Source organism: Flavobacterium piscis, from assembly GCF_001686925.1.
Taxonomy (GTDB): domain Bacteria; phylum Bacteroidota; class Bacteroidia; order Flavobacteriales; family Flavobacteriaceae; genus Flavobacterium; species Flavobacterium piscis.
The window spans coordinates 115344-173014 of sequence record NZ_LVEN01000005.1; the positions used below are offsets into that span (position 1 = coordinate 115344).

Annotated in this window: 42 protein-coding genes (1 of these 42 only partly in view); 28 read left to right on the forward strand and 14 right to left on the reverse strand. The window is 33.3% G+C overall.

What is annotated here, in order from left to right; genetic code table 11:
- The 7 genes from FLP_RS03975 to FLP_RS04005 form a co-directional block, all read left to right on the forward strand.
- Positions 1-788: the 3' portion of a hypothetical protein gene (locus FLP_RS03975; protein ID WP_065448236.1), read on the forward strand. Its footprint begins 58 nt before the window's first position; 788 of the gene's 846 nt are visible here — the last part of the coding sequence; its start codon lies beyond the left edge, outside the window; the stop codon is at positions 786-788.
- Positions 789-795: 7 nt separating this feature from the next.
- A complete protein-coding gene (locus FLP_RS03980; RefSeq protein ID WP_065448237.1) occupies positions 796-1218 on the forward strand; it encodes a PH domain-containing protein in 423 nt (140 codons plus the stop codon).
- Between the two features lie 72 nt (positions 1219-1290).
- Positions 1291-1893 carry a trimeric intracellular cation channel family protein gene (locus tag FLP_RS03985; protein ID WP_065448238.1) on the forward strand — a complete coding sequence of 201 codons (603 nt, stop codon included), beginning with the start codon at positions 1291-1293 and terminating at the stop codon, positions 1891-1893.
- Positions 1894-2033: 140 nt separating this feature from the next.
- Positions 2034-2984, forward strand: coding sequence for a GNAT family N-acetyltransferase (locus FLP_RS03990; RefSeq protein WP_065448239.1), 951 nt, complete (start codon positions 2034-2036; stop codon positions 2982-2984).
- The gene (locus tag FLP_RS03995; RefSeq protein ID WP_065448240.1) at positions 2981-4132 is read left to right on the forward strand and encodes a DegT/DnrJ/EryC1/StrS family aminotransferase; all 1152 of its coding nucleotides are present in this window, start codon (positions 2981-2983) and stop codon (positions 4130-4132) included. The genes FLP_RS03990 and FLP_RS03995 overlap by 4 nt, the downstream gene beginning before the upstream one ends.
- 3 nt (positions 4133-4135) lie before the next feature.
- Positions 4136-5632, forward strand: coding sequence for an oligosaccharide flippase family protein (locus FLP_RS04000; protein ID WP_065448241.1), 1497 nt, complete (start codon positions 4136-4138; stop codon positions 5630-5632).
- Complete coding sequence (locus tag FLP_RS04005) at positions 5625-6371, forward strand: acyltransferase (protein ID WP_243397612.1); 747 nt, start codon at positions 5625-5627, stop codon at positions 6369-6371. Before FLP_RS04000 ends, FLP_RS04005 begins: the two co-directional genes overlap by 8 nt.
- Positions 6372-6392: 21 nt before the next feature.
- On the opposite strand, the gene FLP_RS04010 is transcribed toward FLP_RS04005, so the two are convergent.
- Positions 6393-7274 carry a glycosyltransferase family 2 protein gene (locus FLP_RS04010; RefSeq protein ID WP_065448296.1) on the reverse strand — a complete coding sequence of 294 codons (882 nt, stop codon included), beginning with the start codon at positions 7272-7274 and terminating at the stop codon, positions 6393-6395.
- 152 nt (positions 7275-7426) lie between these two features.
- On the opposite strand from FLP_RS04010, the gene FLP_RS04015 reads away from it, so the two are divergent.
- A complete protein-coding gene (locus tag FLP_RS04015; RefSeq protein WP_065448242.1) occupies positions 7427-8275 on the forward strand; it encodes a glycosyltransferase family 2 protein in 849 nt (282 codons plus the stop codon).
- Complete coding sequence (locus tag FLP_RS04020; protein WP_065448243.1) at positions 8259-8681, forward strand: sugar 3,4-ketoisomerase; 423 nt, start codon at positions 8259-8261, stop codon at positions 8679-8681. The genes FLP_RS04015 and FLP_RS04020 overlap by 17 nt, the downstream gene beginning before the upstream one ends.
- Here FLP_RS04020 and FLP_RS04025 read toward each other — a convergent pair.
- Genes FLP_RS04025 through FLP_RS04035 form a run of 3 tightly spaced genes read right to left on the reverse strand, consistent with a single transcriptional unit; the run spans position 8659 to position 11171 of the window.
- Complete coding sequence (locus FLP_RS04025) at positions 8659-9594, reverse strand: glycosyltransferase family 2 protein (protein ID WP_065448244.1); 936 nt, start codon at positions 9592-9594, stop codon at positions 8659-8661. The two genes, FLP_RS04020 and FLP_RS04025, sit on opposite strands and share 23 nt — an antisense overlap.
- 6 nt (positions 9595-9600) lie before the next feature.
- The gene (locus tag FLP_RS04030) at positions 9601-10488 is read right to left on the reverse strand and encodes a glycosyltransferase family 2 protein (RefSeq protein WP_065448245.1); all 888 of its coding nucleotides are present in this window, start codon (positions 10486-10488) and stop codon (positions 9601-9603) included.
- A complete protein-coding gene (locus FLP_RS04035) occupies positions 10488-11171 on the reverse strand; it encodes a cell division ATP-binding protein FtsE (RefSeq protein ID WP_065448246.1) in 684 nt (227 codons plus the stop codon). Before FLP_RS04035 ends, FLP_RS04030 begins: the two co-directional genes overlap by 1 nt.
- Before the next feature lie 364 nt (positions 11172-11535).
- On the opposite strand from FLP_RS04035, the gene FLP_RS04040 reads away from it, so the two are divergent.
- The 11 genes from FLP_RS04040 (at position 11536) to FLP_RS04090 (ending at position 32590) form a co-directional block, all read left to right on the forward strand.
- The gene (locus FLP_RS04040; RefSeq protein ID WP_065448247.1) at positions 11536-14550 is read left to right on the forward strand and encodes a tetratricopeptide repeat protein; all 3015 of its coding nucleotides are present in this window, start codon (positions 11536-11538) and stop codon (positions 14548-14550) included.
- A gap of 123 nt (positions 14551-14673) precedes the next feature.
- Positions 14674-15537, forward strand: a complete 864-nt coding sequence (locus FLP_RS04045) for a PhzF family phenazine biosynthesis protein (RefSeq protein WP_065448248.1) — start codon at positions 14674-14676, stop codon at positions 15535-15537.
- Positions 15538-15747: 210 nt separating this feature from the next.
- A complete protein-coding gene (locus tag FLP_RS04050; protein ID WP_065448249.1) occupies positions 15748-17502 on the forward strand; it encodes a TonB-dependent receptor in 1755 nt (584 codons plus the stop codon).
- A 150-nt stretch (positions 17503-17652) separates the two neighbouring features.
- A complete protein-coding gene (locus tag FLP_RS04055; protein ID WP_065448250.1) occupies positions 17653-18102 on the forward strand; it encodes a hypothetical protein in 450 nt (149 codons plus the stop codon).
- A gap of 578 nt (positions 18103-18680) precedes the next feature.
- Entirely contained in the window at positions 18681-20357 is a 1677-nt protein-coding gene (gene asnB, locus FLP_RS04060; protein WP_055098428.1) for an asparagine synthase B, read from the forward strand.
- A 322-nt stretch (positions 20358-20679) separates the two neighbouring features.
- Positions 20680-22296, forward strand: a complete 1617-nt coding sequence (asnB, locus tag FLP_RS04065; RefSeq protein ID WP_065448251.1) for an asparagine synthase B — start codon at positions 20680-20682, stop codon at positions 22294-22296.
- A gap of 304 nt (positions 22297-22600) precedes the next feature.
- Complete coding sequence (locus FLP_RS04070; protein WP_065448252.1) at positions 22601-25339, forward strand: M16 family metallopeptidase; 2739 nt, start codon at positions 22601-22603, stop codon at positions 25337-25339.
- Between the two features lie 349 nt (positions 25340-25688).
- Positions 25689-27629 (forward strand): DNA topoisomerase (ATP-hydrolyzing) subunit B, encoded by a 1941-nt coding sequence (gene gyrB / locus FLP_RS04075; protein WP_055098425.1) that lies wholly within the window; start codon positions 25689-25691, stop codon positions 27627-27629.
- Positions 27630-27738: 109 nt separating this feature from the next.
- On the forward strand, positions 27739-28674 hold the full coding sequence (gene mdh / locus FLP_RS04080; RefSeq protein ID WP_065448253.1) for a malate dehydrogenase: 936 nt from the start codon (positions 27739-27741) through the stop codon (positions 28672-28674).
- 227 nt (positions 28675-28901) lie between these two features.
- Positions 28902-31892 carry a protein translocase subunit SecDF gene (secDF, locus tag FLP_RS04085; RefSeq protein ID WP_065448254.1) on the forward strand — a complete coding sequence of 997 codons (2991 nt, stop codon included), beginning with the start codon at positions 28902-28904 and terminating at the stop codon, positions 31890-31892.
- Positions 31893-31975: 83 nt separating this feature from the next.
- Positions 31976-32590, forward strand: a complete 615-nt coding sequence (locus tag FLP_RS04090) for an acyloxyacyl hydrolase (protein WP_065448255.1) — start codon at positions 31976-31978, stop codon at positions 32588-32590.
- A 54-nt stretch (positions 32591-32644) separates the two neighbouring features.
- On the opposite strand, the gene lgt is transcribed toward FLP_RS04090, so the two are convergent.
- The 6 genes from lgt to FLP_RS04120 form a co-directional block, all read right to left on the reverse strand.
- Positions 32645-33577 carry a prolipoprotein diacylglyceryl transferase gene (lgt, locus tag FLP_RS04095; RefSeq protein ID WP_065448256.1) on the reverse strand — a complete coding sequence of 311 codons (933 nt, stop codon included), beginning with the start codon at positions 33575-33577 and terminating at the stop codon, positions 32645-32647.
- Between the two features lie 62 nt (positions 33578-33639).
- Positions 33640-33879 (reverse strand): membrane protein insertion efficiency factor YidD, encoded by a 240-nt coding sequence (gene yidD / locus FLP_RS04100; protein ID WP_065448257.1) that lies wholly within the window; start codon positions 33877-33879, stop codon positions 33640-33642.
- Between the two features lie 22 nt (positions 33880-33901).
- Positions 33902-35380 carry a cysteine--tRNA ligase gene (gene cysS, locus FLP_RS04105; RefSeq protein WP_065448258.1) on the reverse strand — a complete coding sequence of 493 codons (1479 nt, stop codon included), beginning with the start codon at positions 35378-35380 and terminating at the stop codon, positions 33902-33904.
- A gap of 59 nt (positions 35381-35439) precedes the next feature.
- Positions 35440-35829 carry a four helix bundle protein gene (locus FLP_RS04110; RefSeq protein WP_065448259.1) on the reverse strand — a complete coding sequence of 130 codons (390 nt, stop codon included), beginning with the start codon at positions 35827-35829 and terminating at the stop codon, positions 35440-35442.
- Positions 35830-35863: 34 nt separating this feature from the next.
- Positions 35864-36535 (reverse strand): GTP cyclohydrolase I FolE, encoded by a 672-nt coding sequence (folE, locus tag FLP_RS04115; RefSeq protein WP_065448260.1) that lies wholly within the window; start codon positions 36533-36535, stop codon positions 35864-35866.
- Positions 36536-36736: 201 nt separating this feature from the next.
- The gene (locus FLP_RS04120) at positions 36737-37933 is read right to left on the reverse strand and encodes a pyridoxal phosphate-dependent aminotransferase (RefSeq protein ID WP_065448261.1); all 1197 of its coding nucleotides are present in this window, start codon (positions 37931-37933) and stop codon (positions 36737-36739) included.
- Between the two features lie 122 nt (positions 37934-38055).
- Here FLP_RS04120 and FLP_RS04125 point away from each other — a divergent pair, with 122 nt between their 5' ends.
- The 5 genes from FLP_RS04125 to FLP_RS04145 all read left to right on the forward strand — a co-directional run bounded on the left by FLP_RS04125 (position 38056) and on the right by FLP_RS04145 (position 45953).
- Positions 38056-39381, forward strand: a complete 1326-nt coding sequence (locus FLP_RS04125; protein ID WP_065448262.1) for a PDZ domain-containing protein — start codon at positions 38056-38058, stop codon at positions 39379-39381.
- A gap of 158 nt (positions 39382-39539) precedes the next feature.
- Positions 39540-42188 (forward strand): T9SS type B sorting domain-containing protein, encoded by a 2649-nt coding sequence (locus tag FLP_RS04130; protein ID WP_065448263.1) that lies wholly within the window; start codon positions 39540-39542, stop codon positions 42186-42188.
- A gap of 32 nt (positions 42189-42220) precedes the next feature.
- A complete protein-coding gene (locus FLP_RS04135) occupies positions 42221-43150 on the forward strand; it encodes a PorP/SprF family type IX secretion system membrane protein (protein WP_065448264.1) in 930 nt (309 codons plus the stop codon).
- A 10-nt stretch (positions 43151-43160) separates the two neighbouring features.
- Positions 43161-45332, forward strand: coding sequence for an OmpA family protein (locus FLP_RS04140; protein WP_065448297.1), 2172 nt, complete (start codon positions 43161-43163; stop codon positions 45330-45332).
- A 138-nt stretch (positions 45333-45470) separates the two neighbouring features.
- Entirely contained in the window at positions 45471-45953 is a 483-nt protein-coding gene (locus tag FLP_RS04145; protein ID WP_065448265.1) for a hypothetical protein, read from the forward strand.
- A gap of 358 nt (positions 45954-46311) precedes the next feature.
- On the opposite strand, the gene FLP_RS04150 is transcribed toward FLP_RS04145, so the two are convergent.
- Positions 46312-46692, reverse strand: coding sequence for a DUF1573 domain-containing protein (locus tag FLP_RS04150; RefSeq protein WP_065448298.1), 381 nt, complete (start codon positions 46690-46692; stop codon positions 46312-46314).
- A 266-nt stretch (positions 46693-46958) separates the two neighbouring features.
- On the opposite strand from FLP_RS04150, the gene FLP_RS04155 reads away from it, so the two are divergent.
- From FLP_RS04155 to FLP_RS04165, 3 genes are all read left to right on the forward strand, one after another.
- Positions 46959-49595: a valine--tRNA ligase gene (locus FLP_RS04155; RefSeq protein ID WP_065448266.1), complete on the forward strand. Its 2637-nt coding sequence runs from the start codon at positions 46959-46961 to the stop codon at positions 49593-49595.
- Positions 49596-49816: 221 nt separating this feature from the next.
- The gene (locus FLP_RS04160) at positions 49817-50872 is read left to right on the forward strand and encodes a glycoside hydrolase family 18 protein (protein ID WP_065448267.1); all 1056 of its coding nucleotides are present in this window, start codon (positions 49817-49819) and stop codon (positions 50870-50872) included.
- Complete coding sequence (locus FLP_RS04165; RefSeq protein ID WP_065448268.1) at positions 50832-53108, forward strand: hypothetical protein; 2277 nt, start codon at positions 50832-50834, stop codon at positions 53106-53108. Before FLP_RS04160 ends, FLP_RS04165 begins: the two co-directional genes overlap by 41 nt.
- A 178-nt stretch (positions 53109-53286) precedes the next feature.
- On the opposite strand, the gene FLP_RS04170 is transcribed toward FLP_RS04165, so the two are convergent.
- The 3 genes from FLP_RS04170 to FLP_RS04180 all read right to left on the reverse strand — a co-directional run bounded on the left by FLP_RS04170 (position 53287) and on the right by FLP_RS04180 (position 57639).
- Positions 53287-54603 carry an APC family permease gene (locus FLP_RS04170; RefSeq protein WP_065448269.1) on the reverse strand — a complete coding sequence of 439 codons (1317 nt, stop codon included), beginning with the start codon at positions 54601-54603 and terminating at the stop codon, positions 53287-53289.
- 149 nt (positions 54604-54752) lie between these two features.
- Positions 54753-55178, reverse strand: coding sequence for an HIT family protein (locus FLP_RS04175; protein WP_065448270.1), 426 nt, complete (start codon positions 55176-55178; stop codon positions 54753-54755).
- Between the two features lie 154 nt (positions 55179-55332).
- Entirely contained in the window at positions 55333-57639 is a 2307-nt protein-coding gene (locus tag FLP_RS04180) for a TonB-dependent siderophore receptor (protein ID WP_065448271.1), read from the reverse strand.
- Positions 57640-57671: the final 32 nt, after the last annotated feature.

Consider the following 57671-nt stretch of genomic DNA (forward strand, 5'->3'; position numbering starts at 1 on the left):
CTCAGGGCGGGAAAAAATTAGATAAAATAATAAAAAGAGATTATCAGATTATTGAATGTACGATTGCAAAAATGTCTGATAAAACGGTTGAATATTCTTTGCCGGGCGAAACAATGCAAATAGAATTGAATATATCTCAAATTGCCAGAATAGATTTTGCCAGTGGCCGTTCGCAAACTTTTAATGTTTCTGGGGATAATGTTCCTGCAAATAATTCAGGTCAGGCTGTCGTTGCTGCGGAAATGAAACCTAATACAATTGCTGTATTACCCGTTCCGTATGTGAATTCAGACAATCAGCAGGGATCTGAAGATATGGCAAAATTTGCTCAAAATGATCTTTACAATAAATTACTGGATAAATCGGCTAATATTTTTCCTTTGACGGTTCAGGATTTAAGAACAACAAATAGTTTGTTGCACAAAGCCGGAATTGACCATAATAATATTGATGAAACACCAATTCAGGATCTTCAGAAAATTCTTGGAGTTGATAATATTGTTGCTGCCAAAGTTTCGTACACAATGTCATCGAGCTCAACAGCTTCGACTTACGGAAGCGGAAGCACAACTGTAAGCAACAATGATAAAAAGGTAAAATCAAGTGATTATTCTACAACAACGGCCAATACGCAAATGTATTATTACTACATGGTATATTTTGATATGTACAAAAACGGTACAAAAATTTATTCGCAAACGCGTAAACCATTCCTGAACCTAAAAGATAGTTGGATGGATTCTGTTACTTATTTATTGAAAAGAAGTCCAATTTATGTGAAGAAATAAGAAGTAAATGGAAAAATTTGAATCTAAAATTGACCTGTGGTTTATACTATTTTTGGCTTTGATTTTTGGAGGAATCCTTGTAAGATCGGCCTATGATCAAAATTGGATTAGTTTTTCCATTATACTTTTGGTAGTGATTTTTATTGCCTATATGTTTTCTACTACTTTTTATATAGTTGAGAACAAAAAACTTTGGATAAAATGTGGAATTTTTTTTAATCTTTCGATCGAAATTAAAGGCATTAAGAGAATTTCAGAAAGTTACAATATCATAAGTTCTCCGGCGCTTTCCTTTGACAGACTAGAAATTTTATACAATAAATTTGATACAGTTTTGATTTCGCCAAAAGATAAAATAAGATTTATTGAAGCTATTCAAAAAATTAATCCCGAAACCGAAATTAAAATTAAAGAAAAAATTTACAAATGAGTTAAAATAATTTAACCTTTTGTGTCTTTGTACCTCTTGACCTTTGTACCTTTGCACCTAAAAAAAAGTAAAATGTTTCATTTATTAGACATTATTGGTACAATGGCTTTTGCAATGTCCGGAGCACTAACGGCAATGCACAAAAAACTAGATCCGTTTGGTGTTTTTATCATTGCTTTTGTAACGGCAGTGGGTGGCGGAACGCTTCGTGATGTTTTAATAGGCAGAACTCCGGTGGGCTGGATGCAGGATTTAAAATATGTTTATGTCATTATTTTAGGTTTTGGATTGGCAATTCTCTTCAGAAAAAAGTTTGACAAATTAAGAACTTCCTTGTTTTTGTTTGATACAATTGGTTTAGGTGTTTTTACTTTAATAGGCCTTGAAAGAGGTATAATGACGGGTTTACATCCTGTAATTTGTATTGCTTTAGGCACCATGACAGCTTGTTTTGGCGGTGTAACCCGTGATATTTTGTGTACCGAAATCCCAACAATCTTTAGAAGGGAAATTTATGCGACCATTTGTATTTTTGGCGGAATTGTATTTTTTGCCCTAAAAAAGCTGAATCTTGAAGATGATGTTTTGTACTTAGTAACTTCTCTTGTCATTATTACTGCTCGATTATTGGCCGTGAAATTCAAATGGTATTTACCGGCATTTGATCACAAATAAGATTTGTTTGCGAACAATTTTACTAATTTTCACGAATTATGGTGACTTCAAAAAATATGCACATATTTGTTTTGTATTTTATACAGAGAAAAATTAATGTAAATTCGTGCGATTCGTAGCAAAAGAAGCAACAACAATAAATGACAAAATTCACTGTAAAAAAATACGATCAGAACGATTATAAAACCTGGAATGACTTTATAGCTCAGGCTAAAAATGCTACATTTTTATTTCATCGTGATTTTATGGAATATCACAAAGATCGTTTTGAAGATTTTTCGCTTTTAGTTTATCAGGACGAAAAACTAATAAGTATTTTGCCCGCTAATAAAGTTGGAAATTCTCTTTATTCACATCAAGGACTTACCTACGGCGGATTGGTGTCTACTGCTAAAGTAAAAGGAGCAAAAGTGGAAGCTGTTTTAGATGCAGTTTTGTATTTTTTGAAAGAGAATTTATTTGATACCTTTTATTACAAACCAATCCCAAACTTTTATTTTCCCGAAGGCAATAACGAAATTGATTTTTTCCTGTTTAAAAGAGGAGCAGTTTTAGATCGAAAAGAAATGAATCTGGCCGTTAATCTCGAATTGCCTTTACAGATTTCTAAAAGTAAGCTTAAGCACTTTAGAAGAATTGAAGATCTCGATTTGGATATAATGGAAGAAGAAGATTTTAATCCTTTTTGGGAGAAAATTTTGGAACCAAGATTACTAGAGAAATTCAATGTAAAACCCGTTCATACAAAAGAAGAGATTTTATTTTTGAAACAGAATTTCCATGAAAATATCAGACAATATTCGGTTTATCAAAACGACGAAATTATTGCCGGAATTACCATTTTTGAAACCGAAAATGTGGTAAAATCGCAATATGGAGCCACTTCAAAAAAAGGTGAGGAATTTAGGGCGCTTGATTTTTTATTCATTAATTTGATTGAAAAGTACAAACGAAAAGGCAAACGCTTTTTTGATATGGGAATTGTAAATGAAGAAAACGAAAGCGGCTATCATTCCGGACTTTTAAAACAAAAAGAAGAATTAGGCTGTACTGTTTACAATCAGGATTTTTATAAAATTGAGATAAAATGATACCATTTCTTGACCTAAAAAAAATAAACGAACCTTATGAAACTGCTTTTCAGGAAAAACTGAAATTGGTTTTAGATAACGGCTGGTATATTTTAGGTAAAGAAGTAGAAATATTTGAGAAGGCTTTCGCCGAATATTGTCAAACTCAATATTGCATAGGAGTAGGGAATGGTTTTGATGCTTTGGTCCTGATTTTTAGAGGCTATATTCAGCTGGGGAAATTGCAGAAAGGCGATGAAGTTATCGTTCCTGCCAATACTTATATTGCTAGTATTCTGGCCATTTTACAGGCAGATTTAATTCCGGTTTTGGTTGAACCAAAATTGGAAACGTATAATATAGATCCTGATTTAATTCAACAGAAAATCACCTCAAAAACTAAAGCGATTTTGGCAGTTCATTTATACGGGCAATTGGCCGAAATGGATAAAATTAATCAAATAGCGTTTGATAATGATTTGATCATTGTTGAAGATGCTGCACAATCGCAGGGAGCTTTTGGAAATTACAATAATTTTAAATCCCAAATTCCAAATAAGGATGTTCGGGAAAATAATCTAAAATCTAAAATCAACAATCTAAAATCAGCAATCGCACAAAGTTTTTATCCGGGTAAAAATTTAGGTTGTCTGGGCGATGGCGGTGCCGTAACTACAAACGATGCTGAATTGTCAAAAGTGCTTTTTTCGCTTCGTAATTATGGTTCTGAAAAAAAATATTACAACGAATATATTGGCATTAATTCCAGATTAGATGAACTTCAGGCAGGGTTTCTAAATGTAAAGTTGCCTAATTTAAATTCGGATAATGATAAGCGCCGTGCAATTGCAAAACGTTATTTATCAGAAATTAAAAACGATAAAATAATACTGCCGTTTTGGGATTTATCAGACAATCATGTTTTTCATTTGTTTGTGATCCGGACTTCAAACAGAGAAGATTTACAAGCTTATTTAACTCAAAATGATATTCAGACCGTTATTCATTATCCAGTTCCTCCGCATCAACAAAAAGCACTTAAGGATTTTAATAATTTGTCTTTTCCAATAACAGAAAAGATTCATAATGAGGTTTTGAGTTTGCCAATGAGTCCTGTTTTGACAGATGAAGAAGTTAGTTTTATTGTTGCTGTTTTTAATCGATATTAAATTGTGTCAGATAGTAAAAACTCATATCAACAGATTCTAAAAACAACTTCTATTTTTGGTGGGGTTCAATTTTTAACGATTTTAATTTCGGTCATACGAACCAAATTAATTGCAGTTTTTATAGGTCCTGGGGGAATGGGAATTATTGCATTATTAAATTCAACTTTGGGTGTTATTAGTGGTATATCTAGTTTAGGAATAGAGACAAGTGCAGTAAAGAATATATCTGAAAAGTATAAAAATAAAGATTTAGGCACAGTTTCAGGAATCATATCGATTGTTAGAAAAATTGTTTTTTTTACAGGTATTTTAGGAATGTTACTCGTTATCGTTTTTTCAAAGACGTTGAGTATTATTACTTTTGGAGACTCAAGTCAGATTTATTCCTTTACGTTATTATCAGTTACCTTATTATTTAAACAATTTTCTACGGGGCAATTAGTTGTTTTGCAAGGATTACGAAATATGCGTTTTTTAGCAAAAGCTAATTTATACGGTAATTTATTTGGCTTACTTTTTTCTGTTCCGTTGTACTATTTTTTAAGAATTGATGCTATAGTTCCAAGTATTATAATTACATCTTTATCTGCATTATTGTTTTTGTATTACTATTCCAGTAAAATTAAAATTAAATACGAAAAAGTCTCACGAAAAGTACTTTTAAAAGAAAGTAAAACAATTGTAAATTTAGGAATAATGCTTACAATCAGTGGCTTTTTTGCACTTGTAACAACATATTTAATTCAGATTTATATTGAAAAAAATGGTGGTTTAGAACAAGTCGGTTTTTATAATGCAGGTTTTACATTGCTTAATTCATATGTAGGAATAATTTTCACGGCTATGAGTACGGATTATTTCCCAAAGCTTGCATCGATTAATTCTGATAATGAAAAAATCAGGTCAAGTGTAATACAACAAGCATTTATTTCAATCATAATTATAACGCCAATAATTGTATTATTTTTAACTCTTATTCCAATACTGGTAAAAGTTATTTATACGGCTAAATTTGATCAAATCATTCCAATGGTTTGTATTGGCATTTTAGGAATGTTGTTCAGGGCTGTTTCATGGTCTATGGGTTATATTTTAATTGCAAAAGGAGATTCTAAGATTTTTATCAGAACCGCTTTAGGATTTAATCTTTTATCATTAGGCATGAATTTTTTAGGATACTATTTTTATGGTTTAGAAGGATTAGGAATTAGTTTCTGCTTGTATTTTTTAATTCATTTTATAGGTTTAAAAATAATCACTAAAAACAGATACAATTTTTACTTTGATAAAGATTTTTATAAAATTTATCTTATTTGTTTTCTAATATGTATCGTTACTTTTTTATTTCGTTATATTGAAATTCCAATTTTGAAATATAGTTTAATGACTATGATGATTATAATTTCTTTGATTTTTAGTTTGTATCAGATGAATAATAAGATGAATTTAAAAGAAATGCTTGCATCAGGAAAAGCAGAAAAAAAGAATCAGAATGATTAAGAGTGTTTATAGAAAATGTCGATCTTTTTATCATAAGTTAAAGTTTTACTTTACTGTAAACTGGACAAAAACGCTTTATTTTAATTTTAAGAAATTTCCATTTCAAACTGCAAAAAAGCTTCCGGTTTTCTTTTATGGAAAAGTAAAATTTAGTTCTATTACAGGTACGATAGCAATTGAAGCACCAATTCGCAAAGGAATGATTGGTTTTGGTCAGCCTTATGAAATGAATACAGTTCATAGAGGAACAGCTGAGATTAATATAAAAGGGACTTTAATTTTTAAAGGACATGTACAGTTAGGGAAAGATTACTTTGTTTTTATAAAAAACAATGCATATTGTGAATTAGGGCATATGTCTTCTTTAGGATCAAATGGGAAATTAATTTGTACCGAAAAAATCACTTTAGGTAATTATGCAAGATTAGGATCAGAGTGCCAGCTAATAGATACCAATTTTCATGATATGATTGATACAAAAAGCCGTAATTTATTGAAGCTGACTTCACCCATACAAATTGGGAATTACAATTTTATAAGCAATAGAGTTTCAATTATGAAAGGAACAAAAACTCCCGATTATTGTACTATTGGTTCTAATAGTTTATGCAATAAAGATTATTCCTATCTGGGTGAAAATATTCTAATTGGTGGTATTCCAGTAAAACTGCTTAAAAACGATATTTCAAGAGATTGGGAAGGTGAAAATGAAAGTTTAAATGTTTTTTTGACAATATGATGATTCAAAAATCAATTAATTTTAAAGCCTCAGTTTCAGTTCCAAAGGAATATATTTGATAAACAACCCAATATCGTACGTTTTTTGCGCCTTTACCATTTCCTGATGCACTCTTTTTAGAACCGCTTTATTTTCTGCTTTTGTTTTATTTAGGGCAATCGCTTTTTTAATAATCAGATAAGTCGAATGATTTATTTTTCGGGTTCGGGAACTGAATTTTTTATAAAACTGACTTCCTAATGAGTCTTCCAATTCTCTTTTTTGAATTAAAACCGAATCAATAAATTCAAAATTATAGTTTCTGGCCGTTCTGATCCAAAGATCCAGATCTTCGTACGCCAGATTTTCATCGTAACCCTTTAGTTCATCCAAAACTTCTCGTTTTACCATCGAGGCAACGGAACAAATCATACTGCTCTGACTTAAAATTGATGAATAAATATCTCCAGTAGCAGGTTTTTTTAGTACTTTCTTTTCATGATTTACTTCATAATAATAACGAAGATGTTGGTTGTTCTCAGAGATTATTTCGGCATTTCCGTAAACGATGGCTAGTTTTTTCTGATTAGAATTTAAAAAAGTGTCAATTTGTTTTTCCACACAATTTGGCAATAAAACATCATCAGCCGCCAGATCAATTACATAATCTCCTTTTGCGATCTTCAATGCTTTATTAAACGTTTTGGTATTTCCTAAGTTCGTTTCGTTGGAGATAAACTGTATATCAGGATAATTTTCGAGCCAGTTTTTAATGGTTTTTTCAGAAGAATCTGTACTGCAATCGTCCGCAATGATGAGTTCAATATTTTTATAAGATTGATTTAGAACTGAATTCAAAGATTCAACTACAAATTGCTCATGATTGTAGCACAAACAAATGATGGTAACTAATGGTTTTTGCATAAAAGTTGAATATGAAATCGCTTTTTGAAGCATTCAAAAATAAGAAATATTATGCCTGATTGCGTTAAGATTTCCCGAATAGAAAAACAAAACTAAAGAGCAGGTTTTAAATTGTATTCTTTTCGTTTACTATTTTTTACATTTGCTTTAAGATGGAAGATAAATTAGAAAGCTTTTTTACCGAAACTGATGTTGAAATTTTGATTTCTACAATGAATCAGAATTCATTAGATTTCTTAGTTCCAATGTTTCCGTTTCTTCATTTTTCTAATTTGCAAATTTTAATCGTTAATCAAACCCAAACCGGAAAAGAGTTACTGTCAATTTATCCTAACGTGCGAATTATAAATTCGTTTGAAAAAGGTTTGACTAAAAGCCGGAATCTGGCACTGGAAAATGCTGCTGGAAAAATTCTTCTAATTGCTGATGATGATGTAATATATCAGCAAGGATTTGTTACCAAAATAATCAACGCCTATAATCACTTTCCGGATGCAGCAACAATCAATTTTTGTGCTGTAAAGAAAGATGGAAGTTTGATGAAAAAGTATTCTAATCGTTCTAAAAAGAATCTGAATCTCTTTGATGTTTATAATACAAGTTCGATAGAAATGACATTGAATAAGGCAATTTTAGATAAAGCCAAAATTCGTTTTGATGAAAATTTTGGGTTAGGAGGGATGTTCGAAATGGGAGAAGAAGCCATTTTTTTATTTGATTTAAAGAATAAAAAACAACAACTGGTTTTTGAACCGGAAGTAATTGTGCAACATACGGAGTTGACATCTTCCGCCAAAAAAAGCATCGAAGAAAAATATTATATTCAGGGCGCTTTATGTACCAGAATTTTTAAAAGCAATTATATTTATTGGATATTTGTCAAGTTGTTTTTTGATTTAAAACAGCGTAAAATAAGATTTGGCGAACTTAAATCAGCACTTAAAAGTTCAAAAAAAGGACATCAAAAATTTGAAAAATTACAGCATGACATTAAAAAATAACGGAATACAAATTTTATCGATTCCAAAGATAGAAGATCGAAGAGGTAATCTTTCTGTAATTGAAAATGATATCGTTCCTTTTGATATTAAGCGGGTTTATTATTTGTATGATGTGCCAAGTGGTTCTGAACGTGGAGGACACGCACACAAAGAACTTAAGGAGTTTCTGGTTGCTTTAAGCGGTAGTTTTGATGTAGTATTGAAAGATGGAGAAGAACAAGAAATTGTAACCTTAAACAAGCCTTATGAAGGTTTACTAATTAATCCGGGAATTTGGCGGGAACTTCAAAATTTTTCTTCGGGATCTGTTTGTTTGGTGGTAGCTTCAGAAGTTTATATTGAAGAAGATTATATCAGAGATTTTGATGAATTTTTAAATTATTCTAATGATAAACAGAAAAATTAATTCCCCATTTTTTTAAAATAAGATTTGATTTAAAAAGAAAATGCAAACAAAAAGGCGGCAGCTTCATCAAAAACCGAATCTTTGAACTGATATTTTGTTTGTCTACCTCTTTAAAATAGAATGAACTTTTCTCTTTATAACCGGAAACATAATATTTAAAACCATATTCAATTCGGTACAAATCCAGAAATTTTTTGAGAGAAGGATTTTCTCTTTCAGCGATTTTAAATTGTTCAAAATCAATTAAGGCCATCGATCCGATATTTTTCTTAGCGAGACTTTCGGGAATAGCATTATTATAAATAGCTGTCACAATATTAGTTATCGCAACTGGATATTTAATGCCAATTTTAGTCCATAATTCTAAATCCTGACCATTTGTTATACCCGGAGTAAATCCTCTAAAAGTTTCGAGAATTTGTTTGGGTATCGCCAAAGACGAAGTCCAGGTCAGTCTAAAAGGCATGTTTGAAGCAAAATAATCTTTTACAATTCCACGGAAAGATTGTTCTACGTCATAATAATGCGGAGTTTGAAAGTGGTTTTTAGCGGTTTTGATTTTATAGCGCGAGCAATAAATGCCACAATCAGGAAAGCTATGATATAAGTTGAACAACTCTTGCAAATGATTCGGAAACCAATAATCATCAGCATCAAGAAAAGCGATCATTTTCCCTTTTGATTTTTCTATTCCAAGATTTCGCGCAACCGAAACGCCTTGATTTTTTTGATTAAAGATTTGGATTCTGTTGTCATTTAGTTTACGAACTAAAGCTTCACTTTCATCAATAGATGCATCATTAATTACAATGATTTCATAATCTGTAAAAGTTTGAATGAGAACGCTTTTTATAGTGTTTTCAATATATGTAGCTTTATTGTATAACGGAATGACAACAGAAAAAAATACCATAATCGATTATTTTTTTAGATTACAATAATAGCCTAATTTATAAAAATCCAATAAATATAAATTCGGATTTTCTGAAGTTAAATTAGTGAGTATTTGTTTCTTTGTTTTTAGATAGGTTCCTTTTACAATTCTGGTAAGATGTAGTTTTTTTAAAATTGTATAAAAGTTGCTCAATCTGATTTTTTTAGCATCAATTTTATTAAAGTGAATTAAGTCGTGTAAATTGTTGACGGCTCTTTCGGATTTCTTTATAAAATCTATACTGGTTTCTGTGTTGTGGTGAATTAAGCAATTTTCAATATGAGTAACCGGAACTGAATTGAAGCGCAGATTTTCTATGAAAATAAAATCTTCATATCCATATTCATGAATAAATTCAGGGAAAGGAAATTGCAACAGAATTTCTTTTTGTAAAAGTAAGTTCCATGTAAAAACAAAATCGTACTGGTGTTTCAGTCTGTGATCTAAAGATTTAATTTCTCTGTTTATTCCGTATTTCCATCGAAGTAATTTTTCTTTAGGAGGAATAGTTTCAGGATATTTAACGCCACCAAAAATAACATTAGGATTCGATTTTGATAGTAATTCAATATAATTTTTAAGATAGCATTTATTCTCAGGTAAAGCATCAGCTTCCATAATCAAAACATAATTATATTTTGATTTGGCGAATAATGAGTTGATATTCTTTCCTCTGCCTAAATTTTCTACATTAATAGAGAAGACACAATTTTTTAATGAATTGATCTGAGAATTTTCAGAAATAAATTCCTGACTAACATCATCTTGTACAAGAATTTCATATATAATTCCTAATTTATCAGCTTGTTTTTTAAGCTCTGAAACAAGCGGAAAAACATTATAATTATAAACAGGAATTACTATAGAAAGCATTACACGCTGCGTTGCACTACTTCAAAAATTCGTTCGTCTTCGCATTTTAATGTTTTAGAAGGGAATTTTAGCAATAAAGCATAATCGTGAGTCGCCATGATAACCGTTTTACCGTTGGCATTGATTTTTTTCAATACTTCAAGAACCTCAGAACTTGTTTGCGGATCAAGGTTTCCGGTTGGTTCATCGGCAAGGATAAATTCAGGATCGTTAAGTAAAGCTCTTGCAATCGCAACACGTTGCTGCTCACCACCAGAAAGCTGATGCGGCATTTTGTTCACGTATTCTTTCATGCCCACTTTGTCCAGAACTTCATCAATTTTACGTTCCATTCCTTCTTTATCAACCCAGCCTGTGGCTCTTAAAACAAAAAGCATATTGTCTTTTATAGAACGGTCCGGAAGTAGTTTAAAATCCTGAAATACGATTCCAATTTTACGTCTCAAATACGGAATGTCTTGTTCTTTTAGAGTAGCCAAATCAAACTCAACTATGTGACCTTCACCTTCAGATAATGGTAAATCTGCATATAAAGTTTTTAGGAAACTACTTTTCCCGGATCCTGTTTTTCCAATGATGTAGATAAATTCACCATGGTTAACATCTAAATTTATATGAGATAAAATTTTTCTTCCTTCCTGATATATAGTGACTTCTTTAAGAGATAGTACGGTTTGTGACATAATAAATTGATTTGATTGGTAAAAGTAATAAGATAACGCTTCGATTCAAAATAAATTTGAATCATTTCAGTAAGAAAATTTTAAAAGTTGCCACAGATTAAAAGGATTAGAATGATTTTGCTGTTTTTTTTAAAGAAAATTTTAATTTAATCTGTGCGAATCTGTGAAATCTGTGGCAATAAAAAATCAACAGAATTTTAATATTGGTAAAACAATTATAGCTCAGAAAGTTTGAGAACCAATATTTTGGAGTCTAATAAGCTGTTTTATAACAACCATTAAAATATTTGTTCATAATAAAAGCCTGAAACGTTTCGTTATAAACGGTATAAAATGATACATTTGAATACTAAATATAATTAAAATGCGTAAACTTTCCTGGTTTTTTTTATTACCAATTATCCTTTTTTCGACCATAGTTTCGGCACAAAAATCAGCTATTTACACTTACGATTTAAAGGAATTTGACAAAGCACTGGCTTTATATAATGACAAACAATATGCTTCGGCACAACTTATTTTCGAACATGTAAAAAACAATGCTACGACTGAGGAAGTGCAGTCAGATTGTGCTTATTATATCGCCAATTGCGCCATTAGAACCAATAAGGCAAATGCTGATGCTTTGATGGAAAAATTCGTAACCGATTATCCAACAAGCACCAAACAAAATCAGGCTTATATTGAGGTGGCTCAGTTTTTTTTCGAACAGGGAAATTATCCAAAAGCATTGCAATGGTTTGATAAAGTAGATGAAAGTTACATGAGCAAATCTGATTCGGATAAATTTAATTTCCAGAAAGGATATGCTTATTTCAATGCCAAAAAGAAAAAAGAAGCCACAACTTATTTTAACAAAGTCGTGAATTCTCCTGAATTTGGTTCGCAGGCCAAATACTACTTAGGTTTTATGGCCTATGAAGGCGATGATTATAAAGAGGCAACCAAATATTTTGATGAAGTTTCAGGCGAAGAAAAATACAAAGAGAAGCTTTCGTATTATCAGGCCGACATGAATTTCAAGTTAGGAAACTTCCAGAAAGCAATTGATTTGGGACAAAAAGCAATGGCTAAATCAAATGAGCTTGAAAAATCGGAACTGAATAAAATCATCGGAGAAAGTTATTTCAATCTAAAACAATACGACAAAGCGATTCCGTTTTTAGAGCAATATGCGGGTAAAAAAGGAAAATGGAGTAATACTGATTTCTACCAGTTAGGTTATGCGTATTATGAGAAAAAAGAGTATGAAAAAGCGATTTCTCAATTCAATAAAATCATCGAAGGAAAAGATTTTGTAGCTCAAAATGCATATTATCATTTAGGTTTGGCTTATTTGAATACGGGTAAAAAACAAGAAGCCTTAAATGCTTTTAAAAATGCTTCTGAAATGGATTTTAATGCACAAATTCAGGAAGATGCCGCTTTAAATTATGCTAAAGTGAGTTATGATATCGGAAATGCGTATCAGACTGTTCCGGCAATTTTACTTGATTTCCTGAAAAAATATCCAAACAATTCAAGCCGATCTGAAATAGAAAAATTATTGGTTGATTCTTATATTTCGACTAAAAACTACAAAGAAGCTTTGACTCTATTAGAGAAAAACAGATCGGCAGAAAATAAAGCAGCGTATCAAAAAGTGCTTTTTTACAGAGGTTTAGAATTGTATAATGAATCGAATTATCAGGAAGCCGGAAAAATGTTTAAAAGTGCTATCAGCGAACAAAAAACGCCTGAGTTTACAGCACGCGCCACTTTCTGGAAAGCAGAAACAGAATACGTTACTGCCGATTTTCAGAATGCCTTATTAAGCTACAAACAGTTTGCAGGATTGGCTGCTGCCAAAGGAACTGACGAATACAAAAACATCAATTATAATATTGGATATACTTATTTTAAACTCAAAGAATACGATCAGGCAGGAAATTCATTTCAGGCACAAATCGACAATTCAAAAGAAGATAAAGTTCGTTTGAATGATTCGTATTTACGTTTAGGAGATTGCCGTTTTGTAACTTCAAAATATACTGCAGCAAATGAAGCTTACGCCAAAGCAATCGAAGCAAGAGGCGTTGATGCAGATTATGCACAATTTCAAAAAGCGATTTCTTACGGCTTTATGTCTAAAAATGATAAGAAAATCGATGAGCTGAACAATTTCCTTTTGATGTATAAAAAATCAGAATATCGTGATGATGCTTTGTATGAATTAGGAAATACGTATGTCGCTCAAAAAAAGAACGATCAGGCGCTTAAAACCTATGATCAGTTGATTTCTGAATACAAAAATGGAGCTTTTACTTCAAAATCAATTTTGAAACAAGGATTAATTTATTATAACTCAGATCGTGATGCTCTGGCTTTGACTAAATTCAAAAAAGTAGCGGCAGAATTTCCAAAAACTCCCGAAGCTTTAGAAGCCGTTTCTACTGCCAGATTGATTTATGTAGATTCAGGAAAAGTGGATGAATATGCAACCTGGGTTCGTACATTAGATTTTGTGGCCGTTACAGATGCTGAACTGGATAATGATACTTATGATGCTGCTTTTAAACAATACAGTCAAAATAACAGCAAACTGGCTATTACCGGATTTACAGGTTATATCAATAAATTTCAAACTGGACTTCATTCATTAGAAGCAAATTATTATTTGGCACAATTGTATTATGCAGAAGGTTCTGAGACGAAATCGGTTGCTAATTATCAATATGTAATCGATCAGCCAAGAAGCGAATTTACAGAGCAATCCTTGATGAAATTAGCTCAGATTTACTTGAAAGCAAAAGATTGCGATAAATCGATTCCAGTCTTGAAACGTTTAGATGACGAAGCTGATGCGGTACAAAACAAAAGTTTCGCTCAAGCTAACCTGATGAAATGTTATTACGACAAAAAAGATTATGATAATTCAGTTACTTATGCTGACAAAGTGTTGCAAAATCCAAAAGCCGATGCCAATGTAAAAGCCGATGCGCAAATTATTGTAGCGCGTGCAGCAATGCAAACAGGAGATGAAGATAAAGCTAAAGCAGCTTACGCAAAATTATCGACAACATCAAAAGGAGAATTAGCCGCAGAAGCATTGTATTATGATGCTTACTTTAAAACAAAAGAAGGCAAGTTTGACGCATCGAATGTATCGGTTCAGAAATTGGCCAAAAATTATTCGGCTTATAAATATTACGGAGCGAAGAGTTTGGTGCTGATGGCGAAAAACTTCTACGGATTAAAAGACAGTTATCAGGCCACTTATATTTTAGATAACGTAATCAACAATTTTACCGATTATCCGGATGTTGTTGAAGAAGCTAAAAAAGAGTTGGCTGCTATAAAAGCAGAAGAGTCTAAAACGAATTCGTCGATCAATAAGTAAAAAAAATAGAAGCAAGATTATAGAGTAAAGAATCAAGAAAAAGCGCAATAATAAAGATTTAGTTTAACGAAAGTCTTTCTTCTATAATCTTGTCTCTTTCTTCTTAAAAAATAATAAAAAATAATGAGTTTACCTTTTTATATAGTTGATGTTTTTGCTGATAAAAAATATGCCGGTAATCAATTGGCGGTTTTTATGGATGCAGGAAATTTAAGTTCGGCAGAAATGCAGCAAATTGCGCGTGAAATTAATTTTGCCGAAAGCACTTTTGTAACCAAACTTGACAAAGAAAATAATAAAGCCGAGATAAAAATATTTACACCATCTCAGGAAATGCAATTTGCGGGACATCCAATAATTGGAACTTCATGGGTTTTGATGAATAAAATATTTGATAATGCTCCGGAGCAGATAAAATTAAACGTTCCAATTGGACCCATTTCAATTCATCAGTCTGAAGGTTTGATTTGGTTAAAAGCAGCTCAGCCGAAATTTTGGGATATTTTTTCGAAAGAAGATATTACAGTATTTAGTAATCTGAAAAATCATGATTTTGAGAATCAATTTCCTATTCAGGAAGTAACAACCGGAAGTGCTTTTGTAATGGTTGGATTAAGCAGCAAAAGGGCGTTGGAGAATTTAGTTTTAGATAAAGATAAAACGGATGACTGGCTCAAAAAGAATTGCAAAACAAGTCATAGAGCTTTATATTTTTATTATTTAGAAGGTTCAAAATTGTTTAGCCGAATGTTGTGTATCGAGCACAATCAGTTAGTAGAAGATGCAGCAACTGGAAGCGCGAGTACTTGTTTACAGGCTTTTCTATTAAAATACCACAAACCTGAATTTGAATTAATTAATTATCAGGGAGATTACATCAATCGTCCGTCGCAGATTTACTTTCACGGAAGTGTAAAAGAAAATGATTTTGATATCCAAATAGGAGGAAAGGCTCAGTTTGTCGCAAAAGGAGATTGGGAAGCTTAGAATTAGAGAATAGAAGAAAGAACAAAGAGAATAGAACAAAGAGAATAGAATAAAGAGAATAGAATAAAGAGAATAGAATAAAGAGAATAGAATAAAGAGAATAGAATATAGATTTTAGAATAAAGAACAAAGAGTTTGAGCAGAATAAAGAGGATTTAGCATAGTCTATTTTCTTATATTCTTTTCTCTATACTCTTAAAAAGAAGAAATATGAAAATTAATTGCCATAATAAAATCATCATTTTACTAGTGTTATTTGTTGTCCAGATTTCGTTTGCTCAGGTTAAAAAAGAGGAGACTATAGGAACGGAAACTGTAAACGTGGTAAAGCCTTATTCGCCAACAATTTCGGATGCCTTTAAAGTAAAGGAAACTCCTTCGCTTGATGATAGCGGAAACCAGCCTAAAGAAACTATTAAATATAGTATTTTGTCGGTTCCTGTAGCATCTACATTTACGCCATCAAAAGGAAAAGCAGAAGGTGTTGAGAAATCAAAAAGAGAAAAATTGTTCAATAATTATGCGACTTTAGGACTAGGAAATTACGGAACTTTAAATGCTGAATTATTTGTGAATCAGGATTTAGGAAACAATGATTATGTGGCAGGAATGTTCCGTCATCATTCTTCGCAAGGCGGAATAAAAGATGTTGATCTTAATGATGAGTTTTATGATACGGCACTAAACATAGCTTACGGCGTAAACAATCGTGATATGGCCTGGAATATTGATTTAGGATATCAAAATCAGGTGTATAACTGGTATGGTTTACCGGCTGAATTTGGTGCAACTTTAGCAGGACAAACTCGTGATGATTTAATTAGAGGAATTAATCCAAATCACTCTTACAATACTATTTCGTTGGGAGGAAATATCGAATTTAATGAAGGGATTTTTAGTAAAATCTCAACTAAATTCACACACTTTTCAGATAGTTTTTCATCTTCAGAAAATCGCTTTTATGTAAAACCTTCTTTCAAGGTTGAAGTGATGGATCAGTCAATTAATACCAATATTATTGTGGATCACGTGAGTGGATCTTTCGAACATAATTATTTACGCGATAATACAAGCCCTTTAAAATACAGTTTAACAAATTTTGGAATTGAGCCAAGTTTTGTAATTCTTGAAAACGACTGGACACTTGAATTAGGAGCTGGATTGTTCTATGGTTTAGATTCTGAAAACAGCGGCAACAAATTTTATATTTATCCAAAGGTAAACGCTTCGTACAAACTTGTTGGTGATTTGATGATTTTTTATACAGGAGTAAATGGTGGTTTAGAACAAAACTCTTATGCTGATTTTGTAAATGATAATCCGTTTTTATCGCCAACATTAAATATGCGTCCAACAAACAATCAATATACAGTTTTTGCAGGTTTAAAAGGTAAATTGGCCAACAACATCAATTATAATGTAACGGGTTCTTATCTAAATGAAAAAGACAAAGCATTATACAAAGGCAACGATTATACAGAAGATTTCTCGAATCAGAATTATGCTTTCGGAAACTCTTTTGGAGTGGTTTATGACGACGTAAGAACCTTCCGTTTTTATGGAGAATTAAAAGCTGATTTTTCAAGAAATGTCTCTTTCGGAATCAACGGAACTTTTAATAGTTACAAATATGACGGGATAGAAGCCTGGAATTTACCATCGATGAAATTGAGCTCTAATCTTGATGTGAATATTACTAAACAATGGTATGCTGGTTTGAATGTTTTTTATGTGGGAGAACGTAAAGACATGCAATCGAACCTGGATTTAGGAACTGATCCGGTGATTACAACACTAAAAAGTTATTTTGATGCCAATGCGCATTTAGGATACAAATACAACGAACGTTTAACGTGTTTCTTAAAATTGAATAATATTGGAAACCAGGCTTATGAAAAATGGCTGAATTACCCTGTGCAAGGATTTCAGGTGCTAGTTGGAGCAAATTATAAATTCGACTTTTAAATTATTGCCACGAAGGCGCTAAGACGCTAAGATTTTTTGTAAAGGTTTAAGCCACGAATTCACGAATTAATTTTAACTAAATTCGTGAATTCGTGGCTTAATTTTTTTTTTACGATCTTTGCGCTTTAGCGCCTTTGTGGCAAACAATCTATGGAATTCAAACAAAAAATACATTCTCATTACCTGCAAATGGTTCAGGACCGAATAGATGTTTTTAGAGACATGATTTCGGCTTTGACCGAAGATTCTAAAAATGATGCGAAAGGTTCCGCCGGTGACAAACACGAAACGGCTTTGTCGATGATGCATATCGAACAGGAAAAACTAACCAATAAACTCAAAGGAGCCATTGCTCAAAAAGCGATTTTGGATAAAATTGATGCGTCGAAAACAACGGAAAATATTATTTCAGGCAGTTTGGTAAAAGCAAACGGAATCTATTTGTATGTAAGCGTAGCGCTTCCTAAAATCGCTATTGATGGTATCAATGTTATTGCGCTTTCTCCGCAATCTCCGCTAGGTTCTCATTTGATGGGGAATAAAGTGGGGTTTACTTTCGAAATTAATAAGACGCATTATACTATTGAGAGTGTTTTGTAAAAGTTATTTCACGCAGATTTCACAGATTTAAGCAGATTAAAAAGGATATTATTCGCACTCTTCAACGGATTAAAATCCGTTGCTACAAAATAAGCCGTTCCTCCGGAACTTTGCATAAAGACCCTTAGGCTCGATTTATATTGTAGGGATGGATTTTAATCCATTCATCACACACGGTACCCGACAATCATTATCGATTTACTGCCGCGGAGTTTCTAGTGTGATCTTTCCTTCGTCAAGAAGACAAAACAAGATGCGCATTTGTTTAATTTCGATGAAAATCACAATTTCAAACCAACTTCTATTCTTCTCTTTGTGAATCTTTTATTGTTTTTGAAATATCATAAAATTTAATTCAACGATCTCTTGAAAATATTGCTTTTTTAGTTCTGATTAAGCTTAAAATTGAAATTTATAAGTTTGAGGCTTTTTTTAGTGCTAAAATTTTACATTTTATATGTAAAAACAATTTTATGGTTTAAAATTATAACTGAAATCAATATTTATGTTTTTCAATTGTAACCATTAATGCATCTTTGCCCTATCAAAATAAAATTTACAAATAAAAATATAGAATTATGTGTGGAATCGTATGTGCCTTTGATCTAAAACAAAAAGCCGAAACCTTAAGACCTCAAGTATTAGAAATGTCTAAAATCATTCGTCACCGCGGACCGGACTGGAGCGGAATTTACAGCAATGATAAAGCAATTCTTTCTCATGAGCGTTTGGCGATTGTAGATCCAGCTTCAGGAAAACAACCTTTATTTACAGAAGATAAAAAATTGGTTTTGGCTGCAAATGGTGAGATTTACAACCACAGAGAATTGCGTAAACAATTCGAAGGAAAATACAACTTTCAAACAGAAAGTGATTGCGAAGTTATCTTAGCATTATACAAAGAAAAAGGACCTCACTTTGTAGATGAAATGAACGGAATCTTCGGGTTTGCGATTTATGATGTTGAGAAAGATGAGTATTTTATCGCTCGTGACCATATGGGAATTATTCCATTATATATTGGTTGGGATCAACACGGAACTTTTTATGTAGCTTCTGAATTGAAAGCTTTAGAAGGATATTGTACAAAAATTCAATTATTCCCTCCGGGACATTATATGACTAGTAAAGACGGCGAATTTGTACAATGGTACAAAAGAGACTGGACAGATTATGATGCAGTAAAAGATAACGAAACAAGTATTCCTGCAATTAAGGAAGCACTTGAAGCAGCTGTTCACAGACAATTAATGAGTGATGTTCCTTACGGAGTTTTACTTTCAGGAGGTTTGGATTCGTCTATTACTTCGGCTGTAGCCAAAAAATTTGCACAGAAACGTATTGAATCTGATGATACAACAGATGCCTGGTACCCACAATTGCACTCTTTCTCGGTAGGATTAGATGGTTCTCCGGATTTAGCAGCCGCTCAAATTGTAGCAAAACATATCGGAACAATTCACCACGAAATCAAATTTACGATTCAGGAAGGTTTAGATGCAGTTCGTGATGTAATTTACAACCTTGAAACTTATGATGTAACTACGGTAAGAGCTTCAACTCCAATGTGGTTAATGGCGAGAGTTATTAAATCAATGGGAATTAAAATGGTTCTTTCAGGAGAAGGTGCGGATGAATTATTCGGAGGATATTTATATTTCCATAAAGCGCCAAACGCAAGAGAATTTCACGAAGAAAACGTTCGTAAATTAGGTAAACTTCATATGTACGATTGTTTACGTGCGAACAAAAGTTTGGCAGCCTGGGGAATCGAAGGACGTGTACCATTCTTAGACAAAGAATTTATGGATGTTGCGATGCGCATCAACCCACAAGATAAAATGATCAACAAAGAACACCCAATGGAAAAATGGGTAGTTCGTAAAGCTTTTGAAGACATGTTGCCGGAAAGTGTAGCATGGAGACAAAAAGAACAATTTTCTGATGGAGTAGGATACAGCTGGATTGATACTTTGAAAGAAGTGGTAGCCAAAGAAGTTTCGGATGAGCAATTGGCAAATGCGAAATATAAATTCCCATTGCAAACCCCAACTTCAAAAGAAGAATATTACTACCGTTCGATCTTTGCAGAACATTTCCCAAGTGATGCTGCAGCTTTATGTGTACCTCAGGAAGCAAGTGTGGCTTGTAGTACAAAAATTGCTTTGGAGTGGGATGAAGCATTCAAAAACATGAACGATCCATCTGGAAGAGCTGTAGCAAGTGTGCATGATGACGCTTACGCGAAAGCATAAAAACAAGAATTTTTAGAATTAGTATATATTATATTTCCGAAGACGTTCTCAATCCTGAGAGCGTTTTTCTTGTCTTATAATGTTAAATTCTATTATTTCAGTGACTTAAAATTATTTTTCAATAATTATTTAAGTTTCTTTTTTATATTTGGCATTCGCCGAAATAATATTAAGAGGCTTGTATTGTAGCTATAAAACTACATCCAAGCTGAAAAGAATATTTGGTTTTAGCTGAATATTAGGAGATTATAAGAAAGTTTAGTATTAGGCTTACCCTTTTAGTTGTGAGTAAAAATTAAAAGAAATAAAAAAATAGAATAGTATGTCTGGATTATTGGCTGTTATTGGTAAAGGAAAAGACCCGCAACTTGTAAAAGAGCTTTCTTCAAGAATGTCGCATCGTGGTCCTGATGAAAGTGATTTGCATATTATGGAAAATGGCAGTATTATTTGTCATGAAAGCCTATCGATTATTGATCTTAAATCAGGTAAACAGCCCATTCAGGGAACAAATAAAGCCTGGATGGTGCATGATGGAGAAATTTACAACTACCAGGAATTAAAAGATACGGTTTTAAAAGAGCATACCTTTAGAACAAAATCAGATTCAGAAGTAATCGTGCATTTGTACGAAGAGTTTGGATACAAGTTTTGTAATATGCTTGATGGCGATTTTGCTTTTGTGATTATCGATGGCGATAATTACATTGCGGCAAGAGATGCTGTTGGTGTGAAACCTTTATATTACGGACTGGACGAAAGAGGAAGAATTTATTTTTCTTCAGAAATGAAATCAATTGCAGATCAGTGTAAGTCATTTTCGGCTTTTCCTCCCGGACATTATTATACCGGTAAAACTGGCTTTGTAAAATATTATAATCCGGATTACGAAGATCATGCAAATGCGAATAAATCTTTAGACCTTGATTTGGTTCGTGAATCATTAATTCAGGCGACACGTAAACGTTTAATGAGCGAAGTTCCTGTTGGTGTATTGCTTTCAGGAGGGTTAGATTCATCCTTAACATCAGCAATTGCATCCCGAATATTAAAAGATAACGGGCAAAAACTACATTCGTTTTCTATTGGTTTAGATGGGGATTCGCCTGATAATATCGTAGCAAGAAAAGCAGCTGAATTTTTAGGTACAGAACATCACGAAATACATTTTACGGTAGAGGAAGGTGTTTCTATTTTAGAAAAAGTAATTTATCATATTGAGACTTACGATATCATATCAGTACGATCCGGAGTTCCGATGTATTTATTATCGAAAGCCATAGCCGATCAGGGAATAAAAGTAATCCTTTCCGGTGAAGGTGCCGATGAGGTTTTTGGAGGTCATTTGTATTTTAGAAATGCACCATCAGCAGAAGAATTTCAGGATGAAACTATCGAAAGGGTACAGAAGTTATTTACTGCCGATTTATTGCGTGCCGATAAAACAACAATGGCGCACGGACTAGAAGCCAGAATTCCGTTTTTAGACAAAGATTTTTTAGATGTTGCTATTCGAATTAAAACCGAAGAAAAGCAGCCAAAAACATACGATGGCATCGAGAAATACATTTTAAGAAAAGCATTCGATACAACTGAAAATCCATATTTACCAGCTGAAGTTTTATGGAGACAAAAAGAACAGTTTTCTGATGGAGTAGGTTACAATTGGATAGATGAATTAATAGAATATTGTGCAACACAAGTTACGGACGAGCAATTGGCCGGAGCAGCTGCCGAATTTCCGTATAATTCACCAACGACAAAAGAAGCTTATCTTTACAGATCTATTTTTCACAAATTTTATCCACAGGTTAGCGCCGCGCAAACCGTTCGAAAATGGATTCCGAAATGGCAGGAAAATCAGGATCCAAGCGGAAGAGCAAATGCCGCTCACGTAAAAGCAGATGTTGAAATTTCGAAAGCCGGAGTAGCGGTTTAGTATTTAAATTCCAATAAATAAATTCCAAATTCCAAATTCCAATTTGGAATTGAATAAGAGAAATACGAAGCAATAGTTCTAAGTATAAAATTTCAAAAAAAATAAATTCTAAATTCCAGTTTTGGAAAGAAATAAAGAATCCGAAAGAGCATCTAAAATGTTTATTTCGGATTTTTTTTTTTGGAGTAAATTTTAGCTTTACGGTTTGCCGTAAATTACTAAAAGTAAGTTAATGTTAATTCCTTACTTAGGAAAAAAGCTATATTTGATTACCAAAAATTAACTAATACTTTAACTGTAATCTATGAGAAACTTACTATTAAGCAGCGTTTTATGCTGTTCGCTTGCTTCATTGTCTCCTGTTTATGCGCAGAAAAAGACAGAAGCTCCAAAATACATTAAAAATGTCGAAGGTGTAAAAGAATATTCGTTAAATAACGGATTGAAAGTTCTTTTAATTCCGGATGCCTCGCAGAGCAATATGGTCGTAAATATTGTTTACAATGTGGGTTCCAGAAATGAAGGTTATGGCGAAAAAGGTATGGCGCATTTACTGGAACACATGCTTTTTAAGAGTACCAAAAATTTAGGAGACATTAAAAAAATGCTTTCGGATAAAGGGGGAAATGCTAACGGAACGACTTGGTTAGACAGAACGAATTACTACGAAGTTTTTCCGTCAAGTGATGAAAACTTAAAATGGAGTATCGAAATGGAAGCGGATCGAATGATCAACGCGACTATTCTGCAGGCAGATTTATCTAAAGAGTTTTCGGTTGTAAGAAATGAATTTGAAATAGGAGAGAACAATCCAGATCGTGTTTTACAGGAAAGAATACTTTCGACGGCTTATTTGTGGCACAATTACGGAAATAGTACGATAGGAAGTAAAGAAGATATAGAAAGGGTAAAAGCAACTACGCTTAGGGCCTTTTACGAAAAGTATTATCAGCCTGACAATTCTACTTTAATAATTGCCGGTAAGTTTGATGAGCAAAAAGCGTTACAATATGTTGGGCAATATTTTGGAGCTATTCCAAAACCAAAAAGAGTTTTGGATAAGACGTATACAGTTGAACCGGCACAAGATGGTGAAAAATTTGTAGAGCTTAACAGAGCGGGAGATAGTAAGAATATTGGTGCTGTGTATCATACGGCAGCTTATGTAGACAAGGATTATGCTGCAATTGATGCATTAGGCGAAATTTTAACTTCGGACCCATCCGGATATTTGTATAAATCATTAATAGAGACGCAAAAAGTGTCTAGTGTTTATTATTGGCAGCCAACCACCAGAGATGCAAGTTATTTATATTTTGGCGTGGCGGTTCCTAATGATAAAGATATCAAAGCGACTAAAGAATTAGTAAGAACAGAGTTGGATAAAATTGCAACGACTAAATATACTGATGAGGATGTAGCCAGAGCAAAAGCAAAAATTATAAAACAACTTGACGGTATAAAAAACAATACTATTTCGTTTGCCATAAATCTTACTGAAATTGTTGGAGCAGGAGATTACAGATTAGGGTTTTTATACCGAGATGTTGTTGAAAATTTAACCAAAGAAGATATACAAAGAGTTGCTGAGAAATATTTTAGAAGCAACAATAGAACAGTTGGCGTATTTATTCCTTCAAAAGATGAGCAAAGATTAAAGCCGGTCGAATATACAGATGAGCAAATAGTAGCTGTAACAAAAGATTATAAAGGTAAGGCTTTAGAAAAAGAAGCTGCTGCATTTGAAGCTTCAATCAAAAATTTGAAACAAAACTTTGTAGAAGGAAAACTTAGTAATGGAGTAAAATATGGCTTAATTAAAAAAGAAATAAAAGGCGGAAAAGTTCAGGCTAGTTTTAAATTTCCGGTGAGTAACGAAAAAGATTTAGAGGGTAGAGGAGATGTAGGATCTATTCTTGCTCAATTAATGAAAACAGGGACAAAAACCAGAACCAAAGAACAAATTAGTGATCAGTTAGATCAATTAAAATCAAGTCTGTACTTTGATTATTCAGGTCAGACTTTGTCGATTAATATAAGTACTTACAAAGAAAGCTTTAAGGGAGTAATGGACATTTTGGGCGATTTGTTAGTGAATGCTACTTTTCCTGAAAATGAGTTAACGAAAACAATCAATGAGTACAATACTTATCTGGAATCAAACCTTAATGATCCTCAGTCGATTGCTTTTATCGAAGTTTCAAGATTAACATCGAATTATCCAAAAGGAAGTATTTTTTATACCTCGACAGTTCAGGAGCAAATTGATGCTTACAAAAAAATAAAACAATCTGAAATCGTTGATTTTTATACCAATATCTTTGGAGGAAATAACGGATTGGGAACTGTTGTTGGAGATTTAGATGCCAAAGAAACGGGACAAATTCTTGAAAATACTTTTGGAAAATGGAATTCTAAGTCTAAATATGTTCTTGCATTGCCAACGTATTCAGAGACTAAAAAGATAGATAAAGATTATATCACTCCAGACAAAGAAAATGCAGTTGCAATAGGTAAAATTGCTTTTAAAATGAATTTGAAAAGCCCGGATTATCCTGCATTTGTAATGGCGAATGAAATTCTTGGAAGTGGTGGTTTTTTAAGCGCCAGAATTCCAATGAGATTAAGAGAAAAAGAAGGAATTAGTTATGGTGCAGGTTCGTTTATTAATGTGCAGGTTACAAACGATGTTGCTTTCTGGCAATATTATGCATTTTTGAATCCAACAAAAAAAGGCGCAGTTGAAGCTGCTGCAAAAGAAGAAATTGCAAAAGCATTAAAAGATGGATTTACGGCTGAAGAAGTGAAATCAAATTTAGTGAGCTGGCTTAACGAAAGAAAAACAAGATTAGGAAATGATATGATGTTGATTAGTTTAACGAATAGCTACCTTCAATACGGAATTCCTTTAGAAGATTATGATGATCTTGAAACTAAAGTTAAAGCGTTGAAAGTAGAAGACGTGAATGCTGTTTTAAGAAAGTATTTAAGCTTAGAAAAAATGACTTCGATTTATGCTGGGGATTTTAATAAGAAATCATAAAGAGTAAAATTCAAATTTTTTGAAATTCCAAATTCCAAATCCGAAATGACATTAAAAATGTTGTTTCGGATTTTTGTTTTGTGTCTTTTTTAGTTTTTGGAATTTGAAATTTATTTATTTTTTTAAATTTTAATTTAAAGTTTTAGAATTTGGAATTTCAAAATTGGAATTTATTTTCACTTTAATTTAATAAAGAGACTAAATTTTGGAATTTGGAATTTATTTTTTGGTTTTTCAGCTAATTGTGTTAATAACTTAAGTGCTTTATATGGTATTTTAACGGATATATAATTTGCGTTTTTATATATTTGCGTGTTAGACAATAATTACATTTTTTAGAATAAATTATATGAGCGAAGAAATCAAGAAGAACAATTATTCAGCAGATAGTATTCAGGCATTAGAAGGAATGGAGCACGTAAGAATGCGTCCATCGATGTATATTGGAGATGTGGGGGTTCGAGGGCTACATCATTTGGTTTATGAGGTTGTTGATAACTCTATTGATGAGGCGATGGGAGGACATTGTGATACTATTGGTGTTGCAATTAACGAAGATGGTTCAGTAACAGTTGAAGATAACGGTCGTGGTATTCCAGTTGATTTACATAAAAAAGAAGGTGTTTCGGCACTTGAAGTAGTAATGACCAAGATTGGTGCCGGAGGTAAATTCGATAAGGATTCTTATAAAGTTTCCGGAGGTTTACACGGTGTTGGGGTTTCGGTTGTAAATGCGCTTTCAGTTCATATGAAATCTACTGTTTTTAGAGACGGTAAAATATACGAACAAGAATACGAAAGAGGTAAAGCAATTTATCCTGTTAAACAAATTGGAGAAACAGATAAAAGAGGTACACGTCAGACTTTCTATCCTGATGATACTATTTTTACTCAAACAATTGAGTTTTCTTACGATACTTTATCAGCTCGTATGCGTGAGCTTTCTTTCCTGAACAAAGGAATTACAATCACGTTTACAGACAAAAGAGAAGTAGATGAAAAAGGCGAATTTAAAGTAGAAGTTTTTCACTCAGATGAAGGTCTTAAAGAATACATTCGTTACTTAGATGGTAACCGTGAGCCAATTATTTCTCACGTAATCAGCATGGATCACGAAAAAGGTGAAATACCTGTTGAAGTTGCCTTGATTTACAATACAAGTTATACTGAGAATATTTTCTCATATGTTAATAATATTAATACTCACGAAGGAGGAACGCATTTACAAGGTTTTAGAAGTGGTTTGACAAGAACACTTAAAAAATACGCAGACGCATCCGGAATGCTGGATAAACTGAAATTCGAAATTGCAGGAGATGACTTCCGTGAAGGATTAACAGCTATTATTTCGGTAAAAGTTGCAGAACCACAATTCGAAGGACAAACCAAAACTAAACTTGGAAACAGAGAAGTGGTTTCTCCGGTTTCTCAGGCAGTTGGAGAAATGCTGGAAAATTATTTGGAAGAAAATCCAAATGATGCGCGTATCATTATTCAAAAAGTAATTTTGGCTGCACAAGCCCGTCACGCTGCAAAAAAAGCGCGTGAAATGGTACAGCGTAAAACCGTAATGGGTGGTGGTGGATTACCAGGAAAACTTTCAGATTGTTCTGAGCAGGATCCTGCAAGATGTGAGGTTTACCTTGTCGAGGGAGATTCGGCTGGTGGAACAGCCAAACAAGGTCGTGACCGTAACTTTCAGGCGATTTTACCATTACGTGGTAAGATTTTGAATGTTGAGAAAGCGATGCATCATAAAGTATTCGAAAACGAAGAGATTCGTAACATTTTTACCGCTCTTGGAGTTACCGTTGGTACTGCAGAAGACAGTAAAGCCTTAAATCTTGAAAAACTAAGATATCATAAGGTAATCATCATGTGTGATGCCGATGTCGATGGTAGTCACATTTCTACCTTAATATTAACGTTCTTCTTCCGTTTCATGAAAGAACTGATCGAAGAAGGTCATGTTTACATTGCAGCTCCACCTTTATACTTAGTTAAAAAAGGAAACAAAAAAGAATATGCCTGGAACGATGTTCAACGCGATCAGGCCAACGAAAGAATGGGAGGAAGTGCTGCTATTCAACGTTATAAAGGTCTTGGTGAGATGAACGCGGAGCAATTATGGGAAACTACAATGGATCCGAGTTTTAGAACTTTACGTCAGGTAACTATTGATAGTTTAGCCGAAGCGGATAGGGTTTTCTCTATGTTAATGGGAGATGAAGTACCGCCACGTAGAGAATTTATCGAGAAAAATGCAGTTTACGCAAATATCGATGCATAATAAATTTTAATCATCAATTCGTTTAATTGTTTAAATTTACTTAGACGATTAAACGAATTGTCGATTTATCAAATAAACAAATTAATTAATAACCGATAAAGTATAAAATATGAAAGTTACCATTGTAGGAGCAGGAAATGTTGGAGCTACATGTGCAGATGTTATTTCTTATAGAGGAATTGCAAGCGAAGTAGTGTTGTTGGATATTAAAGAAGGTTTTGCCGAAGGGAAAGCATTGGATATTATGCAATGTGCAACAAATACAGGTTTTAATACCAAAGTATCTGGTGTAACCAATGATTATTCTAAAACTGCCGGAAGTGATGTAGTAGTGATTACATCAGGAATTCCAAGAAAACCAGGAATGACTCGTGAAGAATTGATTGGTATAAACGCAGGAATTGTAAAAACAGTTGCTGAAAATGTATTGAAATTTTCTCCGGATACTATAATTGTCGTAGTTTCTAATCCAATGGATACTATGACTTATTTAGCTTTAAAAGCTACAGGATTACCAAAAAACAGAATTATTGGTATGGGTGGAGCGTTAGATAGTTCTCGTTTCAGAACATATCTTTCTTTGGCTCTTGATAAACCTGCCAATGATATCTCGGCAATGGTTATTGGAGGTCATGGTGATACTACTATGATTCCTTTAACACGTTTGGCTTCTTATAACGGAATTCCGGTAACAGAATTTCTTTCAGAAGAGGTGTTGCAAAAAGTAGCTGCAGACACAATGGTGGGCGGAGCGACACTTACAGGTCTTTTAGGAACATCAGCCTGGTATGCGCCGGGAGCATCTGTTGCTTTTCTTGTAGATAGTATTTTAAACGATCAGAAAAAAATGATTGCATGTTCTGTTTTTGTTGAAGGCGAATATGGTCAAAACGATATATGTATAGGAGTGCCTTGTATAATAGGTAAAAACGGAGTAGAAGAAATTTTAGACATCAAATTAAACGAGCAGGAGAAAGCTTTATTTGCTAAAAGTGCAGATGCAGTTCGTGGAATGAATGATGCTTTAAAATCAATTTTAGTATAACGATTTTCGAAAAAAAAGGAGAAGACTGCACTTTTGCAGTCTTTTTTTTAAGATTAATTAATAAATAAATTGGTTAATCATTTCGAGAATTATATATTTGCTCGGTTTAAAAAAAATGTTGTAATTCGTGATCTCGATTTTTTAGTTTTAAAAACTCATGTCAGGGCTTATTTTTAGGGAATTTAAAACCAAAACAAACAATAAAACATAATTAATTTTTAGTAATAATGCAGAATAAAGGACTTATTAAATTTTTCGCAATTCTATTTGCATTGGTAAGTATTTACCAACTTTCTTTCACTTTTGTGGCAAATAATGTCAAAAGTGAGGCTAAAGCCTTTGCAGGAGATAATCCTGATAAAGAATTAAAATATTTGGATTCTATTGGTAAAGAAAAAGTATTGAACCTTGGTTTTTCGGATTTTACTTATAACGAAGTAAAAAACAAACAACTTAATAAAGGTCTTGACTTAGAAGGAGGAATCAACGTGATTCTTCAAATTTCTATTAAAGATGTTTTGAAAGGTCTAGCTAACAATTCTAAAAATCCTGTATTTAATAAATCATTAGCTGATGCAAGTGCAAATTTAGAAGGAAACAAAACCTATTTAAATAAGTTTTTTGAAGCTTTTGAAGCGAATTCAAACGGAACAGTGAAATTAGCTTCACCTGATATTTTTGCAAACAGAAGTTTACAAGGAGAAGGTGGAATCGATTTTCAAATGTCTGATTCTCAAGTTCAAAAAGTAATTAAAAGAAAAGTTGATGAGTCTGTTGAAAGTGCTTATAAAGTATTAAGAGAGCGTATCGACAAATTTGGTGTTACACAACCAAACATCCAAAAATTAGGAGAAACAGGAAGAATCTTAGTAGAGCTTCCAGGTGCTAAGGATGTTGATAGAATTAAAAAATTATTAGGTGGAAAAGCTCAATTAGAGTTTTGGGAAACTTATAAAATTGAAGAGATTGGAAACTTCTTAGTTGCTGCTAATGAAGCTTTAAAAAAGACTGAAATCAAAAAAACAGAAACTAAAACTGTTGCTAAAGATTCATTGAATGCTTTATTAACTGATACTAAAGATTCAGTTGATACTAAAAAAGGAAACAACCCATTATTTGACAAGATTGTAGGTCAGGGTGGTGGGCCAGTTTTAGGTTACTTCGCGCCAAAAGATACTGCTGCTGTAAACAGTTTTTTCAAAAGAGCTGATATCAGAGTTTTATTAGGAGCTGATCAGCACAATGCAAAATTTGTATGGAGTAAACCAACTACTATAAAAGATCCGCAATCAAAAGATGTAAAAACGGCTAAAGATATTGAAGTAGTTGAATTATATGCTTTAAAAGGAAACAGAGATAACGTTCCAGCCATGAGTGGTGGTGTTGTTACTGATGCAAAAGATACTTTTGACCAATTAGGAAAACCAGCTGTTTCTATGCAAATGAACAGCCAGGGTGCTAAAGTTTGGGAAGAATTAACAGGTAGAGCTTTCTCTCAAAAAGGATATATCGCTATTGTTTTAGATAACATCGTATATTCTGCTCCTGGTGTTACCAGTGGACCAATTGCGGGAGGTAGATCTGAAATTACAGGTTCTTTTGATGTTGCTGAAACTAAAGATTTAGCTAACGTATTAAATGCAGGTAAATTACCGGCTTCTGCTGATATCGTTCAGTCAACTGTTGTAGGACCATCTTTAGGTCAGGCTGCAATTGACGCAGGTACAATTTCATCTGTATTAGGATTTTTATTAGTTTGTTTATGGATGGTATTCTATTATGGTAAAGCAGGTTGGTATGCTAACTTAGCATTATTATTGAACTTACTTTTCTTATTCGGAATTATGGCAAGTTTTGGTTTTGTATTGACATTACCAGGTATTGCAGGTATCGTACTTACATTAGGTACAGCGGTAGATGCGAACATTATTATCTACGAAAGAGCAAAAGAAGAATTACGTGAAGGTAAATCATTGTCTGAGGCAGTTGCTGCTTCTTACGGATGGCACGGAGCAATGCGTTCTATTATTGATGCGAACGTAACACACGTTTTAACTGGAGCTATCTTGTTTATTTTTGGAACAGGACCAATTAAAGGTTTTGCTTTGACTTTACTTATTGGTATCGTAACTTCAATGTTTACGTCAATCTTTATCGCTAGAATTTTTATCGACAGAAATATTGCTGGAAAAGGTGATTTAACTTTCTCTACAAACATTACTAAAAACTGGTTTACAAACTTCCACTTTGATTTTATTAAAATCAAAAAATTCACTTATATCTTCTCTTCTATTGTAGTTGTAGTAAGTTTAACTTCTATCTTCTTCGTTAACGGATTAGATGAAGGTGTTGATTTTGTTGGAGGAAGAACATTCCAGGTGAAATTTGAAAAACCAATTGATGCTACAACAGTTTCAGATGAGTTATCTGCAGCTTTTGGAACTCCTGTTGAAGCTAAAATTTTAGGTGATGATGATCAGTTAAAAATCACAACAAAATATAAAATTAAAGAAGATGGTGTTGCTATCGACGAAGAAGTGAATCAAAAATTATACAATGCATTGCAAAAGTATTACCCAAACACTTCTTACGATAAATTCATCAACTCATTTGATGGTAAAAAAATCGGAGTATTGCAAGCTTCTAAAGTTGGAGCTTCTATCTCTGAAGATATCAAAACTAACTCATACTGGGCAGTTCTTGGTGCAATGGCAGCAATCTTCTTATACTTAATGGTTTCTTTCCGTAAATGGCAATATTCATTAGGAGCGATCGCAGCTGTAGCGCATGACGTTATCTTTGTATTGGGTATCTACTCTTTATGTTATAAATTCATGCCTTTCCACATGGAAATGGATCAGCACTTTATCGCTGCGATTCTTACCGTTATTGGTTATTCTATGAATGATACTGTAATTGTATTTGACAGGGTGAGAGAGTTTATCATCGGAAACCGTAAAGGTAGCTTCGAAGATATCGTAAACGCTTCTATTAATACTACATTATCAAGAACGTTGAATACGTCATTAATGATGATCATTGTATTATTAACGATGTTTATCTTTGGTGGAGAATCTATCAGAGGATTTATCTTCGCGATGTTAGTAGGTATTGTGGTAGGAACTTACTCTTCATTATTTATCGCTACACCAGTATTGGTAGACACGATTTCAAGTGATGAGAAACACACAATTGAAGAAAAACACAAACAAGCATAATTGCAGGTTTATATAAATTAAAAAGATCCAACGAAAGTTGGATCTTTTTTTTGTGCTATATTTAGACTTGTAAAAGCTAATTTATGAGTAGAAAACTACCGTTTATTGTGTTGTTCCTGTGCGCTGTATTTTGTGCTTCTGCACAAGGTAAAAAGGATAGAGTTGCGATAGGTTTTAATTACGGTTTTGGAAATGAATTCAAGAATAGGAACTACACTTTTACAAATCACTTTTATAAAACCCAATTGTATTATCAAATTAAAGAAACGAAACACTTTCGATATGAAATTTTGATTCAGCCGGAAATTAATTTTGCGACGCATGAATTAATTAATTTTTATTTTGTAAAGCCTGAAACACCTGATTATATTGGTAAGAGAGAGGAATACACAAAGTTAAAGGATATTCATGAATACGTTTTAAATTTTGGATTTCTGGTGAGAAAACCAATAGGAAAAACATTTTCTATTTATGTTTTAGGTAGTATCGGACCAATGATTACAGATACTGAAACCGAAAGAATGTCTGATGGGTTTGCTTTTGCAGATGTTTTAGCTTTTGGAGTATTCGCTAAAGTAGATCAGTTTAGGTTTGATATTCGGCCGAGTGTTCGTCACGTATCTAATGCAGGCCTAAATAGCGAAAATGCGGGTTATAATACGAAGAATGTCGAAATAGGTGTTTTATATTGCTTATAAATAAAAATGCCCAATATTTTTAGATATTGGGCTTTTTTTATTTTGAATATTATTTTAAGATGCAGCTAAAGGATTTCTTTGTGCTCTAATGATAAAGAACAGACCGATTATAATAAAAGGAATGCTTAACCACTGTCCTGTAGAGAAAATGCCTAATTCTTCTTCAATTCCTCCCTGGCTTTCTTTTACAAATTCTACTATAAAACGAACTACAAATAAGAGAACTAAAAATAATCCGAACAATAATCCTGATTTAAGTCTTGCATTTGTTTTCCAGTACAAGAAATATAAAGTAGCAAAAACAAATATGTAAGCAATACCTTCATATAATTGCGTTGGGTGTTTTGCCGGAACCTGAGCCAATAAGCTGGCAAATTTAGGATCTGTTGCAATTGCAGTGTAAGCAGCTTTAGGATCAGCGATATTCGTGGCGTTTACAGCTTCAGATTTACTAAATTGGTCATGTAAAAAACGAATCCCAAATGCAGAATCGGTTTCTTTTCCGATGATTTCAGAATTAAAGAAGTTTCCTAAACGAACAAATATAGCACCACTCGCAACCGGAATTACTACACGGTCTAAAATCCATAACAAAGAACGTTTTAGGATTTTTTTGCTGTAATAGTACATCGCGATTATAATAGCGATCGCTGCGCCATGGCTTGCTAAACCTTGAAAACCGGTGAACTCAAACTTTGGTTCGAATCTAACAGGTAAGAAAATTTCAAGTAGATGATTTCTAAAATACTCCCAGTCGTAAAACAAAACATGTCCTAATCTTGCGCCTATTAAAGTGGCTAAAACAGTCCATACGAATAGCGAATCTAATTTTTCAAGAGATTCATTTTCGCGTTCAAAAATCTTTTTCATTATGAACCAGCCTAAACCAAAAGCGATTACGAACATTAAACTGTAGTAACGAATCATAAAAAATCCTAAGTCGATTCCTTCTGAAGGATTCCAAATGATATTTGAGGAAAGTGTCATATATTAAAGTGTTTTTTTGTTGTAAAAATATGTATTTAAAGTAAAGCGGCCCTTATAAAAAGTTAATGTTTATGTGAATATTTCTTTTCGGGAACAGGATCGTAACCGGTTCTTCCCCATGGATTACAGCTTAAAATTCGTTTTATTCCCAGATATCCGCCATAAAATAATCCGTGAGTTTGCAAAGCCTGAATCATATAACTCGAGCATGTAGGTTCAAACCTGCAGCTCGCCGGTGTAAAAGGCGAAATGGCAGTTTGATAAAAGCGAACTAATAAAACAAACGGAGTGATTACTTTCATGATTTATTAGAAAATAAATTGATTATATAGAAAAGCTTGTGCCTTCTTTTCCGTCTTTTAACTGAATGCCCAAAGCAATCAACTGATCGCGAATTTGGTCAGAAAGGGCAAAGTTTTTATCGGCTCTGGCCTGATTTCTCATTCCGATAAGCATATTTACAACACCTTCTAATTTATCATTATTAGCATCAGTACCTTTGTCATCACTTAAGCCTAAAACATCAAATACAAAAGCATTAATAGCAGTTGTAAATGAAGTTAAATCTTCTGCGGAAATCGTTTCTTTTCCTTCTTTCAATAAATTGATATAACGAACAGCCTCAAATAATTGTGCAATTAAAATTGGGGTGTTAAAATCGTCATTCATAGCATCGTAAGATAATTGCTTCCATGAAGCGATATCTATAGAACTAGTGGCACTTGCTGAAATACCTGGTAAGGAATCAACAGCTTCCATTAATCTTTTATATCCCTTTTCAGCTGCTACAATAGCATCGTCAGAAAAATCCAGAATACTTCTGTAATGCGCCTGTAACATGAAAAAACGAGTTACAGATGCCGAAAAAGCTTTACTTAAAATAGTATTGTCACCACTTAAAATCTCACCTGGTAAAATATTATTTCCAGTCGATTTGGCCATTTTTTTACCATTAAGAGTCAGCATATTGGCGTGCATCCAGTAATTTACCGGAGACTGACCAGTACAAGCTTCGTTTTGAGCAATTTCGCATTCGTGGTGTGGGAACTTTAAATCCATTCCGCCTCCGTGAATATCAAAATGATTACCCAAGTATTTGGTACTCATTGCAGTACATTCAAGATGCCAGCCAGGAAAACCATCACTCCACGGCGAAGGCCATCTCATAATATGTTCCGGTTCGGCCTTTTTCCAAAGTGCAAAATCCTGCGGATTTCTTTTGTCAGACTGACCATCAAGATCACGGGTATTGGCCAGCATATCTTCGATATTTCGGCCGCTTAAAACTCCGTAATTATGATTTTCGTTATATTTTACAACATCAAAATAAACAGATCCGTTGGCTTCATAGCCAATTCCGGTATCGATGATTTTTTTGATGATTTCGATTTGTTCAATAATATGTCCGGTAGCAGTAGGTTCGATACTTGGTGGTAAAAAGTTGAAAGATTTCAGAATATCATGAAAATCTACCGTATAGCGCTGCACCACCTCCATAGGTTCCAGTTGTTCTAAACGTGCTTTTTTGGCAATTTTGTCTTCGCCTTCATCAACATCATCAACAATATGGCCAACATCTGTAATATTACGTACATAGCGAACCTTGTAATCAAGGTGTAAAAAATATCGGAATATCACATCAAACGACATAAATGTTCTCACATTTCCTAAGTGTACATTGCTATAAACCGTAGGTCCGCAAACATACATTCCAACATTTCCTTCATGGATTGGTTTGAAATTTTCTTTTTCACCCGAAAGTGAATTGTATATTTTTAGAGGTTGTGATGTGTATAATGGCATATCTACTTTATAGTTTGTTGTTTGTGGTTTATTGTTTTTAGTTTTGGGTCGAAAAAAAGCTATTTGAATTTTAATCCTTTGATTTCACAATTGTTTAGATAGTTCATCATCGCACCGATTTTGTTCTTTTCTAATTCAACTATTTCATTCAATTTAAAATGTTGGTCTTCGGTAATCAATTTTTTATCAAAAGCTCTATAGGACTGTGATTTTACTTCTCCGGCTGAACCTTTTGCAATACTAAGAAATTGGATAAATTCTCTATTGCCATTTCGTTCAAAACCTTCAGCAATATTATCCATAATAGAGCCTGAACTTCTGTCAATCTGATCTTTTAAAGAATAGTTTGTTTTTAAGTTCGTGTTTTGGATTAGGAATTCTATTTTTTGGCAGATTTCTCTAGCCAATCTCCAAATTTCTAAATCTTCGAATTTTTCTATTTTCGCCATAACAACAAACTATAAACTAAAAACAATAAACTTTTTAGAACTGAGTGTCTAATTTAATATAATCCAGGAATTCTCTTTTTGTTTGAGGATCTTTGAATTTTCCACCAAATTCAGATGTTACAGTGCTGCTTTCGATATCTTTAATTCCTCTTGAATTTACGCAAAGGTGTTTAGCATCGATAACGCAGGCAACGTCCTCGGTACCTAAAGCTTTTTGTAATTCTTGTACAATTTGCATGGTAAGACGCTCCTGAACCTGAGGTCTTTTGGCATAATATTCTACAATTCGGTTCATTTTTGATAAACCAATCACTCTTCCGCTTGAAATATAAGCAACGTGAGCACGTCCTATAATTGGTAATAAATGATGTTCGCAGGTAGAATAAACGGTAATGTTTTTCTCTACTAACATTTCACCGTATTTGTAATTATTGTCAAAAGTTGACGCTTTTGGCTGTTTTGAAGGATTAAGACCACCAAAAATTTCTTTTACAAACATTTTTGCTACTCGGTTTGGAGTACCTTTTATGCTGTCATCCGTTAAATCCATTCCTAAAGTCTGCAGGATGTTTTCAACATCTTTTTTTATTCTTTCTATTTTTTCATCATCACTTAAGTCAAAAGCATCCTGTCTTACAGGGTTTTGTGCATTGCTGCTAAAATGATTGTCTCCTATTTCGTCTAAAAAATCTTCGTTATTTATCATTAAAAACTACTATTAGTATGGGTATATCTTTTTAAGGCGGTAAAGATAATTAATAAAAAGGAAACATTTTCTATCGTTTTTACTATTTAATTAATGCTTTTTGGATATAATTTAAATTAAAATCAAAATGCTGTTTTTTTTAAATGCAAAAGACAATAACATTGGATGTTATTGTCTTTTGAAGTATTCTGTCTTTTATTATTATTTCTTGTTGTAAACCAAGAGAGCTTCTTTTAAAATGTTTACAGCAGTCACTAAATCTTTTTTGTTTAAGACATAGGCAATTCTTACCTGATTCAATCCCATTCCCGGAGTCGAATAAAATCCTGCAGCAGGAGCAACCATAACAGTTTCTCCGTTAAGATCGTAAGTCTCAAGAAGCCATTGGGCAAAATCTTCAGAGTTTTCTATTGGCAATTGTGCGATGCAATAAAAAGCACCTTTTGGTTTTGTAACAATGACACCTTCAATTTTATTCAATTCGGTAATTAGAGTGTCACGACGGCCTTTATATTCTGCAATTACTTCGTCAAAATAACTTTGTGGAGTATCTATAGCGGCCTCACAAGCAATTTGCTCAATAGTTGGAGGACTCAAACGCGCCTGCGCAAACTTCATTACGGTCGAAAGGACCTCTTTATTTTTAGTAACCAGACAACCAATTCTTGCACCACACATACTGTAGCGTTTTGATACAGAATCAACCATGATTACATTTTGTTGTACTTTCTCAAGATTCATTACAGAATAATGAACATCATCTCCATCGTATAAAAACTCACGATAAACCTCGTCAGCAATTAAATATAGATCGTGTTTTTTAATTAAACCGGCTAATTGTTTTATTTCGGCTTCTGAATATAAATAACCAGTAGGATTACCCGGATTACAAATTAAAATTGCTTTGGTTTTAGGTGTAATTAGTTTTTCAACATCTTCAATACTTGGTAATGCAAATCCAGTTTCAATAGTAGAAATAACAGGAATTACATCTGCACTCGTAGATGATGCAAATGCATGATAGTTGGCATAAAAAGGTTCCGGAATAATAATTTCATCTCCCGGATCTGTAATTGTGGCCAATGCAAACAATAAGGCTTCAGAGCCACCAGTCGTAATAATGATGTCTTCTGAGTTAACATTTACGTTTTGACGTTGGTAAAATTGAGCTAATTTTTTTCTATAACTTTCATATCCGGCAGACGGACTGTATTCTATTAGAGTTAAATCAATATTTTTTACCGCCTCGATGGCCACTTCGGGTGTCTTTATATCCGGTTGACCAATGTTTAAGTGATACACTTTTTTGCCTTTTTGTTTTGCAAGATCTGCAAAAGGAGCAAGTTTACGTATCGGTGATTCGGGCATGTTTCTGCCTTTGTGTGAAATTGTTGGCATGAGTTTTATTATTGAAGTGCAAATTTGCATTTTTTTTTCGAATTTAACGTAAACATTACAGGTACTTATTAAAATGTAACAATTATCAATATTTTTAGTAATTTTATCATAAAATATTATCAATGAAAAAATATTTCATGTTGTTTTTTGGGCTTTTGACATCTTTGTCAGTTGTGGCACAAGGTGATTTTTTGATTGAGAAGCATAGTAATAAGGTGACCATTCCCTTTAAACTGATAAATAACCTCATTTTTATACCTATAAAAGTAAACGGCATCGAACTCAATTTCCTGCTGGATTCCGGAGTAGAGGAAACTATTTTGTTTAGTATGGAAGAAAAACAAGAAGTGAGTTTTAATAATATTCAGAAAATAAAATTGCGCGGCTTAGGAAGTGAAGCTGAAATAGAAGGATTAAAATCTACAAACAATGTGTTGGAAACGCATGGTTTGAAATCAGGTAATCATTTGGTTTATATTATTTTAGATCAGAGTTTTAATTTGTCTTCGCATATAGGGATTCCGGTAAACGGTATTATAGGATATAAATTTTTTAAAAATAATATCGTAGAAATCAATTATCAAAAAAAGAGGATAGTTGTGCATTTAAACAACGAACAAACCAAACAAAAACTAGAAAAAAAATTCAAAACAGTTCCTATAACTATAGAAAGGTCTAAACCTTATATTTATGCCACAGCTACTGTTGATGGTAAAAAAGTACCGGCAAAATTACTAATCGATATAGGAAATAGTGATGCTTTTTGGATTTTTGAAAATAATAAAATCAAATTGCCTAAGAAGAATTTTCCTGACTTTTTAGGAAAGGGTTTTAGTGGTGATATTGAGGGGCATCGGGCTAAAATTGATAATTTTTTAATTGATGATTTTAATTTTAAGAAGCCAATAGTTTCATTTCCTGATTCAAGCTCAATTAAGAATGTAAAAATGGTTCCGGATCGAATAGGATCTGTAGGCGGCGAAATTTTAAAACGATTTACCGTTGTGCTGGATTATGCAGATAAGAAAATGTACCTGAAAAAAAACAATAAATTTTCTGAACCTTTTACTTATAATAAAAGCGGAATTACAGTGCAGCATAATGGCCTTCAGTGGGTTCAGGAAACAGTTCATTTAGAAATGGTAAAAGTAGCCTCAACGTTAGATGAAGTGACAAGTAATGAAAAAAAGGATGGTAATTTTAGATATAAATTTTCATTAAAACCTGTTTATGAAATTGTAAATATCCGTAAAAATTCAGCCGCCGAAAAATCCGGATTGCAAAAGGGTGATATTATTGTGAGTATAAACAAAAATGCACCTTATAAATATACACTTCAGCAAATAAATACATTATTAAAATCAGAGCAAGATGTTTGGGTAAATCTTGAAGTAGAAAGAAATAGCCTTATTCTTAAATTTAGATTTAAACTTGAGGATGAGTTATAAGCACCTAAAAAATAATGAATTAAATAATTAAAAATTGAAATACTACTTGTATTTATTTGTGAGTTTATTTTAAATTTTGTGAAAATTTAACTGTTAAATCGTGTTTTTTGTTTAAGAAACGTTAATAATTTATTAAGTTTATACAAAAATAACTCTTTATGGTTAAAAACTACTCTAATTTCTTACAATTTATATTGTTTTTTATTTTTTTATCGATTTTTCCCTCACAAATATATGCACAATGTGCTGGTGATGATGCACAAAAAATAATTTGTGACATTCAGAATTCGGCTAATCAAAACCTTTCTTTATTTTCATTATTAGGAGGCTCTCCAGCTCCTGGCGGAAAATGGACAGACGATAATAATTTTAGAGGTTTGGATTCCATTACCGGAAATCTAAATGCACAACTTATTAAAGAAGGTGGTGTTTACCATTATACCTATACTGCTCCTGATGTTGCAGGATGTGCAGACAATACAGCAACCATAACACTTACTATTGGTGCTTATGTAGGAGTTGGATCTAAAGCTACGGTATGTAGTCTTGCCGACAGCTTTAATCTTTTTACAGCATTTGATAGTACCGTTATGGGACCTCATGAAAACGGAATCTGGCGAGATGCTGCAGGCGCGATTCTTGGGTCACCTTCAATTAATATTAGATATATTACAACCCCAACAGAAACACGTCAATTTACGTATGAGGTGCCGCTCGTTCCCGATTGCCCGTCTACACCACTAATTACAACTGTATATGTCACCATTGTAAGGACACCTGAAGAGGGAAAACCACAAGAATTAACATTATGCGGCACTACAGATTTAGCCGGTTATACTAACTATGACTTGTTTGAATCACTTAAAGATGAAGATCCTGGTGGTGTTTGGAAAGGACCTGATATCACTTCACGATCCGATCATAATGTCAATATTCAGACATTATTTGATAAATACGGAGCGGGTGACTTGAATTATACGTACACCGTTCTTGCGGTTCCTAACCAAAATATCTGTACAGACAGGACTGCATTTGTAACCATTACACTCGAGAAAAGAATTGATTTTACAGGTACAAAACTTGTTGTGCTTAAAGATATTTGCGAAAGTGAGATGGCTACCGCTACTTATTCTGCAAAAATTACAGAAGGTCCTGATGGTATTCCTGACGGAGAATATAATATTAGTTTTAATGTCGCAGGTCCAACAGGAGGATCAGAAACTGTAACGGTAAATTTCCTAAACGGAGTAGTTAATTTTCCAATTAAATCTGCATATTTTCAAAGTGTTGGTAAATTTACGGTCAACGTTACAAGTATTATTCCAACGGCCGGCCCAAAAAAGTGTGTCACTATATTTAGTCCGTTTTCTTATGATATAAATATTTCTCCCTTGCCGCGTTTAGATAATGCCGTAATAACTGCCAACCCGGTTTGCCAGAACGACATTGCAACAATTCAAATTTCGAATGCCACTCTATTAGCCGATGGTAAGTATCGTATCGTTTACAAAATCAATGGTGATAATGTAGCGACGGCGCAAACTGCCACTATAACAGCCGTAGGAGGAAAAGCCAGTTTTGAAATCCCGGGAAGCTTAAACGTAAAAAGCGGATTATCTGTAATTACAATTACTAATATCACCAATATTACAAATCCAACTCCGCAATGTAGTAATACAGCCAATGTTATAGGTAATCTGATAATTAATCCTTTACCAGTTGTTACAAATGTAAAAGTAGTGGTCAACGATGATTGTTTAAACGGAGTTTTTACTGCTAGTGTTTCAGGCTTAGGAACCTTAACAAAAGTGAAACTTTCTTATGTGCTTTTAGATAGTAACACTTCGACAGCACAAACTGTCGATTTAACGGTTTTAAACGGAAATGCCAGTTTTGTAATTCCGTCAGCTTTACTTGCAAATACAGGTTCTAATGTAATTTCGGCTACTTATTTAACGAATGATATTACGGGATGTGGAAGTCTGTTGGTAAATGTATTAGATAGCTTTTTAGTGAATCCAATTCCGTTGGCACCACTTGCAGTGAATCCACCTGATTTTTGCAAAGTAGACAGAGCAACAATTGCTAATTTAACCCCACATGGCCCGCAATATAAATGGTATAATTCTGCAGCTTTAACCACGCCGCTTGCCGATACTTATCTTTTAAAATCTGAAGACCTATATGTTACCGAAACTTCTGCGGCAAATTGTACATCGCCGGCCAGTATGATTTCGGTTGTAGTAAATGATACTCCCGCGCCAACTTTGAATCCTGACGGACAAAATTTTTGCGGACTAAAAAATCCAGCAATTTCAGATCTTTCAAAGGCGACAAATGTTCCTTCGACAGTTTCGTGGTATGATGCCCAAAATAATGGTAATTTATTGGCTTCGACTACTTTGCTTGTCGATAAAGCTACTTATTACGGATACGATCTTTCGAGTGTGACCGATTGTATTTCGGATAGCGTCTTGGAGGTTACAGTTTCATTAACTGAATGTGATCCTGCAGAATATGCCTTTTTTATTCCTGACGGATTTTCGCCAAATGGAGATAATGTAAATGATACTTTTAGAATTCCTGATATTGAATATTTATACCCGGATTATACGCTTGAAATTTTCAATAGGTACGGAAATGTAATGTTTAAAGGAAATGCCAATAAATCCAATTGGGACGGAAGAAATTCTGAAGCTGCAGGTTTTGGAGACGGAATAGCACCAAACGGAGTCTATTTTTATATTGTCAATTTTAATAAAGACAATAGAAAAGCGCAGCAAGGCCGACTTTACCTCAATAGATAATTCCTTTTTATATTATTTAATATAATTTTCAAATGAAAAAAATACCACTTTTTATACTTTTTCTCTTTTATATAACATCAGCCTCAGCCCAGCAAGATCCGGAATACACACATTATATGTACAATATGAGTGTGGTAAATCCTGCGTACGCAACCGGAGTTCCTGCCATGCTAAATCTTGGAGGATTATACAGAACACAATGGGTTGGAGCCGTGGGAGCGCCAAAAACATTTACCTTTTTTGGACATACTGCTTTGACAGATAAAGTAGAAGTTGGACTTTCGTTAGTATCTGATGATATTGGTGATGGCGCAAAAAAAGAAAACAACTTTTATGCTGATTTTGCCTATGTTCTGAATCTGGGAGGAAAAAACAAACTTTCGTTAGGATTAAAAGCGGGTTTTACCTCACTGCAAACTAATTTTAACGGATTCAAATTTACTGATTCGCAAACAGATTTGGCTTTCGCCGAAAATATAAACGTAACCAGACCCAACATTGGAGTAGGCGCCTATTATTTTAGAGATAATTTCTACGTTGGTTTGTCGGCACCAAATTTACTGAGTTCTAAACACATCGAAGAAAAGTCAGGAATCAATGCGTACGGATCAGAAGCTATTCATACTTTTTTAACGGCCGGATATGTATTTCAGATCAATGAAATGATAAAACTTAAACCGGCATTTATGTCAAAGTTTGTACCCGGATCACCAGTTACTGTAGACTTGACCGCCAATGTTTTGTATAATAATAAATTCGAATTAGGTGCGGCTTACAGAGTAAATGATGCAGTAAGTGCTTTAATGAATATCAATGTTACGCCATCTCTTAGAGTAGGTTATGCATATGATCATACGCTTACGAACATGGGACAGTTTAATTCAGGTACGCATGAAATCATGCTGCTTTTTGATTTGGATTTATTAGGAAAAGGATATGATAAATCACCAAGATTCTTCTAAAATGAAAAATATGAAAAAACTACTCGTTATTATATTCGTATTTTCAATACAGTTTATAAATGCCCAGGATCTCGAATTGGCAAGAGCCAAACGATTTTTTGACAAGACCTATTACAGCGAAGCCATTGTTTTGTATGAAAAATTAGCTCAGGAAAAACCTTCGCAGGAAATCATTAAAAATTTGGCGGACTCTTATTTTTATACCAATGATTTAATAAAAGCGCAACGTTATTACAGACTTTTGATTCATAATTACAGCAACAATTTAGATCGAAATTATTATTTCAGATACGCTCAGACCTTAAAAGCGAGCAATAGTAATGATGATGCCAATGCTGCCTTAAAAGAATATTATGCAAAATCTGCCAATGCAGATGATGTGGTCAATTTTGAAAAAGATCTCAAAACCTTAGAAAATGTTTCGGCAATTGGAAAAAGATTTGAGATTAAAAATTTGGCGATCAATACCCCTAATTCTGAATTTGGAGCAGTAAAACACAATGATAATCTGGTTTTTGCCGGAGTAAAACTAAAGCCGGGATTGTTTGATAAAAAATTCAAATGGGACAATGAGACCTATTTGAATTTAGTCGAAATTCCACTAAAAAACATTAATTCTGTAGACTCTACTACGCATTATTTTGCTAAAGAATTAAAAACCGGAATGCATGAATCGAATGCTGTTTTTACTAAAGATGGAAAGACAATTTATTTTACAAGAAATAATTCTAAAAAGGGAAGCAAAAAAACAGATGATAAAAAAATCTCCAACCTTCAGATTTTTAAAGCTGAACTGGTTGACGGAAAATGGAAGAATATAACGTCACTTCCTTTTAATAGTGCTAATTATTCCGTAGAACATCCTGCGTTGAGTGCTGATGAAAAAGTATTGTATTTCGCTTCTGATATGCCGGGAACATTAGGCTCTTTTGATATTTATTCGGTAAACATTAATAAAGGAGCATTTGATACACCTAAAAATTTAGGACCAGTTATTAATACCGATAAAAGAGAGCAATTTCCTTTTGTTGCAGCAGATAATAAACTTTATTTCTCATCAGACGGTCATTTAGGATATGGATCTTTGGATGTATTTGTTTCAGAAATTAACGGAAACGAGTATTCTAAACCTGTAAATGTTGGTTTGCCATTAAACTCCAATTTAGATGATTTTTCCTTTACTATAGATTCAAATACCAAAGAAGGTTTTTTCGCATCGAATAGAGAAGGCGGAAAAGGAAGTGATGATATTTACTGGTTCAAAGAAACAAAAGAATTAATTGTAGAAGATTGCAAGCAGTTTATTGCAGGAACCATTACAGATATTGATACCCAATTGGCTTTAGAAAATGCCATTGTAATATTACAGGATTTAGATAAAAAGATTTTGAATACGATTATTACAGGAGCAGACGGGAAATTCAGTTTTACTGTGGCGTGCGAAAGTTCGTTTGCAGTTTTGGCTTCAAAAGAAAAATATACCAGCGAATCACGATCGTTATCATCTGGAAAAACAAGAGATGCGGGCAATGATGCTTCGATGGCATTAAAATCTGTGGAAGCGATAAAACGTGAAGAACAGCAAATTGCCGAAACGAAAAAGAAAGAAGAAGAAATCGAAAATTCCCGTAAAAAGGAAAGAGAAGCTTTGGCAGTTATTGCTTTAAAAGAAGCACAGAAAAAAGCTAAAACAGATCAAATTATAGCGGCAGAAATTAAGAAGAAAGAAAAAGCGGAGGAAATTGCAGCAACGGAAATTAAGAAAAAGGAAAAAATAAAACAGATTTTAATTGATGAAAAAGATGTTGTAAGAGATAAAGACAGGCTGATCATAAAAACAGATCCTATTTATTTTGACTATAATTTGTGGTACATTCGTAAAGAATCTAAAGTTATTTTAGGTCGTGTTGTAGCATTAATGAAGAAATATCCTGACATGGTTATTGAAATAGGTTCTCACACAGATTCAAGAGGAAATGAAAAATTTAATGAAAATTTGTCCCAAAAAAGAGCCAATTCAACTAGGGATTTTATCATAGAATCAGGGATTAATGCCAAAAGAGTTCAGGCAAAAGGTTACGGAGAATCGGTACCGATAATCAAATGCAAAACTGATGATGCTTGTTCTGAAGAAGAGCACGAATTAAACAGAAGATCTGAATTCGTGATTAAGAATTTATAGAATTTATTTACGTACAGTAAGTTAACCTAACAGGATTTTAAAACCTGTTAGGTTTTTTTATTTTTAATTCAGAAGCCTTTTTTTTGGCTTCTTTTTTATTTAACTTTATAAAATAACATTAACCTAAAGATTTGATTTATGAAAAAACTAGCGATATCTTGTTTGCTTTTGTCTTGCATTGGATTTCAAAGCTGTAAAAATGATGAAAAACAAAAAGAAGCCGAAGCTGTTCAGGCCGAAGCCGAAAAAACGGTAAGTTCAGAATGCTATAAAGCAGTATATGAAAAAGATACTATTCATCTAAAATTGAACACGCTGAAAAACGGAAAAATTGGCGGAGATATGGTGATGAAAGTAGCAAATGCACCAGAAAAAACCGGAGAAATCAAGGGAGAATTTCGTGGTGATACTTTATTTGTAGACTATACTTTTAAAGAGGTAACAAGTAAAGATAGAACATTCAAAAATCCGATGGCGTTTTTAAAGAAAGACAAACAACTTATTTTAGGTAACGGAACAATGCAAACTACGATGGGAGTTACTTATTTAGTAAAAGATAAACCAATTGATTTTGATCGTGTAAAATATAAATTTGACAGTGTTGAGTGTTCTGAAAAATAAAATTATATAATCTTTGTAATGGTACGCGGATGACACGGATTTGCTTTGCAAAAGCACGGATTTAAACGGATTTTTTATTTTTTTATTTGCTTAACATAAAGTAACCACAAGCTTGTCATCCTGAGGAACGAGGGATCTCCGCAAGTAATTCATCCTGCAAAATCGCCAATCTTTGTAGAGCTTCTTGTGGAGATCCCTCGTTCCTCGGGATGACAAGATTGGAGAAACTGCGACTGAAAACCGCGACTAATTACTACGTCCGTTCGCTTGTCTCGCCCAAAGTATTTAAAAAAAAGTGCATAAAAAAAGCCGTTCCTTATTAAGAAACGGCTTTTACTATTTTTGGATTTTTATTTTTTTATAAAACTTCTCCCTTGATTTTTAGGGCAACTCTACCGTCAGGGTAGTTTACAGCATTCGTTTCAACGGTAATTGTTTTACGAATTGGACCTGAAACCATGTTGTATTTTACATCAATTTTACCTTTTTTACCAGGCATAACTGCTGCTGCGGGTTTTGTAACAACGATAGAACTTACAGTAGATTCGGCGCCGGTAATTAATAGCGGTGCATCGCCGGTGTTTGTAAATTCAAAAGAACGAAGACCATTGTCGCTTTTGGAAATTTTTCCATAATCAATCGTATTGTCTTGGGCTGCAAATTCAATTTTTGGGCCATTTTGTGCATAACCTATTGCGCTAAACAATACGACTGCAATAAAAGAGGCTACATTTTTCATTTTGAAATTGTTTTTAAGTTGTAAGTAAATATACATTCTTTTAATTAACACACAAATTATTAATTCTCTTTTTATAGTGTACTTAATTATTTACTTTTGCTGTCAGTTATAATTACAAAAATTGAACCACTTTTTTGTTTAATTGTTTAATCGTTAATTCGTTTAATCAATTGATGGTCTGTAAGCGTTGTTCGCAAAGCAAAAACAGTTAAACAATAAAACGATTCAGCAATTAAACAAATTAACGATTAAACAAACCTATTTAAATGACAATTCCAGCACAATTTGACGCTAAGACGATTGAGAACAAATGGTATGATTACTGGATGAAAAACAACTATTTTCATTCAGAACCAGATCATAGAACGCCGTATACTATTGTAATTCCGCCGCCAAACGTCACTGGAGTCTTGCACATGGGGCATATGTTGAATAATACAATTCAGGATGTTTTAATTCGTAGAGCGCGTCTTAAAGGCTTCAACGCATGTTGGGTTCCGGGAACAGATCACGCATCTATTGCAACTGAGGCAAAGGTTGTAGCAAAATTAAAAGCAGAAGGAATCAATAAAAATGATTTAACACGTGAAGAATTTTTAGCACACGCCTGGGAATGGACAGATAAATATGGTGGAGTAATCTTAGATCAGCTTAAAAAACTAGGTGCTTCCTGCGATTGGGAAAGAACCAAATTTACAATGGATCCTGACATGTCGGCATCTGTAATTAAGTCATTTGTAGATTTATACAACAAAGGATTAATCTACAGAGGTTACCGTATGGTAAATTGGGATCCTGAAGCAAAAACAACTTTATCTGACGAAGAAGTTATTTATGAAGAACAACAGGGAAAATTATTTTTCCTGAACTATAAAATTGAAGGAACTGAGGAATTTTTGACCATTGCTACAACACGCCCCGAAACTATCTTCGGAGATACTGCCATTTGCATCAACCCAAATGATGAGCGTTTTACACATTTAAAAGGTAAGAGCGCCATCGTTCCTATTTGTGGCAGAGTAATTCCGATTATCGAAGATGAATATGTAGATGTTGAATTCGGAACCGGATGTTTGAAAGTAACTCCGGCGCACGACATGAACGATAAAACGTTAGGAGAAAAACACAATCTTGAAATCGTTGATATTTTTAATGAAGATGCTACATTAAATAGTTTCGGATTACATTATCAAGGGAAAGACCGTTTTGTGGTTCGAACTGAAATTGCGAAAGAATTAGAAGAAATTGGAGCTTTGGCGAAAACCGAAATCCATTTGAATAAAGTGGGAACATCAGAAAGAACAAAAGCCGTAATCGAACCAAGATTATCAGATCAATGGTTTTTGAAAATGGAAGATTTAGTAAAACCGGCAATTCAATCAGTATTGGTTGATGGAGATATTAAATTGCATCCAAAACGTTTCGAAAACACTTATGCACATTGGTTAAACAATATTCGCGACTGGAATATCTCCCGTCAATTATGGTGGGGACAACAAATTCCGGCTTATTATTATGGGGACGGAAAAGAAGATTTCGTAGTTGCTGAAAACATCGAAGATGCCTTAGTTTTAGCAAAAGAAAGAACCAACAACCAACAACTAACAACCGATAACCTTAAGCAAGATGTTGACGCATTAGATACATGGTTTTCTTCTTGGCTGTGGCCGATGTCCGTTTTTGGCGGCATAATGGATCCGGAAAGTGAAGATTTTAAATATTATTATCCAACAAACGACTTGGTTACAGGTCCGGATATTTTATTTTTCTGGGTTGCCAGAATGATTATTGCAGGTTATGAATATGCAGGTGAAAAACCATTTACAAATGTGTATTTGACTGGTTTGGTTCGTGATAAACAACGTCGTAAAATGTCTAAATCATTAGGGAACTCTCCTGATCCTTTAGACTTGATCGAAAAATTCGGTGCTGATGGTGTTCGTGTAGGATTGCTTTTAAGCGCTTCTGCAGGAAACGATATTATGTTTGATGAAGAATTATGTAATCAAGGGAAAGCATTTTCAAACAAGATTTGGAATGCCTTTAAATTGATTAAAGGATGGGAAGTTTCAGAAACAATTCCACAACCTGAATCATCAAAAGTAGCGATCGAATGGTACGAAGCGAAGTTGCAGCAAACATTAGTTGACATTGAAGATAATTTCGAGAAATACAGAATTTCTGATTCATTAATGGCCATCTATAAATTGGTTTGGGATGATTTCTGTTCTTGGTTTTTAGAGATGATCAAACCGGCTTACCAACAACCAATTGATAAAGCAACGTTTGACAAAGCAATTGAAATGTTAGAAAGCAACTTGAAGTTACTTCATCCGTTTATGCCTTTCTTAACTGAGGAAATTTGGCATTTAATTGCTGACAGAACTCCGGAAGAAGCTTTAATCGTTTCAACATGGCCGGAATTAAAACCTTTTAATGCAGGTTTAATTGCTGACTTTGAAAGTACAATCGAGGTAATTTCAGGAATCAGAACCATTAGAAAAGATAAAAATATTCCGTTTAAAGATGCTATCGAATTGAAAGCAATCAACAGCGAGAATCTTTCGACTTATTTTGATACCATAGTAACGAAATTAGGTAATATTTCAGCTTTCGAATATGTTTCGGCTAAAGTAGATGGAGCTTTATCTTTCCGTGTAAAATCAAATGAATATTTCATTCCGATTTCAGGAGGAAATATTGATGTTGAAGCTGAAATTGCAAAACTGACTGCAGAGTTGGTTTATACACAAGGTTTCTTAAAATCGGTTCAGGCGAAATTATCAAACGAGAAATTCGTTGGCGGAGCACCGGAAAAAGTTTTGGCTAACGAAAGACAAAAAGAAGCAGATGCTTTGGCTAAGATTGCGACAATCGAGCAGAGTATTGCTGGTTTGAAATAAGGAAATAAGCCAGATTAAATAATAAGTTATGATCCTAACAGGTTTCGAAACCTGTCAGGTACTAAGATAAAAACCCGATAAATTTTTAAAATTTGTCGGGTTTTGTTTTACAATAAATCCTCTGTTTTTTTATAAAAAAAAATGTCTTATTTTTTGATTTTCATATCTTAAAATGATATAATTTTAATACGATTTTACGTTAAAACAAAAATCACTTCACAATGAAAAAAAATCTATTATTTCTGTTTGTTTCTTGTCTTTTTTTGGGATGTTCCAATAAAGAAAATAAAGTTAAAAATGTCGAAAGAGCTTTCTATTACTGGAAGAATGGATCTTCTTTTAGTGAAGAAACGACCCAGGAACTTAATAAATTACAAGTCAGGAAGATCTACTATAAATTTTTTGAAATAGATTATAATGAAGCGATGGGAAACTTTCCATATCAAAAAAATAGTCCAGATGAGTATACGCTCAGAAAACTGGATTCTGTAAGCATCGTTCCTACTATTTTTATCAAGAATGAAATCTTTCAGTATAATAATGAAAAGTCATTGGATAAATTGGCTGATAATATTGTTTTTCTAATCAACAAATATCGTAAAGGCCGTTATCAATATAATGATAAAGTGAATTTCGACTATTCTGAAATTCAAATTGATTGTGACTGGACAAAGTCAACCAAAGACAAATATTTCTATTTATTGAAGAAAATAAAAGAGCTGTCAAAAAAAGAAATCAGCTGTACGCTTCGCCTTTATCCGTATAAATATCCGGAAATTATGGGTGTGCCACCAGTCGATAAAGTCACTTTGATGTGTTATAACTTAATAAAACCATTATCCCAAAAAGATAAAAACTCTATTTTAAACATTGATGAATTAAAATCTTATTTAGATAAAAAGAGAAGTTATCCGGTACACATAGATATAGCGTTGCCTGTTTTTTACTGGACATTATGGTATCAAAATAATCGTTTTGCGGGATTGGTCAATTTTAATTCCGCAGATATTAGCGGGATTGCCAAACAGACCAAACCAATGTGGTACGAAATGACCGAAGATTATACTTTTGAATATGAATATTATCTAAAAAAAGGAGATCAGTTAAAAATAGAAGAGGTCGATTCAAAAACACTTAATGAGGCGATTTCGATTATTAAAAAAAATGTCGAATTAGACGAAACAACAACAATTTCATTATTCCATTTAGATCACAGTACTTTTAAAAAATACAATCATGAAGAAGTTTCTGGTTTTTACAGCTCTTTTAGTAAGTAGTTTTTACCAAAGTTTTGCCTGTGGATATTCTCCGTATGGCGAAGATGTAAGGTATTGTATCTTTAGACCCAATTACTTTAATTACGCTCAATATAAATCATTCTTTTACAATGCAGATTTATGGGGATTTGATTATAGTAGCAATCCGGAGGATTACAAGTTAACTGTAGATTCTAATATAGCAGACTGGTATAATTACACCAACAAAAAAGTTGCTATCGATGCTATTGAGGACTTTAATTTTAATTTGTCTTATACAGATATTCATGCTGATAGCGATAATAAGTTTGTAAAATATCTTTATCAAAACAATAAAATTGCCGCTATTAATTATTTGAAAACGGCAAAAAATTGTGAATTGGCAAATGACTCTGATGATGTATGGGAAAGAAATGAAGCAGTAAATACAGATAGAAGGCTTGACTTATTGAAGAAAATTTCTCAGATTATAGAGAAAGAGAAAGATCAGTATTTTAAAAGAAAATATGCTTTTTTAGCGATTCGGCTTGCTTATTATTCAGGGAAAAATGATGTTATTAAAACTGTTTTTGAGGCTAATTTTAATAAAAGCAAAAAAGATTATTTGTATTACTGGAGTTTGTTCTTTTACACTTTTACAAAATCAAACCCTAGCTATATGGTTGATGTTGCGAATTTAATGGCAAATTCGCCCGAAAAGAGTTATGCAAGCTATTACTATTTTCATCATGATTTTAAAATTGAGCAAGCTTTAAAGTATGCTGCAAATAATGAGGAAAAAGCAAATGTTTATGCTTATGCATCTGTTCAGAAAGTAGATAAAAACCTTGATTATCTGAAAGAGATTTATAAAAATAACCCAAACTCTCAAATATTAGGATTTTTACTTTTGCGCGAAGTAAATAAAATTGAGGATTGGGTTTATACGCCCTATTATTCAAACTATACTCCGACAACAGATTTTACTGATTTTTGGAATGAAAAAATAAAAGTTACAACAGAAACATTACGTAATCGGTCTGAAAAGGATAGATTGTATGCACAGGAAGTATTAGATTTTATAAATACAATTGAGGTTAATAGCACACAAAACCCGATTGTTTGGGAAGCTTCAAAAATCAATTTGCAATTTATTACAAGAAATTATGCTGACTGTTTAAAAAATATTTCCCTGTTTGAAAAAAAGCATCCGTCTGAAAAAGTAACTGAGGAAATAGAAAAAATAAAAGTACTTTGTATTACTGCAGATCAGGAAAAAGGAAAAGCGATTATTAAACCCGAAACAGAATCTGTTATTTTAAAATATAAAAATGATTCTCGCTTTATTTTTGCTTTAGGAAGAGAACTGGAATTTAGGGGAAACATTATTGATGGCTTGGCTTTGTTGTCACTCATTGAACAAAATACAAAGAGATCTTATAATTTGGATGATGTAGAATGGAGAGGCAATCGAATAAGAACATCAGGTAATTTACAAGAGTTTAATCGTTATTTTGACTATTTGGATTTTGTTTATTCGGCTGCAGATTTACAAGCAATCGTGAATAGGATCGACAAAGGTTTTAATACTGAATTTCAAAAAACAATTTATAGTAAACTATTGAAAGACAAAGATTATCTTAAAGATTTATTAGGAACAAAATACCTCAGAGAAAATCAATTAAGCGATGCTTTAAAAACGTTTAGATCATTGGATAAAAAGTATTGGGATGATAATTATAATGCATGGGAAAGAGGAGAGTACGATGAATATTATGCTTTTGATCAGAACCCCTTTTATGACTTTAAGCACACGCCAAGTTTTATTGAACATAAAGAAAAATATATTGTCACTAAACTTTCAGTAACAGAACATCTTATAAAATATACAAATCTGGCAAATAATCCAAAAACAGCAGATAAGGCATATTACTTTTTCCTGATTGCAAATTGTTACTATAATATGTCAGATTATGGAAATTCCTGGATGATGCGCCGTTATTCAAGCAGCAGTTCTTATTATGGTCAAAAAAATGAAAATGAATCTTATATAGATGAGATTGAATACCGAAACAAAATAAAAGCTGTAGACAACTATGAGTTAGCTTATAAAAATGCCAAAACAGCTAAATTCAAAGCATTATGTTTAAGAATGATGGACTATGCTGAGAAGAATCAGTATACTGTTTCAAAAAGAGTTGATAGCCAATTTCCTGAGTTTAGTTCAGATTTGTCTGGTTGCGAAAGCTTAGAAGAATACTTTAAAGCCAGGAGATAATTAAGATTTGACAAACCTAACAGGTTTTTAAAGCCTGTTAGGTTTTTTTATATGAAAGATTTTCCGTCACTAATTCACTAATTATTTTAACACATGCTGACGCATTATTTGTGAATTGCTTCGCCTATTCCCTTCAGTCTGGTCGTGGCTATTTTAAATTAGTATTTTTTTCTAATTATTATTTTTTCTTTCGATTTAAAACCAAAAACAACGGATAAGAAATTGCTGTAATGACAACAATAATGATAAAGCTTTTAGGGTCGCTGTAAACAAAACCTATTAACAAAGCCAGCGAAGCAGCAATAGCGATAATCGTTGTCCAGGGATACCAGATCGAGCGATATGGCCTTGGTAAATCTGGTTCGGATTTTCTTAATTTTATCAAAGAACAGTACGCCAATCCCCAAACGATAATAGAGGTAAAGGCTGCAAATGAAAACAAGACTTCGAATGAACCAATACATATTAGAAATAAACTAAATACAGAAGAAACCAAAAGAGCCACAATTGGAGTTCCGCCTTTATTAACGGTTGTTCCTTTTTCGATAAAAAAACCGTCACGACTTAATCCGTAGAGGATTCTTGGCGGAATCATCATAAAAGCATTCAGGATACTGATCAACGAAAAAATAGAAATAACGGTAACTATTATAGCGCCGTTTTTTCCAAAAATAATGTTTGCTACATCGGCAGCAGGCAGATTCGATTTGGCTACATTTTCAACGGGCATAATATATAAAAAGGCGGCATTTATTAAAACATAAATAACCATTACAAGCAAAACACCGCTGTATAATGATTTCGGAATATTCTTGCTCGGATCTTCATTTTCTTCAGCAAAAAAGCAAACGCCATTCCAACCGTTATAGGTTCCGATAATAAGCTGAAGTGATTTAAAAAAACCGAATAATAAACCAATCTGGACTACAGTATTGTCTTTTGGAATAGGAGCAAGCTTAACACCTGAATACATAAAACACGCGACAACCAAAGCAAAAAAACAAATCACCTTTAATAAACTGGTAATTTGCTGAATTACACTTCCGTTTTTTACTCCGCTTAAATGTAAGAACACAAAAGCAATCAATAATGAAATAGCCATTTCGGTAGCGTAATTTCGAAGGCCGGGAAATAAAATTATAATATATTCACTGATTACAATACAGTAAAAAGCGGGCGGAATAGCATTGGTAATATAATCAAACCAACCCGAAAGAAAACCGGCATAATTGCCAAAAGCCCTTTTGATATAATTATACGATCCTCCGGCTTTTGGAAGCATTGTAGCAAGTTCTGCGTAGGAAGTAGCGCCAATAAGCACAAATAATCCGCCAAAGAGCCAGGACGCTATAATAAGCCAATAATTGTCTAATAATGCTGCAATCGTACCTGGAGTTCTTAAAATTCCAACTCCAATTGTTCCACCAATTAATACGGCAATATTAAAACTTAATCCGAGCGTTTTTTTTAATTGGTTCTTTGTGGAATCCGACATATGTAGCGTTTTTTTGTTTTAATGGGATAAAAAATATCCACCGGGCAAAAGTAATACAATTAGAACACTTTTTTATCTAAACAAAAAACCTCATTTAAGATTAAATGAGGTTTAAGGAAGCTTTGAAGTGGTTTTAGATGTTGTTGCTACTATAAATTTGCTTTTATTTTTTCGATAACAGATTCATATTCTGTATCAGACAAATAAGTTTTTTGAGGATTCATTTCAAAAACGCCTCCAAATCCGTAGCCTTCTTTATATTTTGGAACAATATGAAAGTGTAAGTGTGATAAAGTGTCACTATACGCGCCATAATTAATTTTGGTTGGATTGAAAGCTTTTGCAATTGCTTTGGCAACAGCAGCAACATCCTCCATATATAAATTGCGCTGTTCATTACTCAGTTCATAAAGCTCAGCTGCGTGATTATTATAAACAACATTACAGCGTCCTGTATAGGATTGTTCCTTGAAAAGAAAAAGTTGAGAAACTTTTAGATCTCCGATTTTGATCATCAATTGGTGTAAGGTGTCATTGTTTTGACAGTACAAACATTCTGAAACTGGACTAGGCATATACTCTATTTGTATTTTTATTAGTAAAAATTTTTTTACAATTCTAATTGCTTCAGCAAAAATACTTTTTTATTTTAAAAACCAAAACTTCTTCTGGATTTCAAAAAATGAAATACAGAAAAAGCTTTGGAAACTAAAATCTAATTCAAAAATTTTAGAACTTATATCTCAGACTTGTCATAACCTGACGAGGCGCAATCGGATTCACACTATAATTTTCGTGTACCGTATAATTTAATTCGTTTGTGATGTTTGATAATCGGCATAAAATTGAGAATTTTCTCCATTCATAACCTAGAGAGGCATCGACAGTTGTATAACCTTTTAGAGGAATATCTCTGTCTCTAACTGTTATAGTGTATGCTGGATCCGGTTTTGGATTTGCAGGAGTTGGTTTAACTTCTGTCCATAAATAATCATCATTCCAACCTCCGGTGCGGTCACCTACATAATTTGCAATAGCTCCAAAAGTTAATCCTTTTAATAAGCCCTCTGGCAATTTGTAGAAAAAGCTCAAATTGGCCGTGTTTTTAGGAGTTCTTGCTAATACATCACCTACTACAAGGCTTCCGTTTGTTCCGGACGATTTCGATACTTTAGTTTCATTAAAACTGTAACCCGCCATAATATTCAAACCTTCAACAGGATTTGCAGTGATATCTATTTCGACACCTTTTCCTTTTGTAGCACCTACTAATTCTTTGAAATTGCTGTTGGCATTTTGTGTTACGCCATCTGCTAAAAATTGCGCGGTTTGTGCCAGATTGTTATTTGATATTTGATAAACAGTAACGTTTGTACTTAAAAGACCTTTCCAGAAATCTTTTTTGATACCCACTTCATATTGGTCAATAATGGAAGGATCCAACGGTTTTGAATCTACTGTTGTTCCGGTATTTGGTGTAAAAGAGTTCGAATAACTTGCAAAAAGTGATAAATCGGTAGTTGGCTGAATAACTAATCCTGCTTTAGGCGAAAAAGCTCTGTTTAAGGTTTTGGCTCCGGTAACCGGAAGCGCATTTTCGTAAGCAGTTGTAATGACATTTACATTGTTCTTCTTCTCGATTACTTCTTTTGTAGTTGTAGCTTCGCCTTGTTGCCAGGACCAACGTAATCCTGCTAAAACTTTTACATATTGATTGATCGAAACCAAATCCTGAAAATAAGCTCCAAAACGTTGTGTTTCTGTACTTGTTAATTGAGTAGTTCTTGTAGGGTACGGAATAACATTACTTTGCGTGCTGTAATCGTAAGTATATAGGTTTATCGCTGTAGCTTCTGTTGTTAAGAGGTCTGCAGGTTTTGCCGGATCATAGAATCCAAAAGTATAACTTGGCGCTAGAGAATTTTCGTAATCAACTCCCGTAAATATCTGGTGTTTAATGCTACCGGTATTAAAAGTTCCCTGTAAGCTTAATTGGTCACCAAATATTTGTTCGGCACCATCAGCTTTTGTTAACCCGCGTTTCCAGTTTCCGTTGGCATCAATTGTACTTAATTGTGCTGTTGAAGTCTGAGTTCTGCGGTAAGATTGATAAGAAGAATTAAAATTTAATTTCCAGTTTTTATTAAAATCATGATTAAACAACATCGAAGCACTGGCAGATTTGGTGTTTGCTGTTGACCAAAGTGACCCGAAAAATTCGTTACGAGGTAAGTCTAAAATTGTTTTTCCGTAAATTCCTGTACCAAAATCAGGAGTCCAGTCGGCACTTAAATAATCTCCTTGTACTGTAATTTGTGTTTTGTCTGAAAGATGAAATAAGAAAGAAGGGTTGACATAAATACGTTCGTTTTTTACATAATCCCTAAAGCTTTCTGAATTTTCGTATGAAGCGATAAATCTGTAGGCAATAGATTTGTTTAATGGGCCGTAAATATCTAAAGTTGGTTTATAAAAAGAATAGCTTCCCATTTGCATGGATAGTTCGCCACCTTGCGTAAATTTTGGTGTTTTAGTCACTAAATTCATAATTCCGCCAGGTGCCACATTTCCGTATAATAGGGCAGAACCTCCCTTTAGAAATTCTACTTTTTCTAAAGATGAAACTTCAGGTATAGAACCGGCATTATAGCGAAAACCATTTTTAAACATATTATTGGCAGACATATCATAACCTCTTGAGAAAAAAGATTCTTGTGCGCCACCACGAGCAGATCCTACATAAACTCCGTTAAGGTTTTTTACCACTTCACTTAATCTAATAGCTTGTTGTTCTTGTATTATTGCACTGCCAATTATTTGAACACTCTGTGGCAAATCCATTACTTTGATTCCTGAACGGGCAGCTTCGATTGGTTTCTTGGGTTTATTTGCTGTAATTAAAACTTCATTAAGAATTTCTCCTTTTTTGTTTTTTACAGTATCATTTGCTGTTGTCGTATTTTCGGCCTTTGCATAATCCTGACTGTAAGCTGCAAAACCTATAAAAGATAAAACGAAAAGTAAATTATATTTCATGGTATTTATTTAGATTGAATAAAAATAAGTTT

Excerpts from the sequence above, each read along its gene's own strand:
- FLP_RS04155 (WP_065448266.1), top strand. The coding sequence starts at position 46,959 with ATGACAATTCCAGCACAATTTGACGCTAAGACGATTGAGAACAAATGG.
- FLP_RS04045 (WP_065448248.1), top strand. The coding sequence starts at position 14,674 with ATGAGTTTACCTTTTTATATAGTTGATGTTTTTGCTGATAAAAAATAT.
- FLP_RS04055 (WP_065448250.1), top strand. The coding sequence starts at position 17,653 with ATGGAATTCAAACAAAAAATACATTCTCATTACCTGCAAATGGTTCAG.
- FLP_RS03985 (WP_065448238.1), top strand. The coding sequence starts at position 1,291 with ATGTTTCATTTATTAGACATTATTGGTACAATGGCTTTTGCAATGTCC.
- FLP_RS04160 (WP_065448267.1), top strand. The coding sequence starts at position 49,817 with ATGAAAAAAAATCTATTATTTCTGTTTGTTTCTTGTCTTTTTTTGGGA.
- FLP_RS04125 (WP_065448262.1), top strand. The coding sequence starts at position 38,056 with ATGAAAAAATATTTCATGTTGTTTTTTGGGCTTTTGACATCTTTGTCA.
- FLP_RS04050 (WP_065448249.1), top strand. The coding sequence starts at position 15,748 with ATGAAAATTAATTGCCATAATAAAATCATCATTTTACTAGTGTTATTT.
- FLP_RS04180 (WP_065448271.1), bottom strand. The coding sequence starts at position 57,639 with ATGAAATATAATTTACTTTTCGTTTTATCTTTTATAGGTTTTGCAGCT.
- FLP_RS03990 (WP_065448239.1), top strand. The coding sequence starts at position 2,034 with ATGACAAAATTCACTGTAAAAAAATACGATCAGAACGATTATAAAACC.
- cysS (WP_065448258.1), bottom strand. The coding sequence starts at position 35,380 with ATGCCATTATACACATCACAACCTCTAAAAATATACAATTCACTTTCG.
- FLP_RS04005 (WP_243397612.1), top strand. The coding sequence starts at position 5,625 with ATGATTAAGAGTGTTTATAGAAAATGTCGATCTTTTTATCATAAGTTA.
- FLP_RS03980 (WP_065448237.1), top strand. The coding sequence starts at position 796 with ATGGAAAAATTTGAATCTAAAATTGACCTGTGGTTTATACTATTTTTG.
- FLP_RS04170 (WP_065448269.1), bottom strand. The coding sequence starts at position 54,603 with ATGTCGGATTCCACAAAGAACCAATTAAAAAAAACGCTCGGATTAAGT.
- FLP_RS04130 (WP_065448263.1), top strand. The coding sequence starts at position 39,540 with ATGGTTAAAAACTACTCTAATTTCTTACAATTTATATTGTTTTTTATT.
- folE (WP_065448260.1), bottom strand. The coding sequence starts at position 36,535 with ATGATAAATAACGAAGATTTTTTAGACGAAATAGGAGACAATCATTTT.
- gyrB (WP_055098425.1), top strand. The coding sequence starts at position 25,689 with ATGAGCGAAGAAATCAAGAAGAACAATTATTCAGCAGATAGTATTCAG.
- FLP_RS04140 (WP_065448297.1), top strand. The coding sequence starts at position 43,161 with ATGAAAAAACTACTCGTTATTATATTCGTATTTTCAATACAGTTTATA.
- FLP_RS03995 (WP_065448240.1), top strand. The coding sequence starts at position 2,981 with ATGATACCATTTCTTGACCTAAAAAAAATAAACGAACCTTATGAAACT.
- FLP_RS04145 (WP_065448265.1), top strand. The coding sequence starts at position 45,471 with ATGAAAAAACTAGCGATATCTTGTTTGCTTTTGTCTTGCATTGGATTT.
- FLP_RS04025 (WP_065448244.1), bottom strand. The coding sequence starts at position 9,594 with ATGGTATTTTTTTCTGTTGTCATTCCGTTATACAATAAAGCTACATAT.
- FLP_RS04015 (WP_065448242.1), top strand. The coding sequence starts at position 7,427 with ATGGAAGATAAATTAGAAAGCTTTTTTACCGAAACTGATGTTGAAATT.
- FLP_RS04135 (WP_065448264.1), top strand. The coding sequence starts at position 42,221 with ATGAAAAAAATACCACTTTTTATACTTTTTCTCTTTTATATAACATCA.
- lgt (WP_065448256.1), bottom strand. The coding sequence starts at position 33,577 with ATGACACTTTCCTCAAATATCATTTGGAATCCTTCAGAAGGAATCGAC.
- FLP_RS04090 (WP_065448255.1), top strand. The coding sequence starts at position 31,976 with ATGAGTAGAAAACTACCGTTTATTGTGTTGTTCCTGTGCGCTGTATTT.
- FLP_RS04110 (WP_065448259.1), bottom strand. The coding sequence starts at position 35,829 with ATGGCGAAAATAGAAAAATTCGAAGATTTAGAAATTTGGAGATTGGCT.
- asnB (WP_065448251.1), top strand. The coding sequence starts at position 20,680 with ATGTCTGGATTATTGGCTGTTATTGGTAAAGGAAAAGACCCGCAACTT.
- FLP_RS04150 (WP_065448298.1), bottom strand. The coding sequence starts at position 46,692 with ATGAAAAATGTAGCCTCTTTTATTGCAGTCGTATTGTTTAGCGCAATA.
- FLP_RS04020 (WP_065448243.1), top strand. The coding sequence starts at position 8,259 with ATGACATTAAAAAATAACGGAATACAAATTTTATCGATTCCAAAGATA.
- asnB (WP_055098428.1), top strand. The coding sequence starts at position 18,681 with ATGTGTGGAATCGTATGTGCCTTTGATCTAAAACAAAAAGCCGAAACC.
- FLP_RS04120 (WP_065448261.1), bottom strand. The coding sequence starts at position 37,933 with ATGCCAACAATTTCACACAAAGGCAGAAACATGCCCGAATCACCGATA.
- FLP_RS04165 (WP_065448268.1), top strand. The coding sequence starts at position 50,832 with ATGAAGAAGTTTCTGGTTTTTACAGCTCTTTTAGTAAGTAGTTTTTAC.
- mdh (WP_065448253.1), top strand. The coding sequence starts at position 27,739 with ATGAAAGTTACCATTGTAGGAGCAGGAAATGTTGGAGCTACATGTGCA.
- FLP_RS04040 (WP_065448247.1), top strand. The coding sequence starts at position 11,536 with ATGCGTAAACTTTCCTGGTTTTTTTTATTACCAATTATCCTTTTTTCG.
- FLP_RS04070 (WP_065448252.1), top strand. The coding sequence starts at position 22,601 with ATGAGAAACTTACTATTAAGCAGCGTTTTATGCTGTTCGCTTGCTTCA.
- secDF (WP_065448254.1), top strand. The coding sequence starts at position 28,902 with ATGCAGAATAAAGGACTTATTAAATTTTTCGCAATTCTATTTGCATTG.
- FLP_RS04175 (WP_065448270.1), bottom strand. The coding sequence starts at position 55,178 with ATGCCTAGTCCAGTTTCAGAATGTTTGTACTGTCAAAACAATGACACC.
- yidD (WP_065448257.1), bottom strand. The coding sequence starts at position 33,879 with ATGAAAGTAATCACTCCGTTTGTTTTATTAGTTCGCTTTTATCAAACT.
- FLP_RS04030 (WP_065448245.1), bottom strand. The coding sequence starts at position 10,488 with ATGCTTTCTATAGTAATTCCTGTTTATAATTATAATGTTTTTCCGCTT.
- FLP_RS04035 (WP_065448246.1), bottom strand. The coding sequence starts at position 11,171 with ATGTCACAAACCGTACTATCTCTTAAAGAAGTCACTATATATCAGGAA.
- FLP_RS04010 (WP_065448296.1), bottom strand. The coding sequence starts at position 7,274 with ATGCAAAAACCATTAGTTACCATCATTTGTTTGTGCTACAATCATGAG.